Consider the following 56778-nt stretch of genomic DNA (forward strand, 5'->3'; position numbering starts at 1 on the left):
TCGGGCACCTCCCAGTGCACCCCGTCCCCGTCCGACACGCAAACATGCGCCCCGGCTTCAAGGAATGCCGCTCCGTGACGTGCGGCCACGTCCTGCAGATGCCGCTCGAGACCCGTTTGGCGGCTCTCGGCGCCGGTAAAGACATCCCGAAGCGTCCCGGTTTCGCGCACTGGCGCGGGGCTTATCACGAGGGTCCGGCGATGCACGCCCTCGGCCTGTGCGGCGAGCACGATGCGCTCGACCGAACGGGCGATCTCGTAGGCGGTGACCCCGTAGCGCGGCTTGAGGTCGTTGGTGCCCAGCATCACGATCAGCAGATCGATGGGCTTGTGGCTGTGCAGGATGGCGGGAAGCACCTTGATACCGTTGCGCTCGCCTCCCTCGACCACGTCGTCATGCACGGTGGTGCGGCCCGGAAGACCTTCGCTCATGACCTCGTGATCGGGCCCCAGAAGCCGGGCCATGACATCGGGCCAGCGCTGCCCGCGCGGATGGCGCAGGGATTGGCCGGCGATGGTCATGGGCATGGTGCCATGGGTGTTACTGTCGCCGTAGCACAGGATGACGCTCATCGTTTCCTCCCGGGGAAGTGGTCGCCGGACGGTGCGGCACCGCGCGGCAGGGCGCAAGGCCCGCAACGACAGAATGTCCCACGACCCGGGTTTCGTTTACCGGCTGGAAACCTTCTGCCCCGATACCTGTCGCAGGAGGACCATCATGCAGATTGTTGGCACGGCACCGACGACAGCGACACTGATCACCCTGCCGGCGCGCGGCGCGCCGCCCCTCTTGGCTGCCGGACACGTGGAGCCGGAGCACGTGGCATCGCGACCGGCAAGGCAGCTCAGGCGGTTACGGCAGCGCTATCTGCACCAGGACATGATACTCGGCACGGAGGGCTTCATCGAAGAAGCTACCCTGTCGCCCGGTTTCTCCGTTATCTTTCAGGTCAGCGCCCATGCGTCGCTGACGCGGCAGCCACGGCCCTGATCTCGCCCTGACTGAAACACCGATCAGGATCCTGCCCGTAGCCCTAGCCGCGGAAGCCGGTTGCGACCACGAATTTCTCGGAGGAGTCCGCCCGACTTGCCGGGGGCTTCACGTTGGCGACCTTTTCGAAGCGCTTCTTGAGAAGGGCCTGAAGCCCCTGCTCTGCCCCGCCCGCAAGCACCTTGGCGACAAAGGTGCCGCCCGGCTCGAGCACGTCGAAGGCCAGCTCCGCCGCTGCCTCGCACAGCGAGATGATGCGCAGGTGGTCCGTCTGCTTGTGCCCCGAAGACGAGGCCGCCATGTCCGACATCACCACGTGCGCGGTGCCGCCAAGCCATTCCTTGACCTTGTCATCGGCACCTTCGTCCATGAAATCGAGCTGGTGGATCTCGGCGCCGGGGATCGGGATGACCTCCTGCAGGTCCACCCCGAGGACAAAGCCCTGCGCCTTGCCGGACCGCTCGCCCAGCGCGTTGACGCGGGGCACCGCCACCTGGCACCAGCCGCCGGGTGCACAGCCAAGGTCCACCACCCGTGCGCCCGGCACGAGGAAGCGAAACTTCTCGTCCAGCTCGAGGATCTTGAACGCCGCGCGTCCACGATAGCCTTCGTCCTTGGCGCGCTTCACATACGGGTCGTTCAGCTGCCGCTGCAGCCAGCGGGTCGAGGACGTGGTCCGCCCCCGTGCCGTCTTGACCTTGACCTTGAGATCGCGCTGCCCGCGTCCGGAGGTGTTCTTTCCCGTCGGCTTCTTCGCCATGTCTGCGTCCCCGCCTTTGGGGCCGGCACGCTCGCGCCGACCTGTGTTCGCGGCTGCAATGCCCGCTGGGGCGCGATAGTGCAAGGGTTTGCGCCGTTCTCCAAGGCCCCTTGCCAGCCGCCCGCAATTGACGATCCAGCCCGGCAATGCGATGTTTCCCACCATCATCGGCCACACCGGAGCAACCGGCGGGCCACGAGAGGCCGGAGCGGGCGGATGTGCAGACCAGTGACGCGGGGGCGCCCATGCGCGTGACTGCGGTGACATGCGTGAAGAACGAAGGCCCCTTCCTACTGGAATGGGTGGCCTACAACCGCCTGATCGGCGTGACGCATTTCCTGTTCTACACCAACGATTGCAGCGACGGCACCGACGCGCTTCTGGATGCCATGGGCGACTACGGCGTCACACGCCTGCCCAACCCCGCCGAGGGCCGCAACTACCAGATGGAGGCACTCAAACATGCGGCCCGCCATCCGCTGGTGACCGGCGCGGACTGGGTGTGGGTGGCCGATGTGGATGAGTTTCTGAACATACATGCGGGCGACCATACCCTTCCCGCGCTAATAGAGGCCTGCGGCGATCCGCAGGCGGTCTCGGTCACGTTCCAGTTCTTCGCCAATGACGGCATCGAAACCTACGAGGACCGCCCTGTCATCGAGCAGTTCACCCACACCCACAATCCCGACCTGTGGTGCGCTGAGACCGCCATCGAGGTCAAGACGCTGGTGCGCCGTGATTTCCCGCTGCACTACTACGGCGCGCATCGGCCATTCTGTCGCGACAGGCCGCGGGTGGCGCCGCCGGTCTGGACCGACGGGTCGGGCCGCCCAGTGCCACCGAAATTCCTCAAGGCCGCCAATCCGCGCCGCATGCGCAAGTTTCCTGCAGCGGGCGCACGGCACCATGCCACGCTGAACCACTACGCGCTGCGCTCTCTCGACAGCTATATCGTCAAGAACGACCGGGGCGACGTGAACCGCGAGGGGCGTGCCTTCGGTGACACCTACTGGCGCGAACGTAACGACAGCGCGTGGGAAGACCAGTCTATCCTCCGCCACCTGCCCGCGCTCCACGCAGCATTGGCCAAGATGAAGTGCGGCCCCCTCGGGGCGCTGCACGAGGCCAGTGTCGCCGCCCACCGCGCCCGGCGCGATGCACTGCTGACCGACCCCGCCTTTGCGAAGATGCACGGACAGTTGAAGGCGCTTCCCCCATATCCTCCCGGCGAACCCGAGCTGATGACAGAACTGGGACTTGCCTAGATGGCCGTGAAGCTCATCAATCTTGGCCTGCCCAAGACAGGCACCACCACCCTTGGCGTCGCACTCGAGAAGTCGGGCTGGCTGGTGGCAGACTTCAAGCTGCGCCGCCGGACCTGTCCGGAGAAGGACATCGCCGGCAGCTTCGTGGGGCGCCAGCTCTACGAGGGCTACTACGGTTCGGGTGATCCGCTGGAGCGGCTGGGCAGCTTCGACGCACTGACCGAGATCTCGGTGCTGAACCGCGATCTGTGCCTCTGGCCGCAGACCGATTTCGGGCTGATCCAGAGCCTGCGCGACCGGCACCCGGACCTGCGGTTCGTCGCGTCGTGGCGCGACCCGGAAGAGGCCGCGCATTCCATGCTGCGCTGGTCAGATCTTGGCACGAACCGGCTGCCTGGCGGCAATGTTCCTGGCCTTCCCAAGGGGTTTGGCGATACCCGCCTGCAACGAGCCACGTGGATCGCGCAGCATTACGCCTTCCTGCGGCATCTCTTTGCCGATGATCCGCGGTTCCTCGAATACGACATCGCCGATCCGCAGGCTCCGGCCAGAATCTCGGCCCACATCGGGGTCGAGTTGCCATGGTGGGGACAGGCGAACGAGAACACGTCGGTCCGGACCGGATCCGCCACGTGAGGATCATCGTGCATATCGGCCCCGACGCCGCAGCGACGGACCGCCTTCAGCAGGTGCTGCAGGCCAGGCACGAAGACCTTCGGGCCAACGGCGTGCTCCACGCCCAGGCGCCGGGGGCCAGGAACCATACGCGGCTGTTCATGGCGGTATCGGACCCTGGAGCGGTGGATGCCCTGCGCTTCAACCGGGGTTACATGCTGCCCGGCAAACAGGCCGAGCTTCGGGACGACCTGCGCCAGCGGCTGATGCAAGAAGTCGAGATAGCGTCACCGGACCTGCTGATCCTGTCTGCGCATCAGCTTGGGTCCGGCCTGTCATCGCGAAGCGAATTCAAGGCGCTGCGCGACCTGCTTTCTCCCATATCCCAAGACATCACCCTTGTGGCTCATCTGGACGATCCCGCGCGCATGCTGGTCCGTCGCTACGGGGCGCAACTCCTTGAAGGGCGCAACCGGTCCCTTGCGCTCGAGCTTGGTGTTGCCCGCGCGCAGGACTGGTGGCAGTCGGCGCTTCGGACCCGTCCGGCGATTGATCCGCAGGCGGGACAATTCGCCGAGGCGCAGGGCGCGGTGTTCTGGCTGGATTTTGCCCGGATGCAGCATGAATGGGAAACCGTGTTCGGCAAGGGGGCGATGCGCCTGCGCAGTCTCGACCTGACGCGCCTTTACGGTCCCGATGCCGCGCAGGAGATGTGCGAAGCCTTCGGCATATCCGGCGCCGTCGGCCCCGCCACACCGGAACGTCCCCCCGCCCCCATGTCTGCCGCGTGGATGACCCGGTGCCGGCTGATGAACGACGCGCTCCTGCGGCTTCTGGCGCAGCGCGGCACGTTCCTGCCCCGACCGCTCTGGCGCAAGCTGCTGGGCGAGATCAAGGTACACGGGCGAGGCATCGCACCCGGTAGCCTCGGCGCCATTTCGGAGCGTTTTGCCGACGACATCACCGCGCTTTGCGCACAGCATCCCGGGCTGAACCCGGCGGCGATGGCCCCCGATGCGCCGCTGCCGTCTTGGACCGAGACGGACCCGACTTTGGGATTTCGCGCCACCCAGTACCTGCTGGCCTTCCGCAAGCGGATCGAGAAAGCCTCGGCCGAAGAAAGCCTGCTGCGGGCACCAGAACTTGCGCAGCTGCGCGCCGCGCAGACGCCGCGCCCGCAACAGGCCCGCCCGATCCGGGCAAAGCCTCCCGAGGCCCCACCGGTGCCTGCGCTCGGGCCCGATGCCGAGCGGCACATGCCCGCCTCGGCCCGGCAGGCTTATGCCCGGCTGGCAAGGTCTCCCTATGCACCGCACGACCGCCTGGGGCAGATCGACGAGGAACAGCGCCTACCGCCCTACGATGCCGCGCCGCGCGCCGCCTTGCCAGAGGGCAGCAGCGGCACGGTGATCATCGCCTGCATGAAGAACGAAGCCCCCTATATCGCCGAATGGGTGGCCCATCACCGCGCCCTCGGCGTGGACGGCTTCCTTGTCTACACCAACGACTGCGATGATGGCACCGCCGAGATCCTCGACCGCTTGCAACAGATGGGTGTGGTGGAGCACCGGCGCAACGATGACTGGCAGGGCAAATCACCGCAACAATGGGCACTCGACCGGGCGCTGACCGACCCGCTGGTGCAGCAGGCAGCGTGGATCATTCACATCGACGTGGACGAGTTCATCAACGTGCGCTGCGGCAACGGCACGTTGGGGGACCTGCTGGCGCGGGTGCCGGACGCCACCAATATCGCGATGACATGGCGCCTTTTCGGCAACGACGGTGTGCGGCGGCTGGAGGACCGCCTCGTCATTGACCAGTTCGAGGCCTGCGCCCCGAAATTCTGCCCCAAGCCCCACACTGCTTGGGGCTTCAAATCCATGATCCGCAATATCGGAGCCTACGGCAAGCTGTCCTGCCACCGGCCCAACAAGCTGGCCGAGGGCGCCGAAACACGCGTGCGCTGGGTCAACGGCTCGGGCGAGGACATGACCGCCGAGGCCCTGCGCAACGGCTGGAGGTCGTCGAAGAAGACCATCGGCTACGACCTCGTGCAGCTCAACCACTACCCCCTGCGCAGCGCCGAGAGCTTTCTCGTCAAACGCCAGAGAGGCCGCGCGCTGCACGTGGACCGCACCATCGGGCTCAACTACTGGATCCGCATGGACTGGTCCGGGGCCCGCGACATCACCATAAAGCGCAACCTTCCCCGGGTACGAGCCGAGTATGAGCGGCTGCTGGCGGACCCCGAGCTTGGGCGGCTGCATGTGGCGGGCTTTGACTGGCACCGGGCCAAGGCGGCCGAGCTGCGGACCATCCCCGAATTTGCCGAGCTCTTCGAACAGGCGCAGAGCCTCAACCTGACGGCCACCGAACGCGCGGCCTATTCGCTTGCGCTTGACATGGAGAGCTGAACCATGACCGACGCTGCCCCCCGCAATCCCTACATCAGCTCCCGGGGCCTCCGGATCCCCAAGCATCCGCAGATCACGACCGGCCGCATCCGTGGTGCCCTGCGCACCGGCACCTACGAGCGCAAGGAATGCGATGCGGTGTCGCGGGTGGTGCATGAAGGCGACGTGGTGCTCGAGCTTGGGGGCGGCATTGGCTATGTCTCGTCCCTGCTGTCGGTCAACCGCAAGGTCGCGCGGGTGGTCAGCTACGAGGCAAACCCCCGCCTACTGCCTTACATCGCCAGCGTCCACGAAGCCAACGGCGTCACCAACGTCGAAATGCGCAACGCTCTTCTGACCGCGCAGGGCGGCGACCCGGTCGACTTTCACCTACGCTCGAACTTTCTGGCCTCGTCAATGCACCGGGGAAGTGATCCCGACAGCATCATCGAAACCGTGCCAGTCCCCCGCCATCGGCTGGACGACGTGCTGACCGAGCTATGCCCCGACGTGCTGGTCTGCGACATCGAAGGCTTCGAGGCCGAGCTTCTGCCCGCCGGAGACTGGTCCTGCCTGCGCTGTGCGGTGATCGAACTGCACCCCCAGTGGATCGGAGCCACGGGCGTGCGCGCGGTGTTCGACGCCATGCACGGCGCCGGGCTCACCTATTTCCCGAAGGCCTCCGAGGGCAAGGTCGTCACCTTCCGGCGGGACTTTTGAAGATGCAGATCACCGCGGTTCTGTGCGTGCGCAACGAGGGCGCCTTCCTGCTGGACTGGCTGGCCCATCACATGGCCTGCGGAATCACTCACGTGGTGGCCCTGTCCAACGATTGCGACGACGGCACCGACGCGATGCTCGACCGGCTGGCAAGCCTCGGCCACGTCACGCATATCCGCAACGACGGCCCCCATGGAACCGGCGGCATCCAGTTCACCGGGTTGAAACTGGCTGACGAGGCAAAGGCGGTACGCGCGGCCGACTGGCTTCTGCCACTCGACATCGACGAGTTCGTCAACGTCCACGTGGGCGACCGCACCCTGCCCGCGCTGATCGCAGCCCTGCCGAAGGCGGATGCCATAACGCTCACCTGGCGGCTTTTCGGCAATGCCGGGATCCTGCGCCACGAGGACCGCCCAATCCCCGAGCTGTTCACCCGTGCCGCGCCCCGTGCCATGGGCTGGCCCTGGCGGGCAGCGATGTTCAAGACCCTCTACCGCAACACGGGTGCCTATGGAAAACTCGGTGTCCACAGGCCCCGTGCGCCCGACCCCACCGGCGCGGATGCAGCGCGCTGGTTCGATGGTGAAGGCCGCGAGCTGCCCCCGCGCTATCGCCGCAAGGGGATCTTCTCGCACTACGGACGCTCAAACCACGGGCTCGTGCAGCTCAACCACTACCCGCTCGGGTCGATGGAGAACTACGTGCTCAAATCCGCGCGCGGTCGTGCGGTGCATTCCGGCGACAAGCTCGGGCTGGATTACTGGGTGGAACGCAACCTCAACCAGGAAGAAGATCCCTCAATCCTTGGCCTGTCCCCCGCCGTGCGGCCCCTGCGCGCGGCCTTTGGGAGAGACGAAACCCTTGCGAGACTGCATGCCGGCGCAATCCGCTGGCGGCAGGAGCGCTTTGCACAGCTGATGCTGGACGAGCAGAGCCGCACCCTCATGGGGCGCCTGATGATGACCCCGCCAAGCCGCCCGCTGTCACCGGAGGCGGCTGCCGCCCTGCAGGCCCACGCACGCGCCGCGCAACAGATCTCGCCAGAGGACGATTGACGCGCCAAAACCCGAACCCCCAACATAAAACGCCCTTAACAGCTCGCAAAAGCACCCCGCTTTTAGCATAATTGCGCCCCAAACGACCGCCATTTTTTCGATCAATACAGGCAAGCCCCAGGGTCCGGACGACAGGCTCACCACCGGGGAACAAAAATCGGCAGGCATCCATGCAGGACCAGACAGATCTTTCTTCCGTCGATCTTACCGGGCTCCGGCGTGGGCAGTGGATCAATGCGGTGTCGCAGATCGGCGAAGCCGACGGGTTCTCCGAACCGCTGGGCAAGCGCCATCATGCCGTCTTCGTGGAGCGGGGCGACACCCTGCTGGTGAGCTTCGAATCCCTTCCCGGGATCGAGGCGCTGTCGGAAACGTCCAAGCCGCTGGGCTGGGAGGTTTCCGGCCAGACAGGTTGGTCGACGCTGACCCTTGTCTCGTCGCGTGACACGTGGTTCCGGGACGGGCGCGTCTATGCCTTCTTCGATCAACTGCTGGACGACGGGTTCTTCGACGATTTCGAAACGGTGATCTTTTACGGGGCGGGCCCCTGCGGCTATGCCGCCGCTGCCTATTCCGTCGCCGCCCCCGGCGCGCGGGTGGTCATGCTGGCACCTCAGGCCACCCTTGATCCGCGGGTCACGGAATGGGACGAGCGCTTCACCGAGATGCGCCGCCTCAACTTCACCTCACGCTACGGCTACGCACCGGACATGGTAGAGGGCGCGGAAACGGCCTGGCTGCTTTACGATCCGCGCGAACGGCTCGACGCGATGCACGCGGCGCTGTTCCACCGGCCCAACGTAAACCGCCTGCGCCTGCCGTTCATGGGCAGCGCGCTGCAGGCGGACCTGCTCGAGCTCGACCTGATCGTGCCGCTGCTCGAGGCCGTCGCCGGAGACAGCCTGGACGATCTGGCATTCGCCCGCATGATGCGCCGACGCCGGGATTACACGCCCTACCTGCGCAAGCTACTGGCACGGCTGGAATCCGATGGCCGCCAGGCCCTGGCCATGACGCTGTGCGAGAACGTGACCCGGCGGCTCGATGCCCCGCGGTTCCGCCGCCGGCTCGAGGCGATCCGCGCCGACCTCACCGAAGAGGCCTAGCCGGCGATTGCCCGCAGCGCCCGCACCCGGGCGGGCGGGATGGTGGCCACCTCGACCGCCGTGAAGACGTGCAGCGTGTTCATCTGCCGGTCGATCACCGCATGATCGCTGACCCAGCCGCCCATTCCCAGGTAAGTGCGCAGCAAAGGTGGAATCGCCCGCAGCGCCGCGCGCGGATCGCCTGCCCCGGTATCGCCCCCCACACCATGACCGGCTCCCGGTCGGTTTGCGGCATCCGTAGCCGGTCCACCGCCTTGGTCCGGCCCGGTGACAGCGCCGAACCGGATCCGTTCAGGCGCGCGCTCTTGGATCTGCCAGCGCTCGGGCGCCGTGTGATGGCTGCGCAGCCGGGCGAAGGCAGCCCTGTAGGGCTGAGGATCGGTTCCGGGGAAGCTGGCGCAGCCGAACAAGAGCTGCGTCGCACCCATGTCGACCAGCGCGGTGATCGCGCCCCAGGACAGCCTCAGGATATCCGCATCCCCGGCCCCCGGCCGGATGCAGAACCGCCCAAGTTCCAGCGACGGGCCATCGAAGCCTGCGGCGAGGTGATCAAGATTGTAATATTGCGCCGAATAGCTTCCGCTGATGTCCGCGCCGCTGCGCATCCTGAAATAGCGGAAACACGCCACCAGCGTCCCCGACGCGATCTCTTCGATCAGGACATGGTGGCAGCGCGCGTCCATGGCATCACGATCCACGCCGCCGCCGGGGCCGAAGAAGGCCAGTCCCCGCAGGGCCTGCGCCGCCGCCACATCCCCATCGCCTGCGGCTTCGCGGACCCGGTAGCGCCCGCGTTCCAGCGGCAACGCCCTGCCCGCGTCCTCGATACCGATGGACTGCCGGGAGGGCATGCGGCCCCTACTCTTGCGCGAACTGGCTGAGGGTCAGGCCGCCAATGTTGCCGAAGAGCTTGCGGATAAAGCTGATCTCGCCGTCGGTGGTGCGAGTGATGCGGCGCGACAGCGGCACCACGTTGCCGTCCTCAAGACCGTAGCGCGACACGTTCTGAACCACGCCGGCGCCATCGAAGTTGATTGCGACGATCTCGCGGTTCACCACCTCGGGGGCCTGCCACGCAAAGGTGCGGACCTCGGATTCGATGTAGTAGTAGCCGCTTTCGTTCAGCACGCCGGAGGTCGTCGGCACGCCCACAACCTCCTGGACGGTGGTGCGGGTATCGACTCCGGGTACGATCTGCTGCAGATCGCTTTCGGACGGGGTATAGCCATGGGTGCGATACTGCGCCGTGCAGGCCGACAGGCCAAGCGACACCATGACGGCCAGAACGGCGGGCCTTGCGGATCTTGCGAATCTTGTCATGGAACTGCGACCTTGCCCTCTTGTCTCTGCCCTTGCGGGTCTTCTATCCCCGATTACATAACGAAGCCAAGCCGTTCAAGCAAAGGAAAGCACTCATGAGCAATGCGGCCCAAGGGGCTCAGAGACTGCGCGTCGCCGCGCTGCGCAACAACAGCCCTACACCGTTCGACATCCGCCCCGACGATGCCGCACGTACCGCCCTTACCGAAAAGCTGGGCCTGCTGGGCCTGCGGAAGGTGCGCTTCGCCGGCGAGATCACGCCCGAGGGGCGCGACGCATGGCGGCTCAAGGGCACGCTCGGCGCCACTGTGATGCAGGCCTGCGTGGTGACGCTCGAGCCGGTGGTGACCCGGATCGAAGAGCCGGTGGAACGCCTGTGGCAGCCCGAAGAGGACCTGACCCGCACGCCCGAGGGCTCGGAGATCGAGGTGCCTGACGACGATGCCGACCCCCTGCCCGACGTCATCGACCTTGGCGCGGTGCTGACCGAGGCGCTGACGCTGGCGCTGCCGCAGTACCCCCATGCCGAGGGTGCCGATGCGGTTACACAGCAGCTGGATTCCGCCGAGGAAGCAGATCGCGAGATCCTTGAGGATCGTCCGAACCCGTTCGCAGCCCTTGCAGGTTTGCGCGACAGCATGCAGACAGGCGGCGAAGACGACGAAGGTAGCAAGTCCTGAGTAAATAAGGCTTGCGATTCTGGGGAAAATTCCTATTTTCGCGCCTTCATCGGAATTCCGGGTTGCTTGCTTCGGTCCTTGGGACTATGAGGCCGGTCACGCCCGAACGGAACGGGCAACCTATTTGCCCCACACACGCGAAAGTCGGAGTTGAGACATGGCCGTCCAACAGAACAAAGTATCCAAATCGCGCCGCAACAACCGCCGGGCGCATGATGCCCTCGTTGCCGGCAACCCCAACGAATGCGACAACTGCGGCGAGCTGAAGCGCCCGCACCACGTCTGCCCGTCCTGCGGTCACTACGCAGAGCGTGAAGTCGTCGCGATGGCCGACGAAGTCGACCTGGACGAAGACGCAGCCTGAAACATCCCAAAGGCTCGCGCCGCATGACGTCCTCAACCGACATCTCCAAGGCAGGCGAGCCTCTGGTGCTTTCTATCGACGCCATGGGCGGCGATCGCGGGCCGGCAGCTGTTGTTGCCGGCCTCGCTGCCTTTGCCAAGCGCAACAAGAACGTGCGCTTCCTCGTGCACGGCCCCAAGGCCGAGCTCGATACCCTTGTCGCGAAACACCGCCATCTTGGCAGCCGGGTGGAAACCCGCGATGCCGAAGGTGTCGTGTCGATGCACGACAAGCCCAGCCACGTCATGCGCAATGGTCAGAACACCTCGATGTGGTCTGCCCTTGATGCCGTGCGCAACAAGGAAGCCGCAGTGACCGTGTCCTGCGGCAACACCGGCGCGCTGATGCTGCTGGCCATGGTGCGCCTGCGCAAGCTGCCCGGCGTCAATCGCCCTGCCATCGCCGTGCTTTGGCCCTCGCGCAACCCGCAGGGGTTCAACGTGATGCTGGACGTGGGCGCGGATATCCGCGCCGATGCGCAGGATCTGCTGAAATACGCCCTCATGGGCACCTCCTACGCCCGCAACGGTCTGTCGCTGGAACGGCCCCGTGTCGGCCTGCTCAACGTCGGCACCGAAGAGCACAAGGGCCACGCCGAGCTCAAGCAGGCGCACGAGCTGATCGCGGCCCATGCGGAAGAGAACAATTTCGAATTCGTCGGGTTCGCCGAAGGCGGAGACCTCTCGGGGGATCGCTGCGACGTGATCGTCACCGACGGCTTCACCGGCAACATCGCGCTCAAGACCGGCGAAGGCACCGCGTCCCTCATCGGCCAGTTCATGCGCGAAGCCTTTGCCTATTCGCCCCTGTCGCGGGTGGCGGCGCTGCTGGCGCTGACCTCGCTCAAGCGGCTTCAGGCGCGCATTGATCCGCGCCGCAAGAATGGCGGCGTGTTCCTCGGGCTCAACGGTACGGTGGTCAAGAGCCACGGTGCCGCCGATGCCACAGGCATAGCCGCAGCCGCCGAACTGGCGTATGACCTAGCGAAATCAGGATTCGGTGACAGGTTGGCCGCGCGCATTGCGCAGGCAGCCGAGGCCTCCGAGAGTACCGCCGAAGAGCGGTCGGACCCGGCGAAAGAGCAGCAGAAGGACGGAACGAACCCATGACGATACGGGCACAGGTGGCAGGCATTGGACACTATCTGCCCGAACGCGTCGTTCCCAACTCGGAGTTCGAAAAGACCCTCGACACCACGGACGAATGGATTCGGTCCCGTTCCGGGATCGAGCGTCGGCATTTTGCCTCAGAGGATGAGACCACATCGATTCTCGCGTCCCGCGCCGCAAATGCCGCCCTTGCCGATGCCGGGCTGACGGCTGCGGACATCGACGGTGTGGTTGTCGCCACCTCGACCCCCGACCTTACCTTCCCCTCCGCTGCCACTATGGTACAGGCACGCATCGGGATGGAGGGTGGCTTTGCCTTTGACATTCAGGCGGTCTGCGCCGGGTTCGTCTATGCGCTGGCAAACGCCAACGCCCTCATCGTCTCGGGCACCGCCAAGCGAATACTGGTCATCGGGGCCGAGACCTTTTCCCGAATCCTCGACTGGAACGACCGCTCCACCTGCGTGCTTTTCGGGGATGGCGCCGGTGCCCTGGTGCTTGAGGCCGCCGAGGCCGAGGGCACGCCACAGGATCGCGGCATCCTTGCCGTGGACCTCAACTCTGACGGGCGCTTCCGCGACCTGCTCTATGTCGACGGCGGCGTCAGCACCAATTCCATCGGCCACCTGCGCATGGAGGGCCGCGAGGTCTTTCGCCACGCGGTGGAAAAGCTTGCCGCAACCGCCCGCACTTCACTGGGTCGCGCCGGCCTCACCGAGGCGGACGTGGATTGGGTCGTGCCGCACCAGGCCAATTCCCGGATCATCACCGGCACCGCCAAAAAGCTCGGGCTACCGCTCGAGCGCGTGGTGATGACGGTTCAGGATCACGGCAACACCTCTGCCGCATCGATTCCGCTTGCCCTGTCAGTCGCCAAGGCCGAGGAAAAATTCCAGCCCGGCCAGCTTCTGGTGACCGAAGCCATCGGCGGCGGCCTTGCCTGGGGCTCGGTCGTTCTGCGCTGGTAAGCGGATTACCGGGCAAATCCACGGTAAGAGACTCTGTTCCAAGTCCCTGATATTGACTCGGAAATCCCTCCGCCTATGCTTACTCAAAACCTGGGAGGGACGGGTATGAGCGAAAAGACACTGACACGCATGGATCTGAGCGAAGCGGTCTTCCGCGAAGTCGGCCTGTCGCGCAATGAAAGCGCCGAACTGGTCGAGGCGGTCCTGCAACACATGTCCGACGCGCTGGTGCGCGGCGAACAGGTGAAGATATCGTCTTTCGGCACCTTCTCGGTGCGGGACAAGGCCGCCCGCGTCGGCCGCAATCCCAAGACCGGCGAAGAGGTTCCGATCCAGCCGCGCCGTGTGCTCACCTTCCGCCCGTCCCACCTCATGAAGGACAGGGTTGCCTCGGGCAACAAGAGCTAACAGGCGCCGGCGGCGACGCAGTACGACGTTGCCTGCTGCCCGGCGGTAAAAAGAGGCCCCCAAAACCGGGGGATAACAACCCATGACCAAGTCCCGCGACGCCTTCCGCACCATCACCGAAGTGGCGGACCTGCTGGACACGCAAGCCCATGTCCTGCGCTTCTGGGAAAGCAAGTTCAGCCAGGTAAAGCCGGTGAAACGCGCCGGCGGCCGCCGCTATTATCGCCCCGGTGACATCGCCCTTCTCGCCGGCATCCGCAAGCTGCTGCACGAGGATGGCATGACCATCAAGGGCGTGCAGAAAATATTGCGTGAACAAGGGGTTCGCCATGTCTCTGGCCTCGCGCCCGTGGCTCTCGACGACGAAGACCCCATCGAGGACGCGCCCTTCATCGAGGTCGAAACCGAAAGCGGCACGGTGCTTCCCTTCACGCCGGCAGAGCCCCCCGCGGCAAGCGCCGTCGAAGCGGCCGCCCCCGAAGAGGACGACGCTCGGCCTAACGATCTGACCTCCCCTCCGGCCACCCCCTCCGCCCAAGATGCCTTGGCCGAACCGGATGCGGACATAGCGCCCGCCGAACCCGCGATGAACGGCGCAACCGCGCACGGCGGTGCACACACGGATGCTGCGGATGCCGAAGCGGCTGTCTGCCCCGACTCTTCAGCGGATCTGGCTTCGGAAGAGCACTTCGTGGAAGATCCGTTGGAGATGCCGATCCCGAATGCGCTTGATGCTTGGGATTCGGGTTCCGCAGCTTCCGTAGATGACGCACCCGCGTCTGATATGCCCTCGGCACCGATCCTCAACGAGGGCGATTCCACGAATGAAGCCGTGGCCGAGCGGGATATCATGACCAACGCGGCGGACGTCCTTGCCCAACCTCGGTTGGAAGTCCCCGCCGAAGAGACGCAGGGCAACCCCACGGCAGACACGCCCGCCCTCGACAGCGACAGCGACAGCGACAGCGACAGCGACAGCGACAGCGACAGCGACAGCGACAGCGACAGCGACAGCGACAGCGACAGCGACAGCGCGTTGATCGACATTGCCGCCGATACAAGCGCCGCGGACGATGGCTCCGCAGACGACACCGCGCTCGCGGTCGAAACCGTCGGGGCGCAGCAGGCCCCGGAGCCTCTCCCAGACTTTCTCACGCAATCCCTCGAGGAACGTGGCGAAGGTACCGTGAATCCCGAAGGCTTTGTGCACGAGGCAATCCAGGCCACCGAGCCGGCCCTGGTCCCCGGTACCGAAGCTGAGGCTGAGGCTGAGGCTGAGGCTGAGGCTGAGGCTGAGGCTGAGGAAAAAGATCCGCTCGCGGCTGTCAATTCCGGAACCGATGGCCAGGAAAGTGTTGAAGATCCGCGGCATGCCGAACCGGCTGCAGTCGATGCAGGCGCATCCGCGCCAGCAGTGATTCCTGATCTGCCGGATCTAGACAACCTGCCTGCCCCGAAGGCGCGCGCCCTGAGCCTCACGGCCAGGATCGAGCGGCTTTCGCCCGGCCAAGCCGATGCTCTGATGCCCCATGTACAGGCATTGCGGGCATGGATCGACGGCGGCTCCCGCTCCGCCCGCCATTGATGCAAAAAGGTGAAAAAACGCGCTGAAAGGGCTTGCCCCTGCCTGCAGAACAGGTAAGAAGCCCGAATAACAAGTCGGGCTATAGCGCAGCCTGGTAGCGCGTCCGTCTGGGGGACGGAAGGTCGCAGGTTCGAGTCCTGCTAGCCCGACCAAATATCCCCTTTATTCCAACGTCTCTCGAGACGTGACTTGTGTCAGAAAGATCAACCCGCACAAAGGGTTGCTTTTACTCTCCCATTTCCTGCCGGGCCTTGCTAAGGACCTGCGAACCACAGGAACGATACCGGAGCGACGGGCATGACCGGGGTACTCGCCAGCCAGCAGATCAACGCCCTCATCGCCGATGGGGCCATCACGCCGGGCCAGCCTCTGGCTGACGGTCAGGTGCAACCGGCCAGCCTTGATCTAAGGCTCGGGACCGAAGCTATTCGCGTGCGCGCGTCCTTCCTTGCCGGCGGCGATCGCACCGTCGCGGCGCGGCTCAACGAGTTTGAGATGCACCGCGTCGACCTCACCGCGGGGGCCGTGCTCGAGAAGGGTTGCGTTTACGTGGTGCCGCTGCTCGAACATCTCGATCTTCCCGCCGAGGTTGGCGCCGTTGCCAACGCCAAGAGCTCAACCGGGCGTCTCGATCTTCTGACACGCACGATCACCGACGGCGGAACCGAGTTCGACCGCGTCCGCGAGGGCTATAGCGGCCCGCTTTATGCGGAGATCTGCCCGCGCAGCTTCTCGGTGCTGGCCCGAACGGGCATGCGTCTCAACCAAATCCGGTTCCGCCGAGGCCAATCCATTCTCTCCGACACGGAGCTTCGGACGCTTCACGAGGCCGAGACCCTCGTCACCGGCGGCCCGGCAGTCATTGGACAAGGCCTTGGGTTTTCGGTTGATCTTGACCCGGCCGAAGGCACGCTGGTGGGCTGGCGCGCCAAGCCCCATACGGGCGTCATCGACCTTGACCGCATCGGGCAATACGATCCGGCAGAGTTCTGGGATCCACTCCACACCGACCGGCGGCGCCTGATCCTTGATCCAGATGCCTTCTACATCCTCGTGAGCCGCGAGGCGGTTCACATCCCCCCCGCATACGCCGCCGAGATGGCCCCCTACCTTGCAATGGTCGGTGAGTTCCGGGTCCACTACGCCGGCTTCTTCGACCCCGGTTTCGGTCATGGTGCCGCCGGTGGGACCGGATCAAGGGGGGTGCTGGAGGTTCGTTGCCACGAAGCGCCCTTCGTGCTGGAACATGGGCAGGTCGTGGGGCGGCTCGTCTATGAACGGATGGACGAGCTGCCACGGCAGCTTTACGGCTCCGGGATTGCGTCCAACTACCAGGGTCAGGGTCTGAAACTGTCCAAACACTTCCGCAGCGCCTGAGTGGCCGGCGGCCAATCCTCAGGCGACAAGAGCGAGCACGACCCTGTCACATCCGACGCGCTCCGCCTCGACGAGGGCGGAAATGGCACGGAAGATGCCCGGCTCCATGCTCGTGTCACCCTTGCGGGTGCAAGAGGCACCGGCAGAGACAGTCCACTGATCCGCACCCTCGTCGCCGCTGAGGCCGGACATGGCGCAGTTCCTCAGCTGCTCGGCTCGCTGCTTGATCCACTCTGCGCTGGCTGCGCGCGACATCACGAGCACCCTCCCCTTCTGCCACATCACCAGCTGTTCGTCCGCGCCTACCTCGGCCCGTAGCGCAGAGCACATCTGCCGGAACATCTCTTCCGCGGCATCCGGGCCTAGCCGGCGCTGCGCGGCCCCCCACTGGTCGATGCCGATCAGCATCAGGCTCACAGCGCTCTGGCTGCCGAAACTGTGCATGAACAGCTCGGCCATCCTGCGGTCGTGGAGGCCGGTCAAGCTGTCACGCTCCAGCGCTCCGGCAACGGAACGGTCGCGGGACCGATGGCGAAGCCGCCTCTGTTCCGCGTTCTGTGCGATATGGAGCATGGCGATGACTGCCGCGATGGAGGACAGGATCAGCATGAACACCGCCATGAGTTCCCTTGCCTCGGGATCCGCCATACGCATCGCGATCGACGTCATCACCAGCCAACCGACCCAGAGAAGTGTGGTCACACGGATGGCATGGCCCACCCGTGACGCGCTGATCACCGATCGCATCATCGGCCGCCGCGCAAAACGCGCCGTCGAGGCAATGCCAAGGCAAAGTAGCGCGATGCTTGTGGACAAGGACATAGCGCCGCTGATGCGCGGCTCATTGTAGAGGTAGCCCGAGAGGGCAAGAAATGGCAGCGTCATCGACATCATGGACAAGGTGAACGACGCCTGCCGCAGCCTTGCAAAGCTGAGCTGTCCGACGGCGAGCAGGACGAAGGAAACCGCGGTGTTGGCGCCCATTTCCCCGGGACCGACGGACAACCCACGTTCGTGCAACACCCGTGACGCGATGGCGGTCACGATGACCGCAAGCCACAGGCTGCCTTCGGGCCGCCCGACGCCGCGCAGGGGATGCTGCAACAGCACCGCCGCCGCCGACAGCGACATCGCGACCAGTGTAGGGACGGAAAACACCGCCTTGCCGTGAAAGGAATAGAACACCTCGATCCCAAAGAGGTGCCCTTCGAGCGCCATTAGGCAGCACAGCCCGACCACCCCGAGGCAGGCGTAGCGCAACCATACCATGCTGCGCAGCCCTGGAAAGATCGCGGCGGCATCATCCCGGGGCGCGTTGAATAATAGGGTGTCGAGACCTTGCCTGCTCATCTTCGTCTCCCGAGAGCGCCGCCAACCATCCGGCATGCCCCCGAAGTATAAGGCCGTCTCCCTTTAGCCTTGCTTAATGCGCGGTCGCGAAAATGATGTCCTCGGCCCGAGCGGTCACAACCGGCCGCTGCGGCGGAGCAAACGGATTGCCCGTCCCGCACGATAGGAAGCGCTGCCAGCGAGGGACACCCTTGGTTCCGCCACAGGAAGAGCGCGTCGTTAGCTGGCGCAGCACATGGCGCAGGATCATGCTCACGATACGGTTGGTGTTTATGACAAACCTCCCTCGGCTGCGCACGCGGCGAACGGGGACAGGCGTAGCGCAAAAGAAGTCGAAATCGCTATCAAGCCTCTGTCATGACACGCGAAACCCAAAAGAACACCTCACAACGTAGTCAGTTCCACCCCTCACCAGCAGTGGCGGCGGGGCGCTCATCAGCGGTAACGGCGTGACGTTGATTTGCCGATTTCGGTCCTGTGGCATGAGTACGGCGCGGAACGCGATGTCCGCGTCGGCGGTTGTCCTGCCACGCCGCACCCTTGCGGAAGATCAAATCGTTTAAAAGGACGCCAACCATGCGCTTCGCCAAGCCACTTCTCCTGTCGACCGGCATCGTCGGCCTTCTCGTCAGCCCCGCCATGGCAGCCCTCAGCGCCAGTGCCACCACCGAGCTCAACCTTCGTGCGGGTCCGGGACCCGAATACGCCATCGAATCCGTCATCCCTGCCGCCGGGGATGTCGAAGTTGTCGGCTGCCTCGACGACGGCGAATGGTGCGAGGTCAGCTTTGACGGCCAGCAGGGTTGGGCCTATGCAGCCTACCTCACCACCCCGGTCGAGGAAGAACCCGTGGTTCTTTACAATGCGCCGTCCTCGGTAAGCATCGAAACCGTAACCTACGAGGATACGTCCGAAACCGCGACCGGCGCAGCAGCCGGCGGCCTCTGGGGCGCGGCGGCAGGGGCTCTGCTCATCGGTGGTCCGGCGGCTGCGGCTGCGGGTCTTGTGGCCGGTGCCGGGCTTGGGGGTGCGGCTGAAACCGACGAGACGACCGTGACCTACATTCGCCAGAACCCGGTCGAACCGGTTTACCTGACCGGTGAAGTCGTCCCGGGCGCAGGTATCCCGCAGGAGGTCGAACTCTACTCCGTTCCGGACAGCGATTACAGCTATGTCAACGTCAACCGGCTGCCGGTGGTCGTCGACACTGAAAGCCGCACCATCGTGCAGGTTGTTCGCTGATCCATCACATTGGTAACGCCGAGGCCGTCTCCCCCGGGGGGCGGCCTTTTTCAATGATCAGTCGCCGAAAAGCTCGCTCTGATCGGCGCTGTCGTCTTCTTCGTCATTGCTTCCGCCAAGCGACGTCATACCCGGTGGCGGCCGGTTCTCGAGCAGGCCAGCAGCGCGCAGGTCCTTGAGGCCGGGAAGATCGCGGGCGTTCTCGAGGCCAAAGTGGTCGAGGAAGCTCTCCGTCACCACGAAGGTCACCGGGCGGCCCGGGGTCATCTTGCGGCGACCGAAACGGATCCATTCCATCTCGAGCAGCTGGTCCACCGTACCCCTAGACACCGACACCCCGCGGATTTCCTCGATCTCGGCGCGGGTCACCGGCTGGTGGTAGGCGATGATGACAAGGGTCTCGATCGCGGCGCGGCTGAGCTTGCGCGTCTCGACCGTTTCCTTCTGCATGAGGTAACCGAGGTCGGGTGCCGTCCGCATGGCCCACGCCTCGCCCACGCGCTGCAAGGTGACACCTCGCCCCTGGTAACGCTGCTTGAGAAGACGCAGCGCCTCGACCGGTTCCGATCCGTGGGGCATGCGGCTCAGAAGCTCGCGCACGCTCACTGGTTCTGCAGAGGCGAAAAGGATCGCCTCGACCATGCGCTCCTGTTCGTCCATGGGCGGTGCCTCGAACAGGCTCGCCTCGGGTTCATCGCCCTCGGCAGCGGCTCCGGGGGTGAGGTCATCGTCGTCAGTCATTGGCCTTGCCACTCTTTCGGTCGGTCTTGCGCAGCTCGATGGGCGCGAAATTGTCGGTCTGGCGCAGCTCGGCATGGCCTTCCTTGACCAGCTCGAGCGAGGCGGCAAAGGTCGAGGCGGTGGCAGAGCGCCATTTAGCCGGATCATCATCCCATCCGTCTGGCAACCAGGAGGAAATGTCGGTCCACTGTCCGGCAAAGCCCAGCAAGCCGCGCATGCGCCCGAGCGCCTCTTCCATGGTGTAGACCGCATCGCGGTCCATGACGAAGGGGCGGAATTCGTCGCGGGTCCGGATGCGCGCATAGCCCTGCATCAGGTCCAGAAGCGTCGCGGTGTAGCGCACCCGGCGCACCCGTTCGACGCCCTCGGGAATGCCGCGGGCAAAGAAATCGCGCCCCAGCCGGTCGCGCGCCATGAGCCGCGCCGCCGCATCGCGCATCGCCTGCAGCCGTTCCAGCTGGTAGGCCAGATGCGCGGCCATCTCCTCGCCCGAGGGGCCCGCTTCGGTGGGATCGGGGGGCAGCAGAAGGCGCGATTTCAGGAAGGCGAGCCAAGCCGCCATCACGAGGTAATCCGCGGCCAGTTCAAGCCGCAGCGCGCTCGCTTTTTCCACGAAGGCAAGATACTGGCGCGCCAGCTGCAGGACAGAGACCTTGCGCAGGTCCACCTTCTGGGTGCGCGACAGGGTCAGCAGCAGATCGAGCGGGCCTTCGAACCCGTCCACATCGACGATGAGCGCCTCGGCAGCAAGGCGGTCGGCGACGCTGAGCGACGCGACATTCGGTTCGGTCTGGTTTTCGCTCATCAGGGGTGCCTGGACAGAAGGCCTTCAAGCTCCGCCTCGAGGGCGGCCATGTCAACAGCACCGGGCGCGATGCGCGCCGACAGGGCGGCCTCAGCCCGCAGCTGAGCAGCCTCGGTCATCTCATCTATCAGCGCCATCAGGGGCGCCATCTCGGCCATGTCGCCGTTGCAGTGCAGCGCGCAGTCGCAGCCCGCGGCAATGGCGGCAGCGCCCCGCTCGGGCACCGTGCCGGACAGGGCCTCCATGGACAGATCGTCGGTCATCAGCAGGCCGCCAAACCCGATATCCTCGCGGATAAGGCGGATCATCGAAGGGTCGATTGTGGCCGGTTCAGTGTTGAGCCCCTCGAACACAAGGTGCGCAGTCATCCCCAACGGCATCTTTGCCAGCGGGCGGAAGGCGGCGAAATCGACGCGGTCCAGTTCCTCGCGCGGGGCATTGATGCGCGGCAGGTCCTTGTGGCTGTCCATCTGCGCAAGCCCATGGCCCGGCAGGTGCTTGATCACCGGCAACACGCCGCCATCAAGATGCCCCTGCGCCACGGCAAGGCCGATGCGGGCCACCTCGGCGGCATCCGAGCCATAGCAGCGATTGCGCAGGAAGGGGTGCGTTTCGGCCCGCGCCACGTCGAGCATCGGCGCACAGTTGCCGTCAATGCCAAGGCTGCGCAACTCTGCGGCGATGATGCGATAGCGCAGGCGCATGGCCTCGGCAGCGTTGTCGCTGTAGCGCAGCACATCGTCAAGCGGCGGCAGCCAATCGCGCGCGAGCGGCGGGCGCAGGCGCTGCACCCGGCCACCCTCTTGGTCGATGAAGATCGGCGCATCGCGGCCCACGCTGTCGCGCAGATCATCGCAAAGCGCCTTCACTTGGTGCGACGTCTCGAGGTTGCGGGCAAAAAGGATGAAGCCGAAGGGATTGGACTCATGGAAGAACTGACGCTCCCCGCTGGTCAGCACGGGGCCCGACGGTCCAAGAATGGCTGCTCCGAAACGGCGGCGCGTCAACGGGTCGTCACCGGGATGCAATCGGCGTTCTCGGCGACGAAGGCCGCGCAGAACCGGCGCGCGTCAGAGATATCCTCGAAGCCCGCAGCGCGCAGGCGGTAGAACACCCTGCCCCCGCTGGTGGCCCGTTCGATCACCCGGTCCTTGCCCTCCATGAACTCGCCGAAGCGGCTGGTGAAGCGATCCCATTCCGACCGGGCGGTTTCAGCGCTGTCATAGGCGCCAAGCTGAGCAAGACGGGTGCCTGCCGGTAAGCTTGCCGGGTCAAGCTCCTGCACTTCGTTCTGAGGGGGGGCAGAGGTCACGGCGGTGACAGCAGCGGCGACCGGGTCGGTCGACAGCGCGGTGGGGCGCGTCTTGGGGCGCAATGAGCGAACCAGCGCCCCGGCGGGGGTGTTGCTGGTGATGATAACCGGCTCGGGATCACCTTCTTCTTCGGCGGCAGCGGCTGCTGCCTCGGCTTCCTGTTCGGCGCCAAGCATGGCCAGAACATCCTCGACGTTTTCGGGCTGCATCTGTGTCTCGTCACTCACCGGCCCAAACGGCGAGGCGTCACCGGCGATCTGGTTGGCCAGCATTTCCATGGGATCGGAATCGCCATCCGCCATGGCCATCTCGCCTCCGTCCTGGCCAAGCTGCGCGGTGGCATCCGGCGCGGGCTGGGCAGCAACTGAGGGTTTCGGCAATTCATCGGCGGGCAGGTCGTCATCGCTCAGACCAAAGCGCGCAGGCGCCAGCAGAAGCTTGTCGGGGACAGGGGTCGCAAGGCCGGTGCCTGCCACGTCATTCACCGCGAGGCCCTGGTGGTCCGCCAGCATTCCGCCCGGGTTTTCGGGGGCAACGCGCATGGGTCCCTCCATGGCCTGCACCACTGGGATGCCTGTCACGTCGCGCACGAGAAGCTTGTAGCCCCAGACGCCCACGCCGACGACCAGCGCGAGCGAGATCGCCGCGCCGGCCCAATTGGCCATGTTCGCTGCTCTGAATCCCTTCGGCGCCTGCTGGTCCGCAGGCCCGTGATAGGTGAATTCCGCCATGTCTGCCTCGCTGTCCGGCACCCTTGGGCGCCGGCGGTCTGCCCGTCCACCAATGGCGGCGCGGCGTCTAGGCTCAGCGCATTTCGTCCATCGGGGTCACGCCCAAGATACCAAGACCGGCCGAAATGACAACCGCGACGGACCGGGCGAGCGCGATTTTGCGCTGAGAGGTTTGCGCGTCATCCTGAAGGAAGCGCAGGCCCGGTTCGTCATGGCCGCGGTTCCACAGACCGTGCAGGTCCGAGGCCAGTTCGTTAAGCCAGATCGCGACCTTGTGGGGCTCATGGCCCTTGGCTGCGATCTCCACGAGGCGCGGCCATTCCCCCAGCTTTTTCATCAGCCCCAGCTCTGCCGCGTGGTCGAGCGAGGACAGGTCCTGCGCCTTGAGCGTGGCATCGGACACGTCGACCCCTGCGGCATCGGCCTTGCGCAGCACCGAGCAGATCCGGGCATGGGCGTATTGCACGTAGAAGACCGGGTTTTCCTTGGACTGCTCGATCGCCTTGTCGAAGTCGAAGTCGAGGGGCGCGTCGTTCTTGCGCATCAGCATGACAAAGCGGGTGACGTCCGGGCCCACTTCCTCGACCACGTCACGCAGGGTGACGAAGGTCCCTGCCCGCTTGGACATCTTGAAGGGCTCGCCGTTCTTGAAGAGTTTCACCAGCTGGATGAGCTTGATGTCGAGGGGCGTCTTGCCATCGGAGAGCGCCGAAACGGCGGCCTTCATTCGCTTGACATAGCCGCCGTGGTCGGCGCCGAAGACATCGATCAGCTGGTCGTAGCCGCGGATCACCTTGTCGTAATGATAGGCGATATCGGGCGCAAAATAGGTCCATGCGCCGTCCGATTTCATGATCGGGCGGTCCACGTCGTCACCGTGTTCGGTGGACTTGAACAGCGTCTGCTCGCGCGGCTCCCAGTCTTCGGGCAGCTTGCCCTTGGGCGGCTCGAGCGTGCCGCGGTAGATCAGGCCCTTGGACTTGAGGCTGTCGATGGCCGCCTCGATCTTTCCGGTGCCGTAGAGCGACTTTTCCGAGAAGAAATGGTCCATTTTCACGCCCAGAAGCGCGAGATCCTCTCGGATGAGGTCCATCATCGCCTCGGTGGCGTAGGCGCGCACCTCTTCGAGCCAGACCGCCTCGGGCTGGTCCACGTAGGCATCGCCAACCTTTTCTTTGAGCCGTTCGCCCACCGCGACGAGGTACTCGCCGGGATAGGTGCCATCGGGGAACTCGACCTCGTGACCATGCGCCTCGAGGTAACGCAGGTAGACCGACCGCGCGAGCACGTCGACCTGTGCACCGCCGTCGTTGATGTAGTATTCACGCGTCACATCGTAGCCTGCGAAATCGAGCAGGCTGGCCAGCGCGTCGCCAAAGACCGCGCCGCGGGTATGGCCCACGTGCATCGGGCCTGTCGGATTGGCCGAAACGTACTCCACGTTGACCTTCGCGCCCTGCCCCATGGGCGAACGGCCGAAATCGGTGCCCTGCTGCAGGATCGTGGCGGGCAGGCCCTGCCAGAGAGACGGCGCAAGGCGCAGGTTGAGGAAGCCCGGACCCGCGACCTCCGCCGAGGTGATGCGGTCGTCGGCGCCGATCTTGGCGGCCAGCGCATCGGCGATGTCGCGGGGCTTCATCTTCGCGGGCTTTGCAAGCACCATGGCGGCATTGGTGGCCATGTCCCCGTGCAGCGGGTCGCGGGGCGGCTCCACCGTCACGGGCGCGGTGTTCAGATCGCCCGGCAGGGTGCCTTCGGACTGAAGCGCCTCGATCGCGTCAAGCACGAGCGCACGGATATCGGTGAAGAGGTTCATCTGTCGCGTCTCCTGGGAAGTTGCGCTTCCTGTACCACTTCGAGGCGTGGCGTCAAATATCCCGGTCCGTGCAAAGTCTCTTCATGCAAAGTCTCAATGCAACTCCGCGCGCCGTCCCGGCGTTATGGCAATGACGGTCGCCAAAGGGCGGCCCCATGAACACGGCCAAAAGGAGCACGACATGATCCGCAAGAGCGCATCCGCCAACTGGAAAGGCAGCCTCACCGAGGGCACCGGAACCATTTCCACCGAATCCGGCGTTCTCGACGCCGTGAACTACGGCTTCAAGAAGCGCTTCGAGGGCGAGCCGGGCTCGAACCCCGAAGAGCTGATCGGCGCGGCGCACGCGAGTTGCTTCTCCATGGCGCTGAGCATGATCCTTGGCGATGCCGGGTTCACGGCCGATGATATCTCGACCAAGGCGACCATTTCCATGGACAAGGAAGGCGACGGCTTTGCCATCAAGGGCAGCCACCTCGAAGTGACCGCGGTGGTGCCAGGCGCCTCCGCCGAGGACTTCGCCGAGGCGGCAAATGCTGCCAAGGAAAACTGCCCGATCTCGAAGCTGCTCGACACCGACATCACGATGGACGCCAAGCTGGCCTGATCTTTCGTGGCCTCGCGGGCAATGCCCGCTCGGTAACAGCAAAACGGCGCCCGCTCACACGGGCGCCGTTTTTTTTGTGGGGAGGCTTCGACTTTGCCCGGCGGAGCGCCTGTGACAGGGCAGAATGGGGGCGCTGCCGCCCTTGGCTTCGCCAATTCCCCCCCGGCGTGTTTTCAAACAGAAGAAGACGGGCGGCGCACAGATATTCCGGCGCGCCGTGGTGTCATGCAGAGGTCGGTCGCGGTCTTCTGCATCACGTCCGCGAGCGACACTCGTACCGGATCACGCATGAGAGTGAGCGCACCTCTTTCAGTCGAAGGCCTTGAGGCGCTTGACGAGGCTCGAAGTGTCCCAGCGGCCCCCGCCCATGGACTGAACGTCCTTGTAGAACTGATCCACAAGCGCGGTGACGGGCAGCGAAGCACCGATCTCCTCGGCGGTGGCGAGGCAGATGGCGAGATCCTTGCGCATCCAGTCCACCGCGAAGCCGTGGTCGAACTTGTCATCAAGCATGGTCTCGTGACGATTGACCATCTGCCACGATCCGGCAGCGCCACCGCCGATCACCTCGACCACCGCGCGGCCGTCGATGCCCGCCTTCTCGGCGAAGGCCATGCCCTCGGAGAGGCCCTGCACCAGCCCCGCGATGCAGATCTGGTTGACCATCTTGCACTTCTGCCCCGCACCGCTGTCGCCGATACGCTTGCAGAGCTTGGCATAAGCGGCGATCACCGGCTCGGCCATGTCGTAATCGGGTTGGTCGCCGCCGCACATCACTACGAGCTGGCCATTTTCCGCGCCGGCCTGCCCGCCGGACACCGGCGCATCCACGAAACCGAAGCCCTCGGCTTTGGCGATGGCGTAAAGCTCGTGCGTCACCGCAGAGCTGACGGTGGTGTGATCGACGAAGATCGCGCCCTCTGACATGCCAGCAAAGGCGCCATCCGCACCGGTGCAGACCTGCCGCAGGTCATCGTCGTTGCCAACGCAGGCCATGACGAAATCCGCGCCCTCGGCGGCTTCGCGCGGGGTCGGGGCCATCCGGCCGCCGTGCTGCTGCGCCCAGGCATCGGCCTTGGAGGCCGTGCGGTTGTAGACGGTGACCTCGTGACCGGCGGCCGCAAGGTGGCCCGCCATCGGGTGGCCCATGACCCCCAATCCAAGAAATGCGCATTTGGCCATGGCTCTTCACCCCTTTGTCATTGCAATGCCTTTGCCGGGACTGTCGCGTCTCGCCCGCCCCTTGGCAAGGGGGCGGCAGCGCGGTAAGCCCCGTGGTCAAGCGTACAGAACCGGGACGGGCCCCATGGCGACACTCTTCCGCTGGCTTCTTCGGCTGGCCTCGGCGGCGATCTTCCTGTCGGTGGTCGGCGTGCTGCTGGTCTATTACCTCGCCTCGCGGTCTCTGCCCGACTACAACGAGACGCTGACCACCGGTGGCATCAGCGCCGAGGTCGAGATCGTGCGCGACAATGCCGCCGTGCCACATATCTTTGCCACAAACGACGAAGATGCGTTCTACGGTCTCGGCTATGCCCATGCGCAGGACCGGCTGTGGCAGATGGTGATGCTGCGCCGTACCGTGCAGGGCCGCCTGTCCGAGGTGTTCGGGCGGCGGACGCTGGACACCGACATGCTGCTGCGGCGGCTGGACCTCTACACGCTTGCGACACGGTCGGTAGCCTCGCAATCACCCGAGGCAACAGCAGCGCTGCGCGCCTATGCCGCCGGCGTCAACGCCCGCATCACCGAGATCAACGAACAGAGCCTCGGGCGCGGCGCGCCGGAGTTCTTCGTCTTCAATGCCCCCATGGCGCCGTGGCAACCTGCCGACAGCATCGCTATCGTCAAGCTCATGGCACTGCAGCTGTCGGGCCAGTTCCGGGACGAGATCCTGCGAGCCCAGACCGCGCTTCTGCTGCCTGACCCGGACCGCCTGCAGGACATCCTTCCCGACATCCCCGGCAGCGGCACTGCCGCACTGCCCGAATACGCCAGCCTCTTCCCCGGCAAGGCGATGCCGCGCTATGCCTCGGCAGACGATCAGGGCGTCTGGCCGGTGCCCGAGCGCGGCCTTGCGGGTGCCTCCAACGTCTGGGCGGCTGCGCCGTCCCGCTCGGCCGGGGGCGGCACGCTGTTGGCCAACGATCCGCACCTGGGCTTCACCGCGCCCTCGACCTGGTATCTCGCGCGGCTGAACCTTGCTTCGGGCGGTGTCATCGGCGGCACAATCCCCGGGGTTCCGGCAGTGATGCTGGGCCGGTCCGAAACCCTCGCCTGGGGGATCACGTCGTCCTACCTCGACGATCAGGATCTCCACATCGAGGAGCTCAACCCCGAGAACACCCAGCAATACCGAACCCCGGACGGCTGGGCCGAGTTCACCACCCGCCGCTCCATCGTCGAGATCGCCGGCGAGGCCCCCGTCACCGTCACCCTGCGCTGGACCGAGAACGGCCCCGTGCTGCCCCGCTCGCGCTTCGATCTCGAGGCGATCACCCCGCCGGGCCACGTGGTCAGCATGAACTGGACGGCGCTGTCGGCCGAGGACACCTCGATGACCGCGGCGCTTGACCTCATGCATGCGCAGACCGTGAACGAGGCGCTGGAGACGACGCCGCTCTATGTTGCGCCGTCGCAGATGCTGACGCTGACCGACAAAGACGGTATCGCCATGAAGCTGATAGGTGCCATGCCGTCGCGTGATCCGCGCCACCAGAGCCAGGGCCGCCTGCCCAGCCCCGGCTGGATCGAGGCGAACCGCTGGCAGGGCATGCTGCCTGACAGCGCCAACCCGGTCTGGACCGATCCCGAGGGCGGCATCCTGGGCAACACGAACAACAAGATCATCGACCGCCCCTTCCCCATGCATGTCAGCTTTGACTGGGGCGACAGCCAGAGGGTCATGCGCTGGAGCCAGCTCATGCAGGGGCGGCAGGTGCACACCCGAGACAGCTTTATCGAAGCGCAGCTCGACACCGTGTCCCCGGCGGCGCGCACCCTGCTGCCGTTGATCGGGCGCGACCTGTGGTACACGGGCGAAGCGGCTCCGGACGGCACCCCGGAACGCCAGCGCCAGCGCGCGCTCGATCTGCTGGCCGATTGGAACGGCGAGATGAACGAGCATCTCCCCGAGCCGCTGATCTACGCCGCCTGGGTGCGCGCCCTGCAGGACCGGCTGATCCGCGACGAATTGGGCCCGCTTGCGGACCGATACACCCACGTGGAGCCACTGTTCATCGAACGGGTGTTCCGTGATGTCGACGGGGCCGCCACCTGGTGCGACGTGATCCGGTCGGTCAAGGAAGAGACCTGTTCCGACATCGCGCGTATGGCGCTGGACGATGCGCTGGTGTGGATCGGCGAAACCTACGGCACGCAACTGGAAAGCCTGCGATGGGGCGATGCCCACCAGGCGGTGCACAAGCACCAGGTGCTGGGCGACATCCCGGTGCTGCGCTATTTCGTCAACATCCGCCAGAGCACCTCGGGTGGAGATTTCACGCTCGAGCGCGGGGTCAGCGCCGGCACCGGTCCCGAGCCATTCCTGAGCGTGCATGGCGCGGGCTACCGGGGCGTCTACGACTTCGCCGACCCGGATTCGTCGGTCTTCATCAACGCCACCGGCCAGTCCGGGCATTTCCTGTCGCGACACTATGACGACCTTGGCACCCTGTGGCGGCGTGGTGAATACATCCCTATGTCACTGGACGAAGACCTCGCCCGCGCGGCCTCCATCGGTGTGACCCGGCTCGAGCCGCGATGAGCGGCGCGGCGCAGCTGGGCAAGGACGAGGCCCGCGCCATCGCGCGCGCGGCGCTGGCGGATCTGGGCGAGGACGGGCCGTGGGGCCTTGGCTGCCTCAAGAACCGCGAGCATCCGCTTCCCGAGCAGGTGTTCTGCGCCGCCACCCCGTACCGCCGTATCGCGGTGAAGGTCTACGCCCCTGCCAGCGCAGGCAAGGCCCGGGCGCAGGCGGATCGCCAGCGTGTCGTGGCACAGGCGGGTATCGCGCCGAAGGTGATCTTTTTCGACGACGCCCGGCTGGTGCTGGGAATGGCCTACGTGGACACGCCGAACCTTCGGGCGCTCTGGCCGCATCAAGGCGCATCGGGACAGCTCGATCTTCTGGAAGCGGCGGGCCGGTGGCTGCGCCGGCTGCATGACCTCGAGGCACAGCCCCACCCGTTCCGCCCCAGGGGCCATGTCTCGTGGATGGAGCGGGTGCTGGCCTGGCAGGCGGACGGCACGCGGAACTACCCCGATGCCAAGGACTTCGCCGCCGAGGCCGAGGAACTGACCGCAATGGCCCCCGCCCTGCGCGGCCTGCCCGCGTGGCGGGCGGTCACCCACCGCGACCTTCACCTGTCCAACCTGCTGGCGACTGCCGAGGGCGTCATCGGTTTGGACTACGAGAATGCGAAACACGACGAGCCTCTGCGCGATCTGGTCACCCTGCTGATCGACGCCATGGCCGAGGCCGGCGATCACACGCCTCGGTCCATGGCCGCGGCCCTGTCGAAGGGTTACGGGGCCTGCGAAATCCCCGCCGAGGCGGTGCTGTTCCTGCAACGGACCTTTGCGCTGGGAGAATGGTCGCGCACGCCTGAAAGCGCGTCGGTGGCGCAATCGGCGCGCTACTATGCGGCACGGGCCGTCATCTCGGCGGACGCGCCGCTGTTCGGCTAGGCTCAGCTGTCCTCGCCCATGGCCTCGCGCATGGCTTTGGGCTTGAGCAGCAGAAGCGCGCCGGAGGCCAGCAGCCACAGGCCGAAGGTCATGACGCTGGCAAGGATCGCGGTTTCGACCCTGTCCAGGGCCAGCATGTCGATGTCGGAAATCAGCGACAACCCCTCCACGATCGTGAAGGTCAGCAGCGTCACGCCGGTGAAATTGCTGCGCGGAATGAACCGGAAGGCCAGCGGGAAAGCCGCAAGCGCCAAGGCGATCACTCCGAAGCTTGGCAGCGCCAGCGCACTGACACCAAGCGCCATGAGCGTGCCCAGCACGGTCGCCAACACCCGCTTGATGCTGCGCCCGAGGATGCCGCCGTAGGGTGGCAGCGCCATGATGACGAAGGTCAGCGGCAGCCAGAACCCGTGTTCGCCGAAGAAGTGCTGCCCCGCCCACACCGTGGCCACGAGGCCGATGCCGAAGACCGCGCCGAAGGTAAAACTGTAGGTGCGGCTCTGCCGGCCCTGGGCTTCGGGCTCCTTGATGCGGCTGGCGATGGCGGTGACAGCGATGCTCCAGATCATGCCCGCGAGGTAGAGCGCGAACAGAAGCGGCAGATCATCCGAGGGCAGCAGAGGCGAGGTGAAAAGGCACCATGTCAGCACTGCCCGCATGGCCGGTCGCGCAAGGCGGTGATGCGCGGCGATGGCGGTCATCACCGCAAGGCAGCCCGCCACCATCAGCGCCATGACCGGGTTGCCGATGGCGACCATGCCGCCAAGGCCTGTGGTCAGCGTCGCCAGAAGCGCGACGGGCGCGCCCCCCTCCTTGCTGGCCAGATGTGCGGGCATGGCCGCGGCAAAGGCCGCCATGCCCACGGGCCCGAAGATCGACACCGCGATCAGCGGCGCCACCGGCACCGCCAGCATCAAGATGCCCACGTCGGTCCAGCCCATGGGCTGGGGGCCGTCCAAAAGCCATGACGTCAGCCGAGTCGACGCGCTCGAGCCGGAAGTTGAAGGAGGCTCTGACTGGGAGCCCGACGGCCCTCCCGATGCCTGACCTGATGCGAGGCCCGATCGCTGGCCCGATCGCTGACCTGTTGCGCGGCGGTCCGTCACCGGATCAGAGCGTTTCGAACTGTGCCCGGTCCTTGGCCGACCAGCGCACCGACAGGTGGAAGCCGTCTTCGCCCTGCGTCTCGGACTGAACGAGGCCCTTGCCGAAGAGCCAGGACCGGCGCTTGCCGTCGTCAAAGCTCAGCACCAGCGTTTCCTCGACGGTCTCGCCCTGCAGCCGCTCGGTCACCGCCTCGAGCATCTCGGGCAGGCCATCGCCAGTAAGGGCAGAGACCGCAAAGATGTCGTCTTCACGCGCTGCCCGCGCCAGAAGTGCCTCGCGGGTGTCTGCATCCAGGCGGTCGGTCTTGTTCCACAGCTCGATGCGCGGCACCTCTGCAGGCAGCCCCAGCGAGGACAGGATGCTTTCAACGTCGCGTGCCTGCTCTTCGGTGTTGGGGTGCGCAATGTCGCGCACATGCACGACGATATCCGCGGCCAGCACCTCTTCGAGCGTGGCGCGGAAGGCCGCGACCAGTTCCGTCGGCAGATCCGAAATAAAGCCCACGGTGTCGGACAGGATCACCTCGAGCCCGGTGGGCAGGCGCACGGCCCGCATGGTCGGGTCGAGCGTGGCAAAGAGCATGTCCTTGGCCATCACGTCGGCGCCGGTCAGGCGGTTGAACAGCGTTGATTTCCCGGCGTTGGTGTAGCCCACCAGTGCAACGATGGGGAACGGAACCTTTGCGCGCGCCTTGCGATGCAGATCACGGGTCTTGACCACCCGGTCGAGCTGCCGGCGCAGTCGCACCAGCTGTTCGTCAATGGCACGGCGGTCCGCCTCGATCTGCGTTTCGCCAGGGCCACCGACAAAGCCAAGCCCGCCCCGCTGACGTTCAAGGTGGGTCCAGGCCCGCACGAGGCGCGTGCGCTGGTAGGACAGCGCCGCCATCTCGACCTGCAGGACACCCTCGCGAGTGGCGGCTCGGTCCGAGAAGATCTCGAGGATCAGCCCGGTGCGGTCGAGCAGCTTCACCTTCCACTGCTTTTCAAGATTGCGCTGCTGGACCGGGCTCACGGGGCCGTCGACGAGCACCAGCTCGATCTCGTTGGCCTCGATATGCGCCTTCAGCTCTTCGATCTTGCCGGTGCCGAAAAGATGCCCGGGGTGCGGGTCGCGCACGGGCACGACATCACCTCCCACGACATCGATGTCGGGGAGTGCAGCTGCCAGTGCAACGGCTTCTTCGAGCGCCATCTCCGCATCGCGGCGATCACGGTCCGAGCGAATGTCGGGATGCAGGACCCATGCGCGGGTCACGTGCTTGTCATGTTCGTTCAATCGTTGCCGCCGTCGCCGTCGTAAAGGTTGATGGGCTGCGAGGGCATGATGGTCGAAATCGCATGCTTGTAGACAAGCTGAGATTGCCCGTCACGACGCAGAAGCACGCAGAAATTGTCGAACCAGGTGATGACACCTTGCAGCTTGACCCCGTTGATCAGGAAAACAGTGACCGGAACCTTTGTCTTGCGCACATGATTTAGGAATGCGTCTTGCAGGTTTTGTCTGTCCGAAGCCATTGATATTGCCTTTGTTCTTGCGATCGCCAAATGGCGATTTTCCCCTCTTTCGGGCGAGTATGGAGGCAGCATCCGGGAACTTCCAGTGCAAAAATCAATGCCTTGTTCGAATGACACGGGACCGATGCAGCTGTGCCAAAGAGGCTTGCAAGGGCTCAATCGCGCCAGATGCCGGGGGTAAGCAGCACGATGATCGCCATCAGTTCGAGCCGCCCGAGCACCATGGCCGCGCCGAGGGTCAGCTTCGCCCAGTCGCTAGTCTGGGCAAGCGTGACCGGCGCTTCGCCCGCGGCACGGATGAGCGGGCCGCAGTTGGTCAGTCCCGCCACGGTAAGCACCATCGCGTTTTCGAAATCGAGCCCGAGGATGGCGAACATGAGCGAGAATGCCGCCACGGACATGGCAAACAGCATGAAGAACACCCAGGCGATAAGCGCCCCCTGCCGCCTCATGCGCCGCGCGGTCACGCCGGAGTGGCCGATCGAATGGGGATGCACCAGACGCTCCAGCTCGCGCCGGCCGGCGACGAACAGGGCATAGATGCGCAGCAGCTTCACGCCACCGGCGGTGGTGGCGACCCCGCCCCCCACAATGGACAGCCCCATGAGGATCAGCCCCGGCGTCGGCAGCCCCGACCAGCCCTGCGCCTGCACCCAGTCGGCGCTCACGAAGCCCGTGGTCGACAAGAAAGACAGCGCGGTGAAGACACCGCCCCAGAGCGCCCGCAGCGCCATCAGCAGGTTCTGTTCTTCGCCCACGTCAAAGGACGCGATCCAGTGGCGCAGGAACAGTACCACCGGCACCAGTGCAGCAATGGCGAGGCCCATGCGGAACTCGGGATCCTTGCGCAGTCCAGGGCGGTTGACCGCGCCGGTGTCCCCCGAGAAGGTGAGCCGCGAGAGCGAGAAGAACAGGAAGCAGAACAGGATCATCTCTCCTGCCATGCCGGACCCGGCGGCCTGCGGTCCGCCAACTGGCGAGATCCCCGAGGTGGACATGGTGGACATGGCATGGCTGATCGCCACGAGGGGCCGGTCGCCTGCCACCATCAGCATGATCCACAAGGCCAGCGTCAGCCCGCCGTAGATCGGCACCAGTGCCCGCGACGCGGTCATCAGCCGTTGCGCCGGGTCGGACGTATCACGCCGGGCGGCGCCGGCATCGACGCTCTGGCCCGGCTCTCCGCTGGCGGTGATCTCGAAGCCCCCGAGGGTGAGCGGCGCGAGGATCGCCACTGCCGCGACCCATGTGAGCAGCCCGCCCATCCAGCCGACCTGCGCCCGCCACAGGTGTTCGGCATCCGACAGCCGCGCCGGATCAAACAAAGTGGCACCGGTGGTGGTGAAGCTCGACACCATCTCGAAGAAGGCGTTGAGATAGGTGGTGGTGCGCACTGCCTCGTGGAACGGCACCGCCATGACTGCGGGCAGCAGCACATAGGCCGCCAGAAGCGCAAAAAGCTGTCGCGATGGCGTCGTATTGTGGCGCCGCGTGCCCTGCGCGATGGCGATGAGCGCGGTCAGCACCATGCCCACAAGCGCCGCGTAGAAAAAGCTGCGGGCATCGTGGTATTGTTCCTGCGCAAGCGACACCGCCGCCGGCAGGATCATCGCCGCGCTGGCGATGCCCGTGAGCAGCAGCAGCAGAGGCATCCGGGTGAGCGCGCCCATCCCTGCCTCAGAAGAAGTCGATGGAGACCTGGAGCAGGCGTTCCACCTGCGCCACGTCCTTGGTCAGAGCAAAGATGACCACCCGGTCGCCGTCCTCGATCCGGGTGTTGCCGGTGACACGGACGACCTTGTCCTCCTTGCGCACGGCCCCCACGAGGACACCCTCGGGGAAGTCGATCTCTCGGATGCGCTTGCCGGCCATGGACGAGGTGGAGAGCACCTCGGCCTCGATCACCTCGGCCTCGGCGTCGCCGATCGAATAGACCGACCGCACCCGCCCGTGGCGGATGTGGCGCAGGATCGACGACACGGTGGTGGAACGCGGGTTGATCCACGCATCGACGCCCAGCGGCTCCATCAGCGGGATCAGCGTGGGATCGTTGACGAGGGCGATGGCCATGGGGCAGCCGGCGGACTTGGCGCGCACCGCGGCAAGCATGTTGGTCTTGTCGTCGTCGGTGACGCAAAGCACCGCGTCGGCCCGGGTGATGCCCGCCTCGTTGAGCAGCCCCATATCAAGCCCGTCGCCGTGCAACACAATGGTCCGCTCAAGCGTGTCCGCGGCCTGTTCGGCGCGCCGGCGGTCTCGTTCGATGACCTTGGCGCGGATGCGCTCGGTGCGCTTTTCCAGCGCGCTGGCCACGGCAAGACCGACGTTGCCGCCGCCAAGAACGACCACCCGCTCCTGCTTCTTGTGATGCTTGCCAAAAATCTCGAGCGTGCGGCCAACGTCCTCGCCGTGCACCAAAAGATAGACGGAGTCGCCAACGAACAGCTGGTCGCGGCTTTCGGGGGCAAAGAGCGTACCGTCACGACGCACGCCCACCACCACGGCGCGCAGGGTCGAAAACAGGTCCGACAGCTGCCGCAGGGGTGTGTTGACCACCGGGCAATCCTCTTCGATGGTCAGCCCCAGAAGCTGGGCCTTGCCGTCAAGGAAGGTCTCGGTATCGAAGGCCGCCGGAGCCGACAGGCGCTGCAACGCCGCCTCGGCGACCTCGCGTTCGGGGCTGATCACCACATCTATGGGCATGTGGTCGCGGCGGTAGAGGTCCGAATAGATCGCCGTGAGATAGCTTTGAGAGCGCAGGCGCGCCACCTTGCGCGGAATGGCAAAGACCGAGTGGGCCACCTGGCAGGTAACCATGTTGACCTCGTCGGAATGGGTCGCGGCGATGATCATGTCCGCGTCCTTGGCCCCGGCCCGCTCGAGCACGTCCGGGTAGGACGCGAAACCGGCGACCCCTTGTACATCGAGCGTGTCGGTGGCGCGGCGCACCAGTTCGGGATTGTTGTCTACGACGGTGACGTCGTTGCGTTCACCCGACAGATGGCGGGCGATCTGCCAGCCGACCTGACCTGCGCCGCAGATGATGACCTTCATGCGTTCCTCGCGGTAGGGCCCCTTTCCGGGCCGTTCTGGGATAACGGAATGACACGCGGCTGCCGGGTGGTCAACGTGCAGGCTCCGCAAGCCGCCCCGCGGCGCAGCTGCGGCCCCCAAGGATGTTGTGGACTTCGGCATGCAATCGCAACCATCCCCTCAACTTACCGAGCAGCGTGGTGCCGCCTTTTCCAGCTGGAAAAAGGCGCACGTGCCGCGGCGTAGCAAGAAGGGGAGCACTGGCCGGGACGGAAGGGCCGCAGTTCGGGAGGGGGTGGAAGCAACGCTGCCTGCCGCAGCGACGAGAGGCGCTGCCTCTCGTGCTCTCCGGGATAGTTGCGTCAAGAAGGCCGGGGCTGGCCTTCAACCTTGCCTTTCAAGGGCGCGGCGCTTCCAGTCGGCGTGCCAGGCGCGTACCGCCTCGCGGCTCTCCCAGGTGTAGCGCGGGTCTTCGCGGACTTGCGCTACGAAGAGGCGGCCCTGCCCGATACGCCATGGGTCGAGCAGCAGGCCGTCGTCCCAGGGCTGGCCTTTCGCGGTGATAATGAGCGAGGCGTGCTCCAGCGACAGGTTGCGGGCATTGGCGATGCCGCGGTGCAGATCGAGGGTGCGGAAACGCTCTGCGTGGAGTGCGATTTCCAAAGCATCGGCCCAGTCCTGGCAGACACCCTTGTCGCGCAGCCCGTTGACCACCTTGAAGTTGTGGACCAGCGGGCTGTCGGTGACCTGCCACTCCCGGGCCCATTGCAGCGGCTGGCGCACGGCGATCTCGGCGGCGCGGGCGGCCTCGGCCGGATCAACGCCGGGACCAAGGTCGCGCAGGCGGGCCGTGAGGGCCGTCACCTGCTGCTCGAGCGTTCCGGTGTCGGAACCGGTGCTCGCCTCGGCCACGTTCCCGGTCGCGGCAAGTGGCATCGCGGGCCCCGCGCCGCCGCCGCCGCCCGAGCAGGCGACGAGCAGCAACATGGTGAGGCCTGCCCCCACGAGGGCGGCAAGTTGCCGGCGATCAGCCAACCTGCTGCACCTGGTCATCTTCTACATAGGCCAGCCGCCCGCCGGATTTCGGCCCGGTCACGACGCCCAGCGACTTCAGCTTGCGGTGCAGCGCCGACCGCTCCATCCCAACGAAGCTTGCCGTGCGGGAAATGTTGCCACCGAAGCGGTTGATCTGGGTGAGCAGATATTCCCGTTCAAACGCCTCGCGGGCTTCGCGCAGCGGCAGCGTTGCCAGGGTGCCAGACAGCACCACGCGCCCTTCCTCGTCGCCCGCCGGGGTGCTTTCCTGCGGCAGCTCGCGCGCATCGATGGGGCCGGTGCCCTCCCCGAGAATCAGCACCCGCTCCACAAGGTTCTTGAGCTGGCGCACATTGCCCGGCCAGACCATGGTTTGCAGCAACGCCACCGCCTCATCCGAAAGCTCACGCAGCGGCAGCCCTTGGGATTTGTTGCATGCCTCGATGAAATGCGCCGCCAGAACGGGGATGTCCTCGCGCCGATCCTCAAGGCTCGGGACCGCGATCGGCACCACGTTGAGCCTATGATAGAGTTCCTGCCGGAAGGTGCCGGCAGCGATCTCGGCATCGAGATCGCGGTTGGTGGACGAAATCACCCGCAGGTCCACGCGCACCTTGTCGGTGCCGCCCACGCGGGTGAAGCTCTGGTCCACCAGCACGCGCAGGATCTTGGACTGGGTGCCGAGGGGCATGTCCGCGACCTCGTCGAAGAAAATCACCCCGCCATGAGCCTGCTCGAGCAGCCCCTGCTCGACCCCGCGTTCCTGGCCTTCGCGGCCAAAGAGCACCTCTTCCATGGTCTCAGGCTCGACCCCGGCGCAGTTCACGGTCACGAAGGGCCCCTGCGCGCGGCTGGAATGGGCGTGGATGTAACGCGCGGCCACCTCCTTTCCCGACCCGGCGGGGCCTGTGAGCATTACACGGCCGTTGGATTTCGTCACCTTGTCGAGCTGGCTCAGCAGGACGCGGTAGGCGGCGCTGTCGCCGATCATCTCGGAGACCTCCACGTCGCGGCGGCGCAGCTGACTGTTCTCACGGCGCAGGCGCGAGGTTTCCATGGCGCGGCGGATCACCACCAGCAGCTGGTCGATGTTGAAGGGCTTCTCGATGAAATCATAAGCGCCCTGCTTGATGGCCGCCACGGCGATCTCGATGTTGCCATGCCCCGAGATGATGATGATCGGGATGTCGGGATTGTCGCGCTTGACGGTCTTGAGGATGTCGATCCCGTCCATCTTGCTGTCCTTCAGCCAGATATCGAGGATCATCAGACCGGGCGGTTCGGCGTTGACCTCGGCCATGGCCTCGGTGGAGTTGGCCGCAAGTCGGGTGGAATAGCCCTCGTCCTCGAGGATGTCCCCGATGAGTTCCCGGATATCGCGCTCGTCGTCGACGATAAGAATGTCGCTCATGTCTGCCCCTCTAATTCCGAAATCACTCTGGTCATGTGGGCCGGGCGTGCCGGCTCCAGCCCCAGGGGAAGGCGGACCACCGCCATCGCCCCGGCATTTGTGGCGCCCTCAAACAAGGGCGCGTCCTCGAGGGTCAGGCTGCCGCCGTGCTCCTCGATGATCTTCTTGACGATCGGCAGGCCGAGGCCGGTGCCTGAATCGCGGGTTGTCACGTAAGGTTCGAACAGCCGCGCCCGGTCCTCGGGAAGGCCGATGCCGTTGTCCATGATGCGGATCTCGGCGCGCCCGTCCTGTTCGGTGAGGGTCACGCGGATCTGTGGCACATGCCCCTCGGGGGCCCCTGCCTCACGCAGGCTCTCGATGGCCTCCCCGGCGTTCTTGATGAGGTTGGTCAGCGCCTGCCCGATCATTGTCGCGTCCAGCTCGGCGGGCAGCTCGTGGTCGGGCAGGTCGGCGGTGAACTGCACGTCAGGTTGCCCGTGCTCCTGCAACATTACAGCGCCGCGCAGCAGGGCCACGACATCCTCGGCCCGGCGGTCGGGTTCGGGCATGCGTGCGAATTTGGAGAACTCATCGACGATGCGGCGCAGATCCTCGGTCTGGCGGACGATGACCTCTGTCATCTGGTCAAGCTTTTCCGCATCCGGCGCCTCGAGCTGGCGGCCGAATTTGCGCTTGATGCGCTCGGCCGAGAGGCGGATGGGCGTGAGCGGGTTCTTAATCTCGTGGGCGATACGGCGGGCCACGTCGCCCCAGGCTGCCATGCGCTGCGCCGATACGAGGTCACTCACGTCGTCGAAGGCGATCACGTAGCCCTCGAGCGAGCCGTCGGAGCGGCGGCGCACGGACATGCGCACCAGCAGGTGTTCAAGCCGGCCATCGCGGCTGACCTTGACCTCTTCCTGCGCAGTTTCCTGCCCGGTATCGCGGATCTTTTCGAACAGAGCGCCGAACTCGGGGACCGCGACATTCACCGGCACCTCGGCCCGGCTTTCCTCCCACCCGAGCAGCTTTTCGCCCGAGCGGTTCACGAAGGTCACACGCCCGCTGTCATCAAGGCCAACCACCCCGGAAGTGACCGAGAACAGCACGCTGTCGAACAGCCGCTGGCGGCGTTCAATCTGGCGGGTGTTTTCAAGCAGCGTCTCGCGCTGGCCTTTGAGCTGGCGGGTCATCTGGTTGAAGTAGCGGCCAAGCATGGAGATTTCGTCATCGCCCTCATCCTCGATGACCTGCACGTCCAGATCCCCTGCCCCGACCCGCTGCGCCGCCCCCGCAAGGCGGCCCACCGGCCGCGCCAGTCGTTCGGCGAACCACAGGCCCAGCCAGATCGCCGCAAGAATCAGCAGCACCGCGAACCCGAGGTAGAGCAGAGCGAAATCAAAGAGCCGCCTGCCCCGTTCGCTTTCCTGCTGCTGGTAGAACTGCGCCGTGGCCTGGGTCTGGTCGAGCAGGTTCAGAAGGTTGCCGTCAACGTCCCTCGACACGTAGAGATAGCGGTCCGCGTAAGCCTCGAGAGGGACCAGTGCGCGCAGTTCGTGGTTGTCCCAGTCGGGCACGAGAACAAGGCCCTGATCATTCGCAAGCGCGATCTGGCCAAGGCTCGGCTGTTCGAAATTAAAGAGATACGACCGTTCCCCCCGGGCGCGGATCTCGCCGCCGCCGTCGATGATGTAGGCTTCACGCAGGCCGCGCTGGATCTGGCCCTGCCCCTGTCCCAGCACCTGACGCAGATCGCCGTCGTCGAAGGCAAAGTTCGCGCGGCGGGCTCCGTCGACGAAACGCGCGAGCGCCTCCACGTCCTCGGTCAGGCCGCGGCGCTGTTCGGCCTCGTAGGCCTGTGCCGCCTCCAGCGACGCGCCCACCACGTTCTGAACGCGGCTCGAAAACCACGTCTCGAGCCCGATGTTGATGGTCAGCACGGCAAAGACGGCGACGGTGATGGTTGGCAGCAGCGCCATGAGAGCAAAGACGCCGGTCAGCCGAAGGTGCAGGCGGGAGCCTGCCGACTGCGCCCGGCGGTCCGAGATCATCCGCGCCACGCGCTGCAACACGAGGGTCGCCAGCACCATGACGTACACGAGGTCCGCGAGCAGAACGAAGCGCAGGCTCAGTTCCGTGCCACGTCCCACGTCCAGCGGGCCAAGTGCGATGAAGGTTGCGAAGGCCAGCACCGGCCCAAGCAGGACCAGCCCCAGCGTCGCAACGTTTTGCACCCGCCTTTGCCGCCTGAGGCGGCTCAGCCGTGCCCATGTCGTGCTTCGCACGCCGGATTTCCGTGCCCGGATGGCCACAGATGTACCTCGCCTTGATGTGCTGCCCGATGCAGCGTACCGCCATATACTGTGGCTTCTTCACCACCCTCGCCCGAAAACGAAGCAGTGCGGCCACATGCCTGTGACGGTTTTACATCAGTTTGCGTCGGCGTGTCACGCGAATATCGAGATCGGTAATCTTCTTGCGAAGCGTATTGCGGTTGATTCCCAAAAGATCGGCACATTTGGCCTGATTGCCGCCCGTCGCCTCGAGAGCGATCTCGATCAGGGGCGCTTCGACCTCCTTGAGGATGCGGGTATAAAGCCCCGGGGGCGGCAGGATGTTGCCGTGCAGGTCGAAATAGCGACGCAGGTGGCGGGCCACCGATGTGCCCAGTTTCTCGGCATCGCCGCCGCGCAGGACAGGCCCGGTTTCAGGCTGGTTGCCCAGAACCGCCTCGACCTCGGAACGCGAAATTTCCTCGGCCCGACTGGTCAGTGACAGACGCCGTACCGCATTCTCGAGCTGGCGGACGTTGCCCGGCCAGCTGTAGGCGCGAAAGAGCTCGGCGGCGTCCTTGCTGAGCCAGCGCTTGGGCGCGCCTTCGCGTTCGGCCCGGCCAAGGAAATGCTCGGTCAGCAGGGCGATGTCCTCGACCCGCTCGCGCAGGCTTGGGACGTTGATCGTAGCGCCCGACAGACGGTAGTAGAGATCCTGACGCATGGTGCCTTCCTCCATGGCCTGGCTCAGGTCGCCCTGGCTGGTGGCCATGAATCGGGGGCTGTGCTCGCCGGGGATGTCCATCATCCGGACCACGCGGGCCTGGATCTCGTCGGACATGTCGGTGATCTCGTCCACCAGAAGCGTGCCACCCTTGACCCGGGCCAGCACCTTCGACGGGCCTTCAAGATCCGACAGATCCGAGCCGGTGACCGTCACGAAAGGCAACTGGCGGCGGTCCGAGAAATCATGCACCGCGCGCGCGATCAGCGACTTGCCCGTGCCGCTCTCGCCCGAGATCAGCACGGGCAGGTCGGTGTTCATCACCCGCGCCACAAGGCGATAGAGCGCCTGCATCGCTGGCGTCTTGCCCACCAGCGGCAGCTCATCGGGGCTATCGGCGCCGATGGTGCCCACGTCCTCACGCTTGGGGCTGCGGTTGCGGTTGTCGAGCGCCTTGGCCGTCCGCTTCATCAAGTCGGGCAGATCGAACGGCTTGGGCAGGTAATCGTAGGCCTCGGCCTCGGCGGCCTGAATGGCGGTCATGATGGTGTTCTGCGCCGAGATCACGATCACCGGCAGGTCGGGCCGGTCCATGCGGATCTTGGGCAGCATCTCTAGCCCGTTGCCATCGGGCATGACCACGTCCGAGATCACCACGTCGCCCTTGCCCTCGCCGACCCAGCGCATGAGCGTGGTGAGCGAGCTGGTGGCATGTACCTTGCACCCGGCGCGGGTCAGCGCCTGGGTCAGGACCGTTCGAATGGTGCGGTCGTCATCCGCGACAAGAACTGTACCGTCCATCAGCTGTTCTCCTCTGTCTCGCGCGGGGCGCGGGGTAGTGAAATGCGGAAGACCGTGCGGCCGGGGACGGATTCCACCGAAATCCAGCCGTCATGGTCGGAAATGATCTTGGACACGAGCGCAAGGCCAAGCCCCGTACCGTTTTCGCGGCCCGACACGAAGGGGTCGAAGATGTCGCCCCGGATGTCGTCCGGCAGGCCGGGACCATCGTCGATGACCTCGATCTGAAGCGGCAGCTTTTGGGTGCTGCCATCAACACGGCGCATGCGGAAACTGTGCTCGAAGAAACTGCGGATGCGGATGGTGCCGCCCGCCTTGGAATCCGCCGCCTGTGCCGCGTTCTTCAGCAGGTTCAGGATCACCTGAAGCAGCTGGTCCGCATCACCGTAAGTGGGAGGCAGCGAGGGATCGAAATCCTCGATGAACTTCATGTGCGCCCCCGCCCCCAGCTGGGTCGAGCGGCGCGCTCGGTCGAGCACGTCGTGGATATTCACCGGCCGTTTCTCGGGAGCCGATAGGTTGCCGAACTGCTCCACCTGCTCGAGCAGTTTCACGATGCGTCGGCTTTCGGCGACGATCAGGTCGGTCAGCTCGAGATCTTCCTTGCTGAGGTTCATGCTCAGAAGTTGCGCCGCACCGGTGATCCCGGCAAGCGGGTTCTTGATCTCGTGGGCCAGCATCTCGGCCATGCCGATGGCGGACTTGGCGGCGGATTTCACGCTGTGGCTCTGGGTCAGGCGCCCCGCCAGCTCGCGCGGGGAAATCAGCATGATGAACCAGCCCGGGAAGTTCTGCACCGGCGCAAGCTGCAGGTTGCACACCAGCGGTGCCCGGCTTCCGGTGCCTACATCCACGTCGTTGACGAACAGCGGCGTGCCGTTGGCCCGCGCCCGCGCAAGACTTTCCTCGAGCGGCGCGTCCACCGCGAGGCGGTCCCAGATCGGCTGACCGATGAGCCACTTGGCCGAGTTGTTCATGAAGCCCTCGGCGGCAGGGTTCATGTCGGCAATGCGTTCCTCGGCATCCAAAAGCACCGCCGGAACCGGCAGCGACGACCATAGCTGCAGCTGAAGTTCACCGTTCATGCGGCCACCTCCAGCGCATCCTCGAGGGCGGGTGTCAGCAAGCCCATGACCTCGCCCGGGGTGCGGGCGGTCAGGACCGCGCGGCGCATGGACTGCGTGGTGCCGGCGGCATCCATGTACCAGCCAAGGTGCTTGCGGGCGCAGCGCAGCCCGAGGTCTTCGCCGTAGAAACGGATCATGTCTTGGTAGTGCTCTTTCACGATATCGGTAAGCTCGGCACCCTGCGGCACCTGAGGCGCAGGCGCGCCGTAAAGGGCGTGGGCGATCTCGGCGAGGCGCCAGGGCGCGCCCTGCGCCCCACGGCCCACCATGACCCCGGCCGCCCCCGACAGGCGCAGCGCCTCGCGGGCGCTGGCGGCATCGACCACGTCGCCATTGGCGATGACGGGCACCGCGACGGCCTCGACCACCTCGCGGATGGCGGCCCAGTCGGCGTCGCCCTTGTAGAACTGGCAGCGGGTGCGGCCATGAATGACGATCATCTGCACACCGGCAGCCTCGGCCCGGCGGGCGATATGAGGCGCGTTAAGGCAGGCATCGTCCCAGCCCAGCCGGGTCTTGAGCGTCACCGGCACGTCCACCGCCTCCACCACCGCCTCGATCAGGCGCAGGGCATGGTCCGGCTCGCGCATCAGCGCCGAGCCCGAGTAGCCGCCCGTCACCTTCTTGGCGGGGCAGCCCATGTTGATGTCGATGACCCGGGCCCCCATGTCCGCCACCATGCGGGCAGCTTCGGCCATGGGTTCGGGCGCACGGCCCGCGATCTGGACCGAGGTGTTCTCGACCCCTGCCCCCAACTCGGCCTTTTCGCGGGTGCCGGGGCGCGCGGTGAGAAATTCGCCACTGGCGATCATCTCGGACACCACGAGCCCCGCGCCCCAGCGCGACACGAGGCTGCGGAATGGCAGATCCGTGATGCCCGCAAGCGGTGCAAGAAACACCGGCGGTGATATCGACATGTCGCCCAGCGTCAGGATCAAGCGCCTATTCCTTGTGCAGATGCATGGGACTTAACCTCTCCCTCCGAAACGTTCAATTGTTGGCGCAAGCGACAGCGCGAAGATTTGCCCGGCTGCTTAATTTTTGATCGCGCGGGCGGGATACGTTGCGCCGCACCGGAGCAGCCCCTAGAGAAGGCACCGAAAGGAGCCACGGCCCATGAAAATCGCCAGCATCATCGTTGCCGCAGGCCGTGGCACCCGCGCCGGGGGCGGAATGCCCAAGCAATGGCGCGAGGTGGCGGGCAAGCCGGTTGCGCGCTGGACGCTGGACAGCTTTGCCCCTTATGGCCCGGTTCTGGTCATCCATCCCCACGACGAGGACGCCGCCCGCGCCGCCTGCGGCAACCTTGCGCCGCCACTGGTGCACGGCGCACCGACACGCTGCGGATCGGTGCGCGCGGGGCTCGAGGCTCTGGCGGGCGATCCGCCCGATATCGTGCTGATCCATGACGTGGCGCGCTGCTGCACGCCGCGCCACGTGATCGACGCGGTGGTGGCCGCCCTTCTCACCCATGACGCCGCCGCCCCCGCGCTGCCGGTGACCGATGCACTCTGGACCGGGGCATCGGGCATGGTGACCGGGGTGCAGGACCGCAGCGGGCTCTACCGGGCGCAGACGCCGCAGGGCTTTCGCTTCGACGCGATCCTTGCCGCCCACCGCGCCTTCGACGGGGATGCCGCCGATGACGTTGCGGTGGCGCGGGCGGCCGGGCTCGACGTGGCGATCGTTCCGGGGCACGAGGACAATTTCAAGATCACCGGCCCGGACGATTTCGCCCGCGCCAGCATGAGCAGGGAAAGACAAGATGGACATCCGGCTGGGCAACGGCTTTGACGTGCATGCCTTCGAGGAAGGCGACCATGTGATCCTGTGCGGCATCGAGGTGCCGCATGACCGCAAGCTCAAGGGCCATTCCGATGCGGACGTGGCCATGCACGCGGTGACCGATGCTTTGTATGGCGCCATGGCGCAGGGCGACATCGGCCGCCATTTCCCTCCGTCCGATCCCCAGTGGAAGGGCGCCGCATCGGAAATCTTCCTCCGCCATGCGGTGGACCTGGCCTCAGAGCTGGGGTTTTCGGTCTCCAATATCGACGTCACCATCATCTGCGAGCGCCCGAAGATCGGCCCGCATGCCGCTGACATGATGACGAAAATGTCCGAACTCATGGGGCTGGAGTTGTCCCGTGTGTCGGTCAAGGCGACCACCTCGGAACGGCTGGGTTTTACCGGCCGCGAGGAAGGCATTGCCGCCATTGCAACAGCCACGCTGGTGAAACCATGAAACTCATCGCTTCCTTCTTCTACATCGGCTTCCTGAAGCCCGCCCCCGGCACGTGGGGCTCACTTGCCGCGCTGCCGGTGGCCTACGCGATCATCCTGCTGGGCGGCTTCCCGCTGCTGCTGGCAGCGACGGTGCTGGCCTTCGTTCTGGGCCTCATGGCCACCCGGAAGATGACCGAAACCGGCCCGGACCACGATCCGTCATGGATCGTCATAGACGAGGTCGTCGGCCAGTGGATCGCACTGTTTCCAGTGGCTTACGGCGCGATGATGATGTCGGTAGAGCCGCTCGCACTCTACCCTGGCTGGATCTCGGGCTTTGTGCTGTTCCGGCTGTTCGACATCTGGAAGCCGTGGCTCGTGGGCAAAGCGGATGCGCGCGGGGATGCCATGGGCGTGATGCTCGATGACGTGATTGCGGGCGTCTTTGCCGCGCTGGTCAGCATCGCGCTTGCCGCGCTTTTCCACCTCGTGCTGATGTGATGGCATGACCCAGGATCTCGCCCTCCGCATTCTCGAGCTGGCCCGTGATGCCGGCAAGACCCTGACCACCGCCGAAAGCTGCACCGGCGGCATGGTGTCCGCGGCGATCACTGACATTGCCGGGTCTTCCGAGATCTTCGCGCGTGGCCACATCACCTATTCCAACACCGCCAAACAGGAGATGCTAGGCGTCACGGCGGCCTCGCTCGACGCTCATGGCGCGGTGTCCGAAGAGGTTGCGAAGGAGATGGCCGAGGGTGCCCGCGCGGCGGCCGGGGCCGACATCGCGGTGGCAATCACGGGCATTGCCGGACCGGGAGGATCCGAGTTCAAGCCGGAAGGCCGGGTCTGTTTTGGGCTGGCAACGAAGGACGGCACCCAATACGAGACCGTCGAGTTCGGCGCACGGGGACGCGCCGAAGTGCGCATGGCGGCCACCCGCCATGCGCTTGACCTGATCGTCAGGGCATTGTCCTGACCGGGTCAGATGCTCGCGGTGTATCCGCCGACACGCTGCCTGGCCGGTCCATCGCTCTGCGCTGACATGTAGGCATCGCGTGCGCGCATCGGCGCACCTGCCGACTGATCGACCGGCTCCGCCGCGCTTTCCCGTTCCTCCAGTTGCAGGGACGTGACCTCGGGCTGCGTCTCCAGCGCCTCGATGAGGGCGCGGACCCGCTGCGCCGTCTGGGTGGCGATGGCCTGCGCCCGGGCGTCTGCCGGGTCCGGAGCAGCCTCAAGGCGCTGGGGCGACGGACGGGTGGCGGTCAGCTCGGGTTCGGCATTGGCCGCCGGCGGCGGCGTCACCCTGGTCACTTGTGCGGAAGCCTGCGTGCGGGACGGGGCGGTGCTGGACGGGGCGGTGTTAGTGGGCTCGGCGGTAGCGGCAGGCTGAGTCTGCTGCGCAGACTCCTCTTTCGGCGCGTTCCCGGAATCATTGGCTGCGGGTTTGGACGGGCGGGCCGCCCACGAGGAACCGGACGAGGAATGACCAAAACCGATGGAGGACAAAAACGACAAGGCAGCATCCTTTTACAAAAAGCCCAACGATGCATAAGGGGACACCTCCCGCACCGCAGAAGCAGATACGAGGGGAGGATCCAGCCTGACGCATGCGTTGGCGGTGTTATCGAACGAGGCTGTAAATGGTTAACAATAAAGGCCGGATTGCGACGGTTGAGCGGCAGGACAACGCCCATTTGCATCCGCAGCGAAACGCTTTGGTGCCAAAATCGGGACGACCGCCTCAGGGACGAAGCACGGCCCCCGCCGCCTGGCCTCAGGGCGCCCGGTGAAGCAGGCTGTCATTCCCGATGCGCCCTGGAGCGATGGCTATCCCCCCCCTCGTGGGCGGCAGCAGCCAGGTGCGCCATTCCGTGCAGGCTCTCGGCGTCACATTGCCGTTCGTTGCCCACGGTCAGCCCAGTGACCGCCGTTCCGGCTACCTGCACGGCAGAGCTACGCACCGGAGCATAGCCCGAAAGCTGATCTGCCGTGGTGGGCGTGGCGTGGGGGCTGCGCCGGACAACCGTTCGCCCTTCCCCGCTCCTGCCGACGCGGCATCCATGTCGGCAAGGCGAGGCCGGGCCGCTTTCCTGAACAGGCTTCAAGTCGAACCTGATCAAGTTGGGCGCGCACGGCTGGCCAGCTACCGGGTTCGACGGCCAAGAGTTGACCTCGGGAACGAAAAACTTTTGCCCTGCAAGGCTGGCCAAGTCCATGGGTCTGCTTTTCACGAGTAACCAATCGAACGATCGCAAAATTTGATGAAAAGGCAGCAAACCACCCCCGGTCGCCGGGGGTGATTAACCGCCCCTCTCAGCCGCGCCCGTAAAGTTCGGCCGCACGGCGTTCAAAGGCGCGCACGATGCGCTGCATGGCCTCGTAGAAGAACATCCCCGCAGCGCCCTGCAGGATGCGGTTCTTGAACTCGAAATCCACGTAGAAATGCACATCGCACCCGCCGTCCTTGTCCTCGAACTGCCATTTCGAGATCATGTGGCGGAACGGCCCGTCGAGGTATTCGGTGTCGATGCGCTTTTCGTCGGGCCAGAGAGTCACCCGGCTGCCGAACCGCTCACGGAAGACCTTGAAACTGATGACGAGGTCCGCAAGCATCACCTGGTGGTCGCCCTTGTCCTCGGTGGAGCGGATGCGCGCCGCAGCGGTCCATGGCAGGAACTCCGGGTAGGAGCCGACATCGGCCACGAGGTCATACATCTGCTGGGCAGAATACGGCAGGTGCTTGGTCTCGGAATGGGTCGGCATGCGCTGGGTCTGTGTCCGGTTTCTTGCGTGACAATTGGGGGATATTTCATATGGTGCGCCGTGGTTTGCAAGTGGAATGCCACGGGAAATGCTGAGAGGAATGCCATGACCGGCACCGCATATGTAGTTGACGAGCTGATCTCGGCAAAGGCCATTGCCGCCCGTATCGAGGCGCTGGCCCGCGAGATCGGGCAGGAATACGCAGACACCAACAAGCTGGTCGTGGTCGGCCTGCTGCGCGGCAGTTTCATCTTCATCGCCGATCTCGTGCGTGAACTGGACCTGCCGGTCGAGGTCGATTTTCTCGAGGCGTCCTCCTACGGCGACGGCATGGAATCGAGCCGTGAGGTGCGTATCCTCAAGGACCTCCGCTCGCCCATCGAAGGGCGCGACGTGCTGGTGGTCGAGGACATCGTCGACACCGGATTCACCCTCAGCCACGTGCTGCGCCTGCTAAAATCACGCGCGCCGCGCAAGCTGCGCACCATCGCCCTGCTGGACAAACCCGCGCGCCGCGAGGTCGACCTGAAGGCCGACTGGACCGGGTTCGAGATCCCCGACGAATTCGTCGTCGGCTACGGCATCGACTACGCGCAGCGCAACCGCAACCTGCCCTTCATCGGCAAGGTCCGCTTTCCGGAGGAGGCATGAACCCGATTTGGCTGCTGCGCATGGCGAAATGGCTACGCCATCCACCATCGCCCGGCCGGGTGAAGCTGGTGCTGGCGGTGGTGGCCATCTGCCTGTTGCTCGTGGCCATAGAGCGTCTGATCGGCTGGCCGGACGCGTTGTCCACGGACCCCGTGCGCAGGCCGATGCGGCCCTGAGCCCGAGGCACGCCTGACCCGAACATGACCTGCGACGCTTCACGAATGCGAGAGCGCGTTGTCACCATCGCGGCCTGAGACCTGCACAGCGCCTCTTTCACGACATGAGAACCTCCCAACAATCTTCTGTTTTTAAGATTAAAAAATTGAAGGCCGGACGCCTCGTGACCCGCCGCCGCTTCGCAGCACGCCATGCGCTGCGGCGGCAGCGGGCTTGTCACATCAGGCTGGCATGGTGACGCTGCTCTTGCCCGGCGGACCGTCGGCATCACGTCACGTATCACCATGCCATTTTCCGGAGACCCCTCATGAAACGCCTCTCGATCGGCCTCACAGCCCTGTCGCTATGCACCGCCGGCATCGCCCATGCCCAGGAAACTGACGCCATCCTCAAGGCCCGCCAGGGCCAGTTCCGCCTGATCGCGCTGAACACAGGTACGCTGGGCGACATGGCCTCGGGCAAGGTCGAATACGACGCCGATGCCGCGCAGCTCGCTGCGGATTCGCTGGTGGGCATTTCGTCCATTCACCAGGCGCCGCTCTGGCCCGAGGGGACGTCCATGGAGGACATCAGCGGCACCAAGGCTCTACCCGCCATCATGGAGGACATGAACGGCTTCAGCACCCGGTGGGAAAATTTCGGCAATGCCGCGGCGTCGATGCGGCAGGTTGCCGGCGAAGGCCTTGATGCCATGCGTCCGGCGATGGCCGAACTAGGCGGAGCTTGCAAAGCCTGTCACGACGATTACCGCGACTGAGCCGGGTTCGCGGCGGGTGCCGGTGCGCCCGCCGCAGATTGCCCCTTAACATGGGGCCTGCCATCGCCTATCTGCCCCATCATGACACAGAAACTGCACATCGTCGGCGGCGGCATGGCCGGATCCGAAGCGGCCTGGCAGGCCGCACAGCTTGGCGTTCCCGTGGTGATCCACGAGATGCGCCCAAAGGTCGGCACCTTCGCCCACCGCACCGGCAACATGGCCGAGATGGTGTGCTCGAACTCGTTCCGATCCGACGACCATGAACAGAACGCCGTGGGTCTTCTGCACTGGGAGATGAAGCAGGCCGGCGGCCTCGTGATGCGCCAGGCCTATGCCCACCGCCTGCCTGCAGGCGGTGCCCTCGCGGTGGACCGCGATCCTTTTGCCGAGAGCGTCACGCAGGCGCTGAAGGACCATCCACTCATCGAAATCAGCGGCGAGGAGATCACCGAGCTTCCCGCCGATGGCCACTGGATCATTGCCACCGGCCCGCTGACCTCGGACGCTCTTGGTAAAGCCATTGCCGCCGAGACCGGGGCCGAAAGCCTCGCCTTCTTCGACGCCATCGCCCCCATCGTCCACGCGGACAGCATCAACATGGACGTGGCGTGGCTGCAATCGCGCTACGACAAGGGCGAGACCGAGGAAGAGCAAAAGGCCTATGTCAACTGCCCGATGACCAAGGACCAGTACGAGGCCTTCATCGACGCGCTGCTGGCCTCGGACACTGCCGAGTTCCACGAAGGCGAGACGGCGGGCTATTTCGACGGCTGCCTGCCCATCGAGGTCATGGCCGAGCGTGGCCGCGAGACCCTGCGCCACGGCCCGATGAAGCCCATCGGCCTTACCAACGCGCACAAGCCCGAGGAAAAGGCTTACGCCGTGGTGCAGCTGCGCCGCGACAATGCTCTGGGGACGCTGCTCAACATCGTCGGCTTCCAGACCAAGATGAAGTACGGCGCGCAAGTCGATGTTTTCCGGAAGATTCCCGGCCTCGAGAATGCACGGTTCGCACGGCTTGGCGGAATCCACCGGAATACGTTTCTGAACTCGCCCACGCTGCTCGACAACCAGATGCGCCTGCGCTCGCGGCCCAACATCCGCTTTGCCGGCCAAGTGACCGGAGTGGAGGGCTACGTGGAATCCACCGCCATGGGACTCGCTGCGGGCCGCATGGCCGCCGCAGAGTTTCTCGGGCATTCGCTGCCGGTGATCCCGCAGGACACGGCGCACGGAGCGCTCATCCACCACATCACCGGCGGAGCCGAGGCCAAGACCTTCCAGCCGATGAACGTGAACTTCGGCCTGTTCCGCCCGGTGGACGGGCTCAAGGGCGGCCGCCGAGGCCGCAAGGACCGCTACAAGGCCTACACCGACCGCGCCAAGGACGACTGGTCCGAATGGCTCGCCGCACAGGAGGTGCCCGCATGAACTACGTTCTCGCCCTGCTTCTGCCGCCGCTGTCGATCCTGTTCACGGGGCGCCCGATCCTGTCGATCGTGGTGTTCCTGATCTGGGTGCCGGCGATCATCTTCTCGGGCGGCCTCACCCACCCGATGTTCATCCTGCTGGCGTGGATCCTGATCTACCAGTCCGGCCAGGAACGACGCACCCGCCGTATCGAACGCAGCTACCGCGACGAGTGATGCGCACGCGCTTCGCGCCGTCGCCCACGGGGCCTTTGCACCTCGGGCATGCCTACTCGGCCATGCTCGGGCATGACATGGCCCGGGCGGCCGGCGGCGTGTTCATTCTGCGCATCGACGATCTCGACCGCTCTCGGGCGCGCCCGGAATGGGAGGCGCAGCTGAAGGACGATCTGGGCTGGCTTGGCCTCGACTGGCCAGAGCCCTGCCGCCGGGAATCTGACCATACAGCCGAGTATGACGCCGCCCTGGACCGCCTCTGGGACATGGGCCTGCTCTATCCCTGCAGCTGCTCGCGCCGCGATATCCGCGAGGCGCTGTCGGCGCCGCAGGAAGGGCTCTCCACCGCTGTTCCCGAAACCGGTCCAGATGGTTTGGTCTACCCCGGCACTTGCCGCCCCGGAACTGTCCTCACGGGCCCCCGGCCGAAGGATGCTACCCTGCGCCTCGACATGCGGCGCGCCCTTGCCGCGCCGCCTCCCCCTTTCACCGAAACAGGCCACGGCCCCGAGGGCCAGACCGGCCGCATTGAAACCACCTCCGTCCACATGACGAACCACATCGGTGACGTGGTGCTCGCCCGCCGAGACATGGGTGCCGCCTATCACCTCGCCGTGGTCGTCGATGACGCGGCGCAGGGCATCACCCACGTGGTACGCGGCGAGGATCTCTTCGAGGCCACCCGCATCCACGTCCTGCTCCAGCGTCTCCTCGGCCTGCCCCAGCCGATCTATCACCACCACCGCCTGGTCCGGGACGAGCACGGCAAACGTCTTGCCAAGCGTGACGACAGCCGAGCTGTCGCCCTCTATCGGCAGGACGGCGCCACTCCGGAGGACCTGCGGCAGATGGTGGGCCTATCCCCTTCTGCTCTCCGGTAAATTCGCACATTCCGCCCGCTCCACGCGCCGTCCGCCGGGCACTTCTGGCAAACCGTCCCGAGGTGCCCCGCTGTGCATGACTTGCCAAACCCTTCACCGTCCCCGACAGTCCTCCGCCAGACCACAGGCAAACAGTTCTGCGGCAACGAGATCACTGGCGAAAGACCACAATGCCGACCCTGCGCATCGACCGCGACATCCAGATTCCCGACAGCCTGCGCGTCGCCCGCGCCCGCAGCGCGCCCCAGTTCGGCCCCCGGGTGCTGTTCTTCTCGGGGGGCAGCGCGCTTAACGGCATCTCGCGCCGACTCAAGCGACTGACCCACAACTCCGTTCACCTCGTTACGCCCTTCGACAGTGGCGGCAGCAGCCGCATCCTGCGCGAGGCCTTCGACATGCCTGCCGTGGGCGACCTGCGCTCGCGGCTGATGGCGCTTGCGGACGAATCCGTGCTCGGCCAGCCCGAGATCTACGCGCTTTTCACCCACCGCCTGCCCGCCGCAGGCGATGCGACCGAGCTGCGCCACGAGGTCATGCGCTTGCGCTCGGGCGTCCACCCCCTGCTGGCCGCCATCGCGCCGCCCATGCAGCAGCTGATCCGGGCCGAGCTCTCGGCATTCTTCGACCGGGTGCCGGACCGCTTCGACTACCGCAACGCCAGCATCGGCAACCTCATCATCGCGGGCGGCTACCTTGCGCGCGGGCGCGGACTGGAGCAGGCGCTGTTCATGATGTCCAAGATGGTCGATGTGCGCGGCACCGTGCGAGCACTTGTGGACGACACCCTGCACATGGGGGTCGAGCTCGCCGATGGCCGCCGCATCCTGTCGCAGCGCCTCCTGTCGGGCAAGGAGAGCCCGCCCATCGACAGCCCCGTCATCCGCCTGTTCCTCACCGATGGCACCGCCGAGCTGCCGCCCGCGCAGGTGCCCCTGCCTGAACGCAACCATGCGCTCATCGTTGGAGCGGACGTGATCTGCTACCCGCCGGGAAGCCTCTACAGCAGCGTCGCGGTCAACCTCGTGCCCGCGGGCGTGGGGCGCAGCGTGGCCGGGCGGACCGTGGCCAAAGTCTACCTGCCCGCGCTTGGAAACGACCCCGAGGCCTTCGGTCATGACCTCAGTGATCAGATCGACGCCCTTCTGCGCCCCCTGCGGCAGGACGCAGGGGAGGATCTGCCCGCCGTGCGATTCCTGACCCATGTTCTGTGCGATGTCTCAGTGCCCGCAGCGACCTGCGCCGAAGCGTCAGAGCGCCACGGCATCCCGGTCATCCGCCTGCCACTCGCCCGAGGGGACGGCCTGAAATACGACCCCGAGACGGTGGCCGAGATCCTCGTTTCGCTGGGTTGAACGCCAGAACAGCGGCCGCAGCTCGTTGGACTGATTGCCGAAGCGGCGCCCGAGCCAGACGCCGAAACTGAGCGCCCGGCGCTGAGCGCGAGGCCGGTTCGGGCCATTCGCCTCGGGAGAAGGCAGCAACCGCCATCTTGCTGTTGTTCGGACAGGCCGCCGGCTTTCGTTCCGGACCTGTCCGGCAGGTCAGTAGAGCGGCGATGGCCAAAGACGGCAGGTGATCCCGGTCCTATGGTGGAATGATTGCCGCCTAGATAGATCACCCAACTGCCTCCTACTTGCGCTACCCGGGCCTCCCGGACGTGCACGAGCAAACCGAACACGTGAGGGCCGAGCAGGGATCGTCCCGCATACGCCTCTTGGACGCATTCCGGACGACTGCTTGGGACACGGGCTCCACCGATAGATGGGGCGCCGGACGAACCTTCGGGAAAGCGACCCAATGCTGTGCCGTTCAGTACCCGCTGTCAGACACCAGCACGAAATGCCCGGGCGAGACCTCTTCGAACACGGTCTCGGCAGGCTCGAAGCCCACCGGGTGGATCGGTGAGGGGATCGGTTTGAAGTTCAGGTCCTTCTCGGACTTGCGACGGCGCGGGTCGGCAACGGGAACCGCCTTCATCAGCGCCCGCGTGTAGGGGTGGCGCGGATCCTCGAAGACTGCCGCGCGCGGGCCGATCTCGACGATGCGGCCAAGGTACATGACCCCGACACGGTGCGAGACGCGTTCGACCACTGCCATGTCGTGGCTGATAAACAGATAGGACAGGCCAAGATCCGCCTGCAATTCCATCATCAGGTTCACCACCTGCGCCTGCACGCTCACGTCCAGCGCCGACACCGCCTCGTCCGCGACGATGAGCTTGGGCGTCAGGGCAAGCGCGCGGGCGATGGCGACCCGCTGGCGCTGGCCGCCCGACAGCTCGTGCGGGAAGCGTTTCATGAAGCTGCGCGGCAGCTCGACCCGGTCGAACAGCATCGCAACCCGGTCCATCATGCCGGACCCCTTGTGCGTTTCGTAATTGCGCATGGGCTCGGCCACCTGGTCGGCCAGCGTCATCTGCGGATTGAGCGAGGCGAACGGATCCTGGAAGATCATCTGCATCTCGGACCGCTTGTCCCGCAGCGCCCCCGGCCCGAGGCCAAGCACGTCCGTCCCGCCCAGATCCACCCTGCCCCGCAGCGGCTCCACCAGCCGCAGCACCGAGCGCCCGCAGGTCGACTTGCCGCAGCCCGATTCCCCCACGAGGCTCAGGGTCTGGCCCTTGTTGATGGTAAAACTAACATCCTCGACCGCGTGGACGTTGGCCACGGTGCGCCGGAAGAAGCCGCCCTTGACCGGGAAGCGCGTGGTCAGGTTCTCGACGGTCAACAGCGTCTCATTCGATCCGGGGATCGGCGCGATGGTCTGATCGGGGCGGCCGAACAGCTTCATCGGCTCGGGCAGCGGCTTGCCCTGCATCTCGCCAAGGCGCGGCACCGCGGCCAGAAGCGCCTTGGTGTAGGGATGCTGCGGGCGCTCGAAGATCTCTTCGACGGTGCCTTCCTCGACCTTGTTGCCGCGGAACATGACCACCACGCGGTCGGCCATCTGCGCCACCACCGCCATGTCATGGGTGATGAACATCACCGCTGTGCCGGTTTCACGCTTGAGCCGGTCCATCAGGGCGAGGATCTCGGCCTGGATCGTCACGTCAAGCGCGGTGGTCGGCTCGTCCGCGATCAGCAGGCGCGGCTTGCAGGCCAGCGCCATGGCGATCACCACCCGCTGGCGCATGCCGCCCGACAGCTCGTGCGGGTACTGCTTCAGCCGCCGCTCCGGTTCGGGGATGCGCACCTGGCGCAGCAGGTCTAGCGCCTCGGCATTGGCGGCCTCGCGGCTCATGCCACGGTGGACGCGCAGGCCCTCGGACAGCTGGCGGCCCACGGTGAAGACCGGGTTGAGCGCGGTCATCGGCTCCTGGAAAATCATGCCGATCTCGTTGCCGCGAATGTCGCGCATGACCTTCTGGGACTGGGTGGCCAGATCGACCTCGCCGCCATCCTTGCGGTCGAACAGCAGCCTTCCCCGCGCGATGTTGCCGCCCCCGAATTCGATCAGCCGCATCAGCGACAGCGACGACACCGACTTGCCCGACCCGCTTTCGCCCACCACGCAGACCGTCTCGCCGGGCCGGATGTCGAAGCTCAGGTCCTCGACCCCGGCGACAGGCCCCTGACGGGTTTCGAACTCGACCCGCAGGCGGTCGATGCGGGCGATGGGTTCGGCAGCGGTCTGCCCCGGTGCGGTGTCGAGCATGCTGTCTCCTGCGTATCGCCCGGAGGTGACCTTGCGTCACACGCCCGGAGCGGACCAAGGCCGAAAGGCCGCTCATGGCGGCCTGAAAGCCAATTGTCCGCAAACGCTACGGGCAGGGTTTAGGCGTTGTCAAACCCCACCCCCGGTTTCCGCAAAGGCAACGCTTGCTTTTTTCGCGGCGTCTGTTTTCGATTAGGCACGACGGGTCGGACCACGGCCCCGGGGGCACGCACAAAAGCAAGAGCCAAACGGTTCAAACCACAAGGGAGCGCCCCGGGACCCCGATTCCCGGCAATAACGATAAATCCGGTCCAGCGTGGCCGGAGCCCAACAAGGAGAGACACATGACGTTGAAAACCCTGCTGATGGGAGCCGTCGCCACGTCCGCGCTGGCACCCGCCGCCTTCGCGGAGCGCGGCGAGGACGGCCACGTCAACATCATCTACTGGCAGGCGCCGTCGATCATGACCCCCTACCTGTCGAGCGGCACCAAGGACATCGAGGCGGCCAGCCTCGTGCTCGAGCCGCTGGGCCGCTACGACGAGACCGGCGCGCTGGTGCCCTACCTTGCCGAAGAGATCCCCACCGTGGAGAACGGCGGCGTCTCCGAGGACCTGACCACCATTACCTGGAAGATCAAGGAAGGCATGGTGTGGTCCGACGGTAGCCCCATGACCTCGGCGGATGTGAAGTTCACCGCTGACTATTGCATGGACCCCGAGGGGGGCTGCGCGCAGCTGGCCAAGTTCGACCACATCAGCAGCATCGAAACGCCCGATGATCTGACCGTCGTGGTCAACTTCGACAAGCCGATGCCCAACCCCTACGGCCCCTTCATGGGCGGCCAGTCCCCGATTCTGCAAAAAGCGCAATTCGAGGAGTGCACCGGCGCTGCGGCATCGACCTGCACCGAGGCGAACTTCTACCCCATCGGCACCGGCCCCTTCGTG

At 65.7% G+C, this 56778-nt stretch carries 53 protein-coding genes, 1 tRNA gene and 1 pseudogene (2 of these 55 cut by a window edge); 30 read left to right on the forward strand and 25 right to left on the reverse strand.

Going from position 1 to position 56778, the window contains the following annotated elements; all coding sequences use genetic code 11:
- Window positions 1-572 carry the 5' portion of a GDSL-type esterase/lipase family protein gene (locus tag IEX41_RS13185; RefSeq protein ID WP_188790720.1) on the reverse strand. It extends 55 nt beyond the left edge of the window, so only the first 572 of its 627 coding nucleotides appear in the window; the start codon lies at window positions 570-572; its stop codon lies off the left edge, out of view.
- Window positions 573-717: 145 nt separating this feature from the next.
- Between IEX41_RS13185 and IEX41_RS13190 the strand changes: the two genes are divergently transcribed.
- The gene (locus IEX41_RS13190) at window positions 718-990 is read left to right on the forward strand and encodes a hypothetical protein (RefSeq protein ID WP_188790721.1); all 273 of its coding nucleotides are present in this window, start codon (window positions 718-720) and stop codon (window positions 988-990) included.
- Window positions 991-1033: 43 nt separating this feature from the next.
- On the opposite strand, the gene IEX41_RS13195 is transcribed toward IEX41_RS13190, so the two are convergent.
- Entirely contained in the window at window positions 1034-1750 is a 717-nt protein-coding gene (locus IEX41_RS13195; RefSeq protein WP_188790722.1) for an RlmE family RNA methyltransferase, read from the reverse strand.
- A gap of 245 nt (window positions 1751-1995) precedes the next feature.
- Between IEX41_RS13195 and IEX41_RS13200 the strand changes: the two genes are divergently transcribed.
- From IEX41_RS13200 to IEX41_RS13225, 6 genes are all read left to right on the forward strand, one after another.
- Window positions 1996-3015, forward strand: a complete 1020-nt coding sequence (locus IEX41_RS13200; RefSeq protein WP_188790723.1) for a glycosyltransferase family 92 protein — start codon at window positions 1996-1998, stop codon at window positions 3013-3015.
- A complete protein-coding gene (locus tag IEX41_RS13205; protein WP_188790724.1) occupies window positions 3016-3651 on the forward strand; it encodes a sulfotransferase family protein in 636 nt (211 codons plus the stop codon).
- Window positions 3648-6047 (forward strand): glycosyltransferase family 2 protein, encoded by a 2400-nt coding sequence (locus tag IEX41_RS13210; RefSeq protein ID WP_188790725.1) that lies wholly within the window; start codon window positions 3648-3650, stop codon window positions 6045-6047. Before IEX41_RS13205 ends, IEX41_RS13210 begins: the two co-directional genes overlap by 4 nt.
- A 3-nt stretch (window positions 6048-6050) precedes the next feature.
- Window positions 6051-6746, forward strand: coding sequence for an FkbM family methyltransferase (locus IEX41_RS13215; protein WP_188790726.1), 696 nt, complete (start codon window positions 6051-6053; stop codon window positions 6744-6746).
- Between the two features lie 2 nt (window positions 6747-6748).
- On the forward strand, window positions 6749-7804 hold the full coding sequence (locus tag IEX41_RS13220; protein WP_188790727.1) for a glycosyltransferase family 2 protein: 1056 nt from the start codon (window positions 6749-6751) through the stop codon (window positions 7802-7804).
- Between the two features lie 170 nt (window positions 7805-7974).
- Window positions 7975-8910: a phosphoadenosine phosphosulfate reductase gene (locus IEX41_RS13225; RefSeq protein WP_188790728.1), complete on the forward strand. Its 936-nt coding sequence runs from the start codon at window positions 7975-7977 to the stop codon at window positions 8908-8910.
- Here the strand turns inward: IEX41_RS13225 and IEX41_RS13230 are convergent.
- Both IEX41_RS13230 and IEX41_RS13235 read right to left on the reverse strand, forming a co-directional pair.
- Complete coding sequence (locus tag IEX41_RS13230; protein ID WP_188790729.1) at window positions 8907-9761, reverse strand: GNAT family N-acetyltransferase; 855 nt, start codon at window positions 9759-9761, stop codon at window positions 8907-8909. The two genes, IEX41_RS13225 and IEX41_RS13230, sit on opposite strands and share 4 nt — an antisense overlap.
- A gap of 7 nt (window positions 9762-9768) precedes the next feature.
- On the reverse strand, window positions 9769-10230 hold the full coding sequence (locus tag IEX41_RS13235; RefSeq protein ID WP_188790730.1) for an outer membrane protein assembly factor BamE: 462 nt from the start codon (window positions 10228-10230) through the stop codon (window positions 9769-9771).
- Window positions 10231-10325: 95 nt separating this feature from the next.
- On the opposite strand from IEX41_RS13235, the gene IEX41_RS13240 reads away from it, so the two are divergent.
- From IEX41_RS13240 to IEX41_RS13275, 8 genes are all read left to right on the forward strand, one after another.
- Window positions 10326-10910 carry a YceD family protein gene (locus IEX41_RS13240; RefSeq protein ID WP_188790731.1) on the forward strand — a complete coding sequence of 195 codons (585 nt, stop codon included), beginning with the start codon at window positions 10326-10328 and terminating at the stop codon, window positions 10908-10910.
- A gap of 157 nt (window positions 10911-11067) precedes the next feature.
- Window positions 11068-11274, forward strand: coding sequence for a 50S ribosomal protein L32 (rpmF, locus tag IEX41_RS13245; protein ID WP_188790732.1), 207 nt, complete (start codon window positions 11068-11070; stop codon window positions 11272-11274).
- 23 nt (window positions 11275-11297) lie between these two features.
- On the forward strand, window positions 11298-12422 hold the full coding sequence (gene plsX / locus IEX41_RS13250; protein ID WP_188790733.1) for a phosphate acyltransferase PlsX: 1125 nt from the start codon (window positions 11298-11300) through the stop codon (window positions 12420-12422).
- On the forward strand, window positions 12419-13390 hold the full coding sequence (locus IEX41_RS13255; RefSeq protein WP_188790734.1) for a beta-ketoacyl-ACP synthase III: 972 nt from the start codon (window positions 12419-12421) through the stop codon (window positions 13388-13390). Before plsX ends, IEX41_RS13255 begins: the two co-directional genes overlap by 4 nt.
- Window positions 13391-13495: 105 nt before the next feature.
- A complete protein-coding gene (gene ihfA, locus IEX41_RS13260; protein ID WP_188790735.1) occupies window positions 13496-13798 on the forward strand; it encodes an integration host factor subunit alpha in 303 nt (100 codons plus the stop codon).
- 82 nt (window positions 13799-13880) lie between these two features.
- Complete coding sequence (locus IEX41_RS21900; RefSeq protein ID WP_229673206.1) at window positions 13881-15383, forward strand: MerR family transcriptional regulator; 1503 nt, start codon at window positions 13881-13883, stop codon at window positions 15381-15383.
- A 75-nt stretch (window positions 15384-15458) separates the two neighbouring features.
- A tRNA-Pro gene (locus IEX41_RS13270) sits at window positions 15459-15535 on the forward strand.
- A gap of 145 nt (window positions 15536-15680) precedes the next feature.
- Complete coding sequence (locus IEX41_RS13275; protein ID WP_188790736.1) at window positions 15681-16760, forward strand: 2'-deoxycytidine 5'-triphosphate deaminase; 1080 nt, start codon at window positions 15681-15683, stop codon at window positions 16758-16760.
- An 18-nt stretch (window positions 16761-16778) separates the two neighbouring features.
- Here the strand turns inward: IEX41_RS13275 and IEX41_RS13280 are convergent, their stop codons facing one another.
- On the reverse strand, window positions 16779-18110 hold the full coding sequence (locus IEX41_RS13280) for a GGDEF domain-containing protein (RefSeq protein ID WP_188790737.1): 1332 nt from the start codon (window positions 18108-18110) through the stop codon (window positions 16779-16781).
- 576 nt (window positions 18111-18686) lie between these two features.
- Between IEX41_RS13280 and IEX41_RS13285 the strand changes: the two genes are divergently transcribed.
- Complete coding sequence (locus IEX41_RS13285) at window positions 18687-19352, forward strand: DUF1236 domain-containing protein (RefSeq protein WP_188790738.1); 666 nt, start codon at window positions 18687-18689, stop codon at window positions 19350-19352.
- 57 nt (window positions 19353-19409) lie between these two features.
- Here IEX41_RS13285 and scpB read toward each other — a convergent pair whose 3' ends face one another.
- From scpB to argS, 5 genes are all read right to left on the reverse strand, one after another.
- Complete coding sequence (gene scpB / locus IEX41_RS13290) at window positions 19410-20093, reverse strand: SMC-Scp complex subunit ScpB (protein WP_188790739.1); 684 nt, start codon at window positions 20091-20093, stop codon at window positions 19410-19412.
- Complete coding sequence (locus IEX41_RS13295; RefSeq protein WP_188790740.1) at window positions 20086-20898, reverse strand: segregation and condensation protein A; 813 nt, start codon at window positions 20896-20898, stop codon at window positions 20086-20088. The genes scpB and IEX41_RS13295 overlap by 8 nt, the downstream gene beginning before the upstream one ends.
- The gene (locus tag IEX41_RS13300) at window positions 20898-21857 is read right to left on the reverse strand and encodes a glycoside hydrolase family 3 N-terminal domain-containing protein (RefSeq protein WP_229673208.1); all 960 of its coding nucleotides are present in this window, start codon (window positions 21855-21857) and stop codon (window positions 20898-20900) included. The genes IEX41_RS13295 and IEX41_RS13300 overlap by 1 nt, the downstream gene beginning before the upstream one ends.
- Window positions 21858-21901: 44 nt before the next feature.
- A complete protein-coding gene (locus IEX41_RS13305; RefSeq protein WP_229673210.1) occupies window positions 21902-22876 on the reverse strand; it encodes an SPOR domain-containing protein in 975 nt (324 codons plus the stop codon).
- A 139-nt stretch (window positions 22877-23015) separates the two neighbouring features.
- Window positions 23016-24758, reverse strand: coding sequence for an arginine--tRNA ligase (gene argS, locus IEX41_RS13310; protein WP_188790743.1), 1743 nt, complete (start codon window positions 24756-24758; stop codon window positions 23016-23018).
- Between the two features lie 181 nt (window positions 24759-24939).
- Between argS and IEX41_RS13315 the strand changes: the two genes are divergently transcribed.
- Complete coding sequence (locus IEX41_RS13315; RefSeq protein WP_188790744.1) at window positions 24940-25365, forward strand: OsmC family protein; 426 nt, start codon at window positions 24940-24942, stop codon at window positions 25363-25365.
- 309 nt (window positions 25366-25674) lie between these two features.
- Here the strand turns inward: IEX41_RS13315 and IEX41_RS13320 are convergent, their stop codons facing one another.
- A complete protein-coding gene (locus IEX41_RS13320; RefSeq protein ID WP_188790745.1) occupies window positions 25675-26547 on the reverse strand; it encodes an NAD(P)-dependent oxidoreductase in 873 nt (290 codons plus the stop codon).
- A 124-nt stretch (window positions 26548-26671) separates the two neighbouring features.
- Here IEX41_RS13320 and IEX41_RS13325 point away from each other — a divergent pair, with 124 nt between their 5' ends.
- Window positions 26672-29131, forward strand: a complete 2460-nt coding sequence (locus IEX41_RS13325; RefSeq protein WP_188790746.1) for a penicillin acylase family protein — start codon at window positions 26672-26674, stop codon at window positions 29129-29131.
- On the forward strand, window positions 29128-30054 hold the full coding sequence (locus IEX41_RS13330; RefSeq protein WP_188790747.1) for an aminoglycoside phosphotransferase family protein: 927 nt from the start codon (window positions 29128-29130) through the stop codon (window positions 30052-30054). Before IEX41_RS13325 ends, IEX41_RS13330 begins: the two co-directional genes overlap by 4 nt.
- Before the next feature lie 2 nt (window positions 30055-30056).
- Here IEX41_RS13330 and IEX41_RS13335 read toward each other — a convergent pair whose 3' ends face one another.
- The 11 genes from IEX41_RS13335 to dusB form a co-directional block, all read right to left on the reverse strand.
- On the reverse strand, window positions 30057-30995 hold the full coding sequence (locus IEX41_RS13335) for an FUSC family protein (RefSeq protein WP_188790748.1): 939 nt from the start codon (window positions 30993-30995) through the stop codon (window positions 30057-30059).
- 169 nt (window positions 30996-31164) lie between these two features.
- The gene (gene hflX / locus IEX41_RS13340) at window positions 31165-32418 is read right to left on the reverse strand and encodes a GTPase HflX (RefSeq protein ID WP_188790749.1); all 1254 of its coding nucleotides are present in this window, start codon (window positions 32416-32418) and stop codon (window positions 31165-31167) included.
- A 17-nt stretch (window positions 32419-32435) separates the two neighbouring features.
- Window positions 32436-32678: an RNA chaperone Hfq gene (hfq, locus tag IEX41_RS13345; protein ID WP_017467235.1), complete on the reverse strand. Its 243-nt coding sequence runs from the start codon at window positions 32676-32678 to the stop codon at window positions 32436-32438.
- A gap of 155 nt (window positions 32679-32833) precedes the next feature.
- Window positions 32834-34348 carry a TrkH family potassium uptake protein gene (locus tag IEX41_RS13350; protein ID WP_188790750.1) on the reverse strand — a complete coding sequence of 505 codons (1515 nt, stop codon included), beginning with the start codon at window positions 34346-34348 and terminating at the stop codon, window positions 32834-32836.
- 7 nt (window positions 34349-34355) lie between these two features.
- Entirely contained in the window at window positions 34356-35732 is a 1377-nt protein-coding gene (gene trkA, locus IEX41_RS13355; protein ID WP_188790751.1) for a Trk system potassium transporter TrkA, read from the reverse strand.
- Between the two features lie 363 nt (window positions 35733-36095).
- Window positions 36096-36746, reverse strand: a complete 651-nt coding sequence (locus tag IEX41_RS13360; RefSeq protein WP_229673213.1) for a hypothetical protein — start codon at window positions 36744-36746, stop codon at window positions 36096-36098.
- Window positions 36739-38157, reverse strand: a complete 1419-nt coding sequence (gene ntrX, locus IEX41_RS13365; RefSeq protein WP_188790752.1) for a nitrogen assimilation response regulator NtrX — start codon at window positions 38155-38157, stop codon at window positions 36739-36741. The genes IEX41_RS13360 and ntrX overlap by 8 nt, the downstream gene beginning before the upstream one ends.
- Window positions 38154-40424 carry a sensor histidine kinase NtrY-like gene (locus IEX41_RS13370; protein WP_188790753.1) on the reverse strand — a complete coding sequence of 757 codons (2271 nt, stop codon included), beginning with the start codon at window positions 40422-40424 and terminating at the stop codon, window positions 38154-38156. The genes ntrX and IEX41_RS13370 overlap by 4 nt, the downstream gene beginning before the upstream one ends.
- Before the next feature lie 139 nt (window positions 40425-40563).
- Window positions 40564-41937, reverse strand: a complete 1374-nt coding sequence (locus tag IEX41_RS13375) for a response regulator (protein WP_188790754.1) — start codon at window positions 41935-41937, stop codon at window positions 40564-40566.
- Entirely contained in the window at window positions 41937-43022 is a 1086-nt protein-coding gene (locus IEX41_RS13380) for a two-component system sensor histidine kinase NtrB (protein WP_188790755.1), read from the reverse strand. The genes IEX41_RS13375 and IEX41_RS13380 overlap by 1 nt, the downstream gene beginning before the upstream one ends.
- Entirely contained in the window at window positions 43019-44002 is a 984-nt protein-coding gene (gene dusB, locus IEX41_RS13385) for a tRNA dihydrouridine synthase DusB (RefSeq protein WP_188790756.1), read from the reverse strand. The genes IEX41_RS13380 and dusB overlap by 4 nt, the downstream gene beginning before the upstream one ends.
- A 178-nt stretch (window positions 44003-44180) precedes the next feature.
- Here dusB and IEX41_RS21555 point away from each other — a divergent pair.
- The 3 genes and pseudogenes from IEX41_RS21555 to IEX41_RS13405 all read left to right on the forward strand — a co-directional run bounded on the left by IEX41_RS21555 (window position 44181) and on the right by IEX41_RS13405 (window position 46269).
- Window positions 44181-45309, forward strand: a pseudogene (locus IEX41_RS21555) (bifunctional 2-C-methyl-D-erythritol 4-phosphate cytidylyltransferase/2-C-methyl-D-erythritol 2,4-cyclodiphosphate synthase).
- Window positions 45306-45791 carry a phosphatidylglycerophosphatase A family protein gene (locus IEX41_RS13400; protein WP_188790759.1) on the forward strand — a complete coding sequence of 162 codons (486 nt, stop codon included), beginning with the start codon at window positions 45306-45308 and terminating at the stop codon, window positions 45789-45791. The pseudogene IEX41_RS21555 and the gene IEX41_RS13400 overlap by 4 nt, the downstream one beginning before the upstream one ends.
- 4 nt (window positions 45792-45795) lie before the next feature.
- Window positions 45796-46269, forward strand: coding sequence for a CinA family protein (locus IEX41_RS13405; RefSeq protein ID WP_188790760.1), 474 nt, complete (start codon window positions 45796-45798; stop codon window positions 46267-46269).
- Between the two features lie 5 nt (window positions 46270-46274).
- On the opposite strand, the gene IEX41_RS13410 is transcribed toward IEX41_RS13405, so the two are convergent.
- Window positions 46275-46598: a hypothetical protein gene (locus tag IEX41_RS13410; protein ID WP_188790761.1), complete on the reverse strand. Its 324-nt coding sequence runs from the start codon at window positions 46596-46598 to the stop codon at window positions 46275-46277.
- Between the two features lie 1011 nt (window positions 46599-47609).
- The gene (locus tag IEX41_RS13415; protein ID WP_188790762.1) at window positions 47610-48059 is read right to left on the reverse strand and encodes a type II toxin-antitoxin system RatA family toxin; all 450 of its coding nucleotides are present in this window, start codon (window positions 48057-48059) and stop codon (window positions 47610-47612) included.
- A gap of 105 nt (window positions 48060-48164) precedes the next feature.
- Here IEX41_RS13415 and hpt point away from each other — a divergent pair, with 105 nt between their 5' ends.
- The 7 genes from hpt (at window position 48165) to IEX41_RS13450 (ending at window position 53526) form a co-directional block, all read left to right on the forward strand.
- The gene (gene hpt / locus IEX41_RS13420; RefSeq protein WP_188790763.1) at window positions 48165-48710 is read left to right on the forward strand and encodes a hypoxanthine phosphoribosyltransferase; all 546 of its coding nucleotides are present in this window, start codon (window positions 48165-48167) and stop codon (window positions 48708-48710) included.
- A complete protein-coding gene (locus IEX41_RS13425) occupies window positions 48707-48886 on the forward strand; it encodes a hypothetical protein (RefSeq protein ID WP_188790764.1) in 180 nt (59 codons plus the stop codon). Before hpt ends, IEX41_RS13425 begins: the two co-directional genes overlap by 4 nt.
- Before the next feature lie 308 nt (window positions 48887-49194).
- On the forward strand, window positions 49195-49644 hold the full coding sequence (locus IEX41_RS13430; RefSeq protein ID WP_188790765.1) for a c-type cytochrome: 450 nt from the start codon (window positions 49195-49197) through the stop codon (window positions 49642-49644).
- An 81-nt stretch (window positions 49645-49725) separates the two neighbouring features.
- On the forward strand, window positions 49726-51078 hold the full coding sequence (trmFO, locus tag IEX41_RS13435) for a methylenetetrahydrofolate--tRNA-(uracil(54)-C(5))-methyltransferase (FADH(2)-oxidizing) TrmFO (protein ID WP_188790766.1): 1353 nt from the start codon (window positions 49726-49728) through the stop codon (window positions 51076-51078).
- Window positions 51075-51293, forward strand: coding sequence for a hypothetical protein (locus IEX41_RS13440; RefSeq protein WP_188790767.1), 219 nt, complete (start codon window positions 51075-51077; stop codon window positions 51291-51293). The genes trmFO and IEX41_RS13440 overlap by 4 nt, the downstream gene beginning before the upstream one ends.
- Complete coding sequence (gene gluQRS / locus IEX41_RS13445) at window positions 51293-52174, forward strand: tRNA glutamyl-Q(34) synthetase GluQRS (protein WP_188790768.1); 882 nt, start codon at window positions 51293-51295, stop codon at window positions 52172-52174. The genes IEX41_RS13440 and gluQRS overlap by 1 nt, the downstream gene beginning before the upstream one ends.
- A gap of 170 nt (window positions 52175-52344) precedes the next feature.
- Window positions 52345-53526, forward strand: coding sequence for a GAK system CofD-like protein (locus IEX41_RS13450; protein WP_188790769.1), 1182 nt, complete (start codon window positions 52345-52347; stop codon window positions 53524-53526).
- Window positions 53527-53983: 457 nt separating this feature from the next.
- Here IEX41_RS13450 and IEX41_RS13455 read toward each other — a convergent pair whose 3' ends face one another.
- Window positions 53984-55828, reverse strand: coding sequence for an ABC transporter ATP-binding protein (locus IEX41_RS13455; protein ID WP_188790770.1), 1845 nt, complete (start codon window positions 55826-55828; stop codon window positions 53984-53986).
- A 344-nt stretch (window positions 55829-56172) separates the two neighbouring features.
- Between IEX41_RS13455 and IEX41_RS13460 the strand changes: the two genes are divergently transcribed.
- Window positions 56173-56778: the start of a peptide ABC transporter substrate-binding protein gene (locus IEX41_RS13460; protein WP_188790771.1), read on the forward strand. 1098 nt of this gene lie beyond the right edge of the window; only the first 606 of its 1704 coding nucleotides appear in the window; its start codon is at window positions 56173-56175; its stop codon lies beyond the right edge, outside the window.

Origin of the sequence: Salipiger pallidus (genome assembly GCF_014643635.1) — a bacterium.
Lineage (GTDB): Bacteria > Pseudomonadota > Alphaproteobacteria > Rhodobacterales > Rhodobacteraceae > Salipiger > Salipiger pallidus.

Excerpts from the sequence above, each read along its gene's own strand:
- IEX41_RS13190 (WP_188790721.1), top strand. The coding sequence starts at position 718 with ATGCAGATTGTTGGCACGGCACCGACGACAGCGACACTGATCACCCTG.
- IEX41_RS13195 (WP_188790722.1), bottom strand. The coding sequence starts at position 1,750 with ATGGCGAAGAAGCCGACGGGAAAGAACACCTCCGGACGCGGGCAGCGC.
- IEX41_RS13200 (WP_188790723.1), top strand. The coding sequence starts at position 1,996 with ATGCGCGTGACTGCGGTGACATGCGTGAAGAACGAAGGCCCCTTCCTA.
- IEX41_RS13205 (WP_188790724.1), top strand. The coding sequence starts at position 3,016 with ATGGCCGTGAAGCTCATCAATCTTGGCCTGCCCAAGACAGGCACCACC.
- IEX41_RS13215 (WP_188790726.1), top strand. The coding sequence starts at position 6,051 with ATGACCGACGCTGCCCCCCGCAATCCCTACATCAGCTCCCGGGGCCTC.
- IEX41_RS13220 (WP_188790727.1), top strand. The coding sequence starts at position 6,749 with ATGCAGATCACCGCGGTTCTGTGCGTGCGCAACGAGGGCGCCTTCCTG.
- IEX41_RS13225 (WP_188790728.1), top strand. The coding sequence starts at position 7,975 with ATGCAGGACCAGACAGATCTTTCTTCCGTCGATCTTACCGGGCTCCGG.
- IEX41_RS13230 (WP_188790729.1), bottom strand. The coding sequence starts at position 9,761 with ATGCCCTCCCGGCAGTCCATCGGTATCGAGGACGCGGGCAGGGCGTTG.
- IEX41_RS13235 (WP_188790730.1), bottom strand. The coding sequence starts at position 10,230 with ATGACAAGATTCGCAAGATCCGCAAGGCCCGCCGTTCTGGCCGTCATG.
- IEX41_RS13240 (WP_188790731.1), top strand. The coding sequence starts at position 10,326 with ATGAGCAATGCGGCCCAAGGGGCTCAGAGACTGCGCGTCGCCGCGCTG.
- rpmF (WP_188790732.1), top strand. The coding sequence starts at position 11,068 with ATGGCCGTCCAACAGAACAAAGTATCCAAATCGCGCCGCAACAACCGC.
- plsX (WP_188790733.1), top strand. The coding sequence starts at position 11,298 with ATGACGTCCTCAACCGACATCTCCAAGGCAGGCGAGCCTCTGGTGCTT.
- IEX41_RS13255 (WP_188790734.1), top strand. The coding sequence starts at position 12,419 with ATGACGATACGGGCACAGGTGGCAGGCATTGGACACTATCTGCCCGAA.
- ihfA (WP_188790735.1), top strand. The coding sequence starts at position 13,496 with ATGAGCGAAAAGACACTGACACGCATGGATCTGAGCGAAGCGGTCTTC.
- IEX41_RS21900 (WP_229673206.1), top strand. The coding sequence starts at position 13,881 with ATGACCAAGTCCCGCGACGCCTTCCGCACCATCACCGAAGTGGCGGAC.
- IEX41_RS13275 (WP_188790736.1), top strand. The coding sequence starts at position 15,681 with ATGACCGGGGTACTCGCCAGCCAGCAGATCAACGCCCTCATCGCCGAT.
- IEX41_RS13280 (WP_188790737.1), bottom strand. The coding sequence starts at position 18,110 with ATGAGCAGGCAAGGTCTCGACACCCTATTATTCAACGCGCCCCGGGAT.
- IEX41_RS13285 (WP_188790738.1), top strand. The coding sequence starts at position 18,687 with ATGCGCTTCGCCAAGCCACTTCTCCTGTCGACCGGCATCGTCGGCCTT.
- scpB (WP_188790739.1), bottom strand. The coding sequence starts at position 20,093 with ATGACTGACGACGATGACCTCACCCCCGGAGCCGCTGCCGAGGGCGAT.
- IEX41_RS13295 (WP_188790740.1), bottom strand. The coding sequence starts at position 20,898 with ATGAGCGAAAACCAGACCGAACCGAATGTCGCGTCGCTCAGCGTCGCC.
- IEX41_RS13305 (WP_229673210.1), bottom strand. The coding sequence starts at position 22,876 with ATGGCCAATTGGGCCGGCGCGGCGATCTCGCTCGCGCTGGTCGTCGGC.
- argS (WP_188790743.1), bottom strand. The coding sequence starts at position 24,758 with ATGAACCTCTTCACCGATATCCGTGCGCTCGTGCTTGACGCGATCGAG.
- IEX41_RS13315 (WP_188790744.1), top strand. The coding sequence starts at position 24,940 with ATGATCCGCAAGAGCGCATCCGCCAACTGGAAAGGCAGCCTCACCGAG.
- IEX41_RS13320 (WP_188790745.1), bottom strand. The coding sequence starts at position 26,547 with ATGGCCAAATGCGCATTTCTTGGATTGGGGGTCATGGGCCACCCGATG.
- IEX41_RS13325 (WP_188790746.1), top strand. The coding sequence starts at position 26,672 with ATGGCGACACTCTTCCGCTGGCTTCTTCGGCTGGCCTCGGCGGCGATC.
- IEX41_RS13330 (WP_188790747.1), top strand. The coding sequence starts at position 29,128 with ATGAGCGGCGCGGCGCAGCTGGGCAAGGACGAGGCCCGCGCCATCGCG.
- IEX41_RS13335 (WP_188790748.1), bottom strand. The coding sequence starts at position 30,995 with ATGGGCTGGACCGACGTGGGCATCTTGATGCTGGCGGTGCCGGTGGCG.
- hfq (WP_017467235.1), bottom strand. The coding sequence starts at position 32,678 with ATGGCTTCGGACAGACAAAACCTGCAAGACGCATTCCTAAATCATGTG.
- IEX41_RS13350 (WP_188790750.1), bottom strand. The coding sequence starts at position 34,348 with ATGGGCGCGCTCACCCGGATGCCTCTGCTGCTGCTGCTCACGGGCATC.
- trkA (WP_188790751.1), bottom strand. The coding sequence starts at position 35,732 with ATGAAGGTCATCATCTGCGGCGCAGGTCAGGTCGGCTGGCAGATCGCC.
- ntrX (WP_188790752.1), bottom strand. The coding sequence starts at position 38,157 with ATGAGCGACATTCTTATCGTCGACGACGAGCGCGATATCCGGGAACTC.
- IEX41_RS13375 (WP_188790754.1), bottom strand. The coding sequence starts at position 41,937 with ATGGACGGTACAGTTCTTGTCGCGGATGACGACCGCACCATTCGAACG.
- IEX41_RS13380 (WP_188790755.1), bottom strand. The coding sequence starts at position 43,022 with ATGAACGGTGAACTTCAGCTGCAGCTATGGTCGTCGCTGCCGGTTCCG.
- IEX41_RS13400 (WP_188790759.1), top strand. The coding sequence starts at position 45,306 with ATGAAACTCATCGCTTCCTTCTTCTACATCGGCTTCCTGAAGCCCGCC.
- IEX41_RS13405 (WP_188790760.1), top strand. The coding sequence starts at position 45,796 with ATGACCCAGGATCTCGCCCTCCGCATTCTCGAGCTGGCCCGTGATGCC.
- IEX41_RS13415 (WP_188790762.1), bottom strand. The coding sequence starts at position 48,059 with ATGCCGACCCATTCCGAGACCAAGCACCTGCCGTATTCTGCCCAGCAG.
- hpt (WP_188790763.1), top strand. The coding sequence starts at position 48,165 with ATGACCGGCACCGCATATGTAGTTGACGAGCTGATCTCGGCAAAGGCC.
- IEX41_RS13425 (WP_188790764.1), top strand. The coding sequence starts at position 48,707 with ATGAACCCGATTTGGCTGCTGCGCATGGCGAAATGGCTACGCCATCCA.
- IEX41_RS13430 (WP_188790765.1), top strand. The coding sequence starts at position 49,195 with ATGAAACGCCTCTCGATCGGCCTCACAGCCCTGTCGCTATGCACCGCC.
- trmFO (WP_188790766.1), top strand. The coding sequence starts at position 49,726 with ATGACACAGAAACTGCACATCGTCGGCGGCGGCATGGCCGGATCCGAA.
- IEX41_RS13440 (WP_188790767.1), top strand. The coding sequence starts at position 51,075 with ATGAACTACGTTCTCGCCCTGCTTCTGCCGCCGCTGTCGATCCTGTTC.
- gluQRS (WP_188790768.1), top strand. The coding sequence starts at position 51,293 with ATGCGCACGCGCTTCGCGCCGTCGCCCACGGGGCCTTTGCACCTCGGG.
- IEX41_RS13450 (WP_188790769.1), top strand. The coding sequence starts at position 52,345 with ATGCCGACCCTGCGCATCGACCGCGACATCCAGATTCCCGACAGCCTG.
- IEX41_RS13455 (WP_188790770.1), bottom strand. The coding sequence starts at position 55,828 with ATGCTCGACACCGCACCGGGGCAGACCGCTGCCGAACCCATCGCCCGC.